This is a genomic window from Haloechinothrix sp. LS1_15 (genome assembly GCF_033042135.1).
Lineage (GTDB): Bacteria > Actinomycetota > Actinomycetes > Mycobacteriales > Pseudonocardiaceae > Haloechinothrix.
This window is the reverse complement of the sequence record NZ_WBXM01000014.1, coordinates 1-54,670: the sequence shown is the minus strand read 5'-3', so window position 1 is coordinate 54,670 and position 54,670 is coordinate 1. Positions and strand designations below refer to the sequence as shown.

General features: G+C 69.0%; 58 protein-coding genes (1 of these 58 cut by a window edge). 26 read left to right on the top strand and 32 right to left on the bottom strand.

The features are described from left to right. From modA to F8178_RS18155, 5 genes are all read left to right on the top strand, one after another. Positions 1 to 677, top strand: partial view of a molybdate ABC transporter substrate-binding protein gene (gene modA / locus F8178_RS18175; RefSeq protein ID WP_317496042.1) — the 3' portion only. 88 nt of this gene lie to the left of the window's left edge; only the last 677 of its 765 coding nucleotides appear in the window; the start codon falls outside the window, past its left edge; the stop codon is at positions 675 to 677. Beyond that, entirely contained in the window at positions 670 to 1,500 is an 831-nt protein-coding gene (locus tag F8178_RS18170) for an ABC transporter permease (RefSeq protein WP_317496041.1), read from the top strand. The genes modA and F8178_RS18170 overlap by 8 nt, the downstream gene beginning before the upstream one ends. 14 nt (positions 1,501 to 1,514) lie before the next feature. Further along, entirely contained in the window at positions 1,515 to 2,657 is a 1,143-nt protein-coding gene (locus F8178_RS18165; RefSeq protein ID WP_317496109.1) for an ATP-binding cassette domain-containing protein, read from the top strand. Between the two features lie 51 nt (positions 2,658 to 2,708). Next, entirely contained in the window at positions 2,709 to 3,512 is an 804-nt protein-coding gene (locus tag F8178_RS18160; RefSeq protein ID WP_317496040.1) for a metallophosphoesterase, read from the top strand. Positions 3,513 to 3,738: 226 nt separating this feature from the next. After that, the gene (locus F8178_RS18155) at positions 3,739 to 4,608 is read left to right on the top strand and encodes a DUF742 domain-containing protein (protein WP_317496039.1); all 870 of its coding nucleotides are present in this window, start codon (positions 3,739 to 3,741) and stop codon (positions 4,606 to 4,608) included. Between the two features lie 23 nt (positions 4,609 to 4,631). On the opposite strand, the gene F8178_RS18150 is transcribed toward F8178_RS18155, so the two are convergent. Further along, complete coding sequence (locus F8178_RS18150; RefSeq protein ID WP_317496038.1) at positions 4,632 to 4,886, bottom strand: hypothetical protein; 255 nt, start codon at positions 4,884 to 4,886, stop codon at positions 4,632 to 4,634. Between the two features lie 198 nt (positions 4,887 to 5,084). Between F8178_RS18150 and F8178_RS18145 the strand changes: the two genes are divergently transcribed. After that, positions 5,085 to 5,471, top strand: coding sequence for a cold-shock protein (locus F8178_RS18145; protein ID WP_317496108.1), 387 nt, complete (start codon positions 5,085 to 5,087; stop codon positions 5,469 to 5,471). Positions 5,472 to 5,502: 31 nt separating this feature from the next. On the opposite strand, the gene F8178_RS18140 is transcribed toward F8178_RS18145, so the two are convergent. Then, a complete protein-coding gene (locus tag F8178_RS18140) occupies positions 5,503 to 6,063 on the bottom strand; it encodes a DUF2771 family protein (protein ID WP_317496037.1) in 561 nt (186 codons plus the stop codon). 63 nt (positions 6,064 to 6,126) lie between these two features. Further along, a complete protein-coding gene (locus F8178_RS18135) occupies positions 6,127 to 6,945 on the bottom strand; it encodes a glutaminyl-peptide cyclotransferase (RefSeq protein WP_396345766.1) in 819 nt (272 codons plus the stop codon). A gap of 81 nt (positions 6,946 to 7,026) precedes the next feature. Here F8178_RS18135 and F8178_RS18130 point away from each other — a divergent pair, with 81 nt between their 5' ends. After that, complete coding sequence (locus tag F8178_RS18130) at positions 7,027 to 7,809, top strand: DUF3027 domain-containing protein (protein ID WP_317496036.1); 783 nt, start codon at positions 7,027 to 7,029, stop codon at positions 7,807 to 7,809. Between the two features lie 67 nt (positions 7,810 to 7,876). On the opposite strand, the gene F8178_RS18125 is transcribed toward F8178_RS18130, so the two are convergent. Beyond that, on the bottom strand, positions 7,877 to 8,140 hold the full coding sequence (locus F8178_RS18125) for a DUF2530 domain-containing protein (protein WP_317496035.1): 264 nt from the start codon (positions 8,138 to 8,140) through the stop codon (positions 7,877 to 7,879). A 40-nt stretch (positions 8,141 to 8,180) separates the two neighbouring features. Between F8178_RS18125 and F8178_RS18120 the strand changes: the two genes are divergently transcribed. Continuing rightward, complete coding sequence (locus F8178_RS18120) at positions 8,181 to 8,612, top strand: MarR family transcriptional regulator (RefSeq protein WP_317496034.1); 432 nt, start codon at positions 8,181 to 8,183, stop codon at positions 8,610 to 8,612. 255 nt (positions 8,613 to 8,867) lie between these two features. Here the strand turns inward: F8178_RS18120 and F8178_RS18115 are convergent, their stop codons facing one another. Both F8178_RS18115 and F8178_RS18110 read right to left on the bottom strand, forming a co-directional pair. Beyond that, complete coding sequence (locus tag F8178_RS18115) at positions 8,868 to 9,491, bottom strand: superoxide dismutase (RefSeq protein ID WP_317496033.1); 624 nt, start codon at positions 9,489 to 9,491, stop codon at positions 8,868 to 8,870. 169 nt (positions 9,492 to 9,660) lie between these two features. Then, positions 9,661 to 11,112 carry a glutamate--cysteine ligase gene (locus F8178_RS18110; protein WP_317496106.1) on the bottom strand — a complete coding sequence of 484 codons (1,452 nt, stop codon included), beginning with the start codon at positions 11,110 to 11,112 and terminating at the stop codon, positions 9,661 to 9,663. A gap of 583 nt (positions 11,113 to 11,695) precedes the next feature. Between F8178_RS18110 and F8178_RS18105 the strand changes: the two genes are divergently transcribed. Beyond that, a complete protein-coding gene (locus tag F8178_RS18105; RefSeq protein WP_317496032.1) occupies positions 11,696 to 12,580 on the top strand; it encodes an RNA methyltransferase in 885 nt (294 codons plus the stop codon). After that, entirely contained in the window at positions 12,577 to 13,281 is a 705-nt protein-coding gene (locus F8178_RS18100) for a DUF2537 domain-containing protein (RefSeq protein ID WP_317496031.1), read from the top strand. The genes F8178_RS18105 and F8178_RS18100 overlap by 4 nt, the downstream gene beginning before the upstream one ends. Before the next feature lie 12 nt (positions 13,282 to 13,293). Here the strand turns inward: F8178_RS18100 and sepH are convergent, their stop codons facing one another. From sepH to F8178_RS18060, 8 genes are all read right to left on the bottom strand, one after another. Then, entirely contained in the window at positions 13,294 to 14,247 is a 954-nt protein-coding gene (sepH, locus tag F8178_RS18095) for a septation protein SepH (protein ID WP_317496030.1), read from the bottom strand. A gap of 172 nt (positions 14,248 to 14,419) precedes the next feature. Further along, positions 14,420 to 15,547: a phosphoserine transaminase gene (serC, locus tag F8178_RS18090; protein WP_317496029.1), complete on the bottom strand. Its 1,128-nt coding sequence runs from the start codon at positions 15,545 to 15,547 to the stop codon at positions 14,420 to 14,422. A 12-nt stretch (positions 15,548 to 15,559) separates the two neighbouring features. Then, entirely contained in the window at positions 15,560 to 16,924 is a 1,365-nt protein-coding gene (locus tag F8178_RS18085) for a serine hydrolase domain-containing protein (protein ID WP_317496028.1), read from the bottom strand. Between the two features lie 132 nt (positions 16,925 to 17,056). Beyond that, positions 17,057 to 17,695, bottom strand: coding sequence for a response regulator transcription factor (locus tag F8178_RS18080; protein WP_317496027.1), 639 nt, complete (start codon positions 17,693 to 17,695; stop codon positions 17,057 to 17,059). Beyond that, positions 17,692 to 18,933 (bottom strand): sensor histidine kinase, encoded by a 1,242-nt coding sequence (locus tag F8178_RS18075; RefSeq protein WP_317496026.1) that lies wholly within the window; start codon positions 18,931 to 18,933, stop codon positions 17,692 to 17,694. The genes F8178_RS18080 and F8178_RS18075 overlap by 4 nt, the downstream gene beginning before the upstream one ends. Continuing rightward, positions 18,912 to 19,784 (bottom strand): ABC transporter permease, encoded by an 873-nt coding sequence (locus F8178_RS18070; RefSeq protein ID WP_317496025.1) that lies wholly within the window; start codon positions 19,782 to 19,784, stop codon positions 18,912 to 18,914. Before F8178_RS18070 ends, F8178_RS18075 begins: the two co-directional genes overlap by 22 nt. Continuing rightward, positions 19,781 to 20,629 (bottom strand): ABC transporter ATP-binding protein, encoded by an 849-nt coding sequence (locus F8178_RS18065; protein WP_317496024.1) that lies wholly within the window; start codon positions 20,627 to 20,629, stop codon positions 19,781 to 19,783. The genes F8178_RS18070 and F8178_RS18065 overlap by 4 nt, the downstream gene beginning before the upstream one ends. A 99-nt stretch (positions 20,630 to 20,728) precedes the next feature. Beyond that, positions 20,729 to 21,862, bottom strand: a complete 1,134-nt coding sequence (locus F8178_RS18060; protein ID WP_317496023.1) for a citrate synthase 2 — start codon at positions 21,860 to 21,862, stop codon at positions 20,729 to 20,731. A gap of 300 nt (positions 21,863 to 22,162) precedes the next feature. On the opposite strand from F8178_RS18060, the gene pdxH reads away from it, so the two are divergent. Together pdxH and F8178_RS18050 are read left to right on the top strand one after the other, a co-directional pair. After that, a complete protein-coding gene (gene pdxH, locus F8178_RS18055) occupies positions 22,163 to 22,837 on the top strand; it encodes a pyridoxamine 5'-phosphate oxidase (protein ID WP_317496022.1) in 675 nt (224 codons plus the stop codon). A 42-nt stretch (positions 22,838 to 22,879) separates the two neighbouring features. After that, positions 22,880 to 23,854 carry a D-glycerate dehydrogenase gene (locus F8178_RS18050; protein WP_317496021.1) on the top strand — a complete coding sequence of 325 codons (975 nt, stop codon included), beginning with the start codon at positions 22,880 to 22,882 and terminating at the stop codon, positions 23,852 to 23,854. 8 nt (positions 23,855 to 23,862) lie between these two features. Here the strand turns inward: F8178_RS18050 and F8178_RS18045 are convergent, their stop codons facing one another. Beyond that, positions 23,863 to 25,335 carry a lysyl oxidase family protein gene (locus tag F8178_RS18045; protein WP_317496020.1) on the bottom strand — a complete coding sequence of 491 codons (1,473 nt, stop codon included), beginning with the start codon at positions 25,333 to 25,335 and terminating at the stop codon, positions 23,863 to 23,865. 53 nt (positions 25,336 to 25,388) lie between these two features. Continuing rightward, positions 25,389 to 25,826 carry a TIGR03667 family PPOX class F420-dependent oxidoreductase gene (locus F8178_RS18040; protein ID WP_317496019.1) on the bottom strand — a complete coding sequence of 146 codons (438 nt, stop codon included), beginning with the start codon at positions 25,824 to 25,826 and terminating at the stop codon, positions 25,389 to 25,391. Between the two features lie 182 nt (positions 25,827 to 26,008). On the opposite strand from F8178_RS18040, the gene F8178_RS18035 reads away from it, so the two are divergent. Beyond that, positions 26,009 to 27,091 (top strand): Glu/Leu/Phe/Val dehydrogenase dimerization domain-containing protein, encoded by a 1,083-nt coding sequence (locus F8178_RS18035; protein ID WP_317496018.1) that lies wholly within the window; start codon positions 26,009 to 26,011, stop codon positions 27,089 to 27,091. A gap of 14 nt (positions 27,092 to 27,105) precedes the next feature. Here the strand turns inward: F8178_RS18035 and F8178_RS18030 are convergent, their stop codons facing one another. After that, positions 27,106 to 27,639 carry a DinB family protein gene (locus tag F8178_RS18030; protein ID WP_317496017.1) on the bottom strand — a complete coding sequence of 178 codons (534 nt, stop codon included), beginning with the start codon at positions 27,637 to 27,639 and terminating at the stop codon, positions 27,106 to 27,108. Positions 27,640 to 27,737: 98 nt separating this feature from the next. Here F8178_RS18030 and F8178_RS18025 point away from each other — a divergent pair, with 98 nt between their 5' ends. Both F8178_RS18025 and F8178_RS18020 read left to right on the top strand, forming a co-directional pair. Further along, a complete protein-coding gene (locus F8178_RS18025; RefSeq protein WP_317496016.1) occupies positions 27,738 to 28,202 on the top strand; it encodes a pyridoxamine 5-phosphate oxidase in 465 nt (154 codons plus the stop codon). A gap of 41 nt (positions 28,203 to 28,243) precedes the next feature. Further along, positions 28,244 to 28,525 (top strand): hypothetical protein, encoded by a 282-nt coding sequence (locus F8178_RS18020; RefSeq protein ID WP_317496015.1) that lies wholly within the window; start codon positions 28,244 to 28,246, stop codon positions 28,523 to 28,525. 3 nt (positions 28,526 to 28,528) lie between these two features. Here F8178_RS18020 and F8178_RS18015 read toward each other — a convergent pair whose 3' ends face one another. Next, positions 28,529 to 29,059 (bottom strand): GNAT family N-acetyltransferase, encoded by a 531-nt coding sequence (locus tag F8178_RS18015; protein ID WP_317496014.1) that lies wholly within the window; start codon positions 29,057 to 29,059, stop codon positions 28,529 to 28,531. A 61-nt stretch (positions 29,060 to 29,120) separates the two neighbouring features. On the opposite strand from F8178_RS18015, the gene F8178_RS18010 reads away from it, so the two are divergent. Beyond that, positions 29,121 to 29,678 (top strand): TetR/AcrR family transcriptional regulator, encoded by a 558-nt coding sequence (locus tag F8178_RS18010; protein WP_317496013.1) that lies wholly within the window; start codon positions 29,121 to 29,123, stop codon positions 29,676 to 29,678. A gap of 334 nt (positions 29,679 to 30,012) precedes the next feature. Here F8178_RS18010 and F8178_RS18005 read toward each other — a convergent pair whose 3' ends face one another. The 3 genes from F8178_RS18005 to F8178_RS17995 form a co-directional block, all read right to left on the bottom strand. Next, positions 30,013 to 30,477, bottom strand: coding sequence for an NUDIX hydrolase (locus tag F8178_RS18005; protein ID WP_317496012.1), 465 nt, complete (start codon positions 30,475 to 30,477; stop codon positions 30,013 to 30,015). Between the two features lie 18 nt (positions 30,478 to 30,495). After that, positions 30,496 to 31,215 carry a hypothetical protein gene (locus tag F8178_RS18000; RefSeq protein WP_317496011.1) on the bottom strand — a complete coding sequence of 240 codons (720 nt, stop codon included), beginning with the start codon at positions 31,213 to 31,215 and terminating at the stop codon, positions 30,496 to 30,498. A 235-nt stretch (positions 31,216 to 31,450) separates the two neighbouring features. Further along, positions 31,451 to 31,729: a helix-turn-helix transcriptional regulator gene (locus F8178_RS17995; RefSeq protein ID WP_317496010.1), complete on the bottom strand. Its 279-nt coding sequence runs from the start codon at positions 31,727 to 31,729 to the stop codon at positions 31,451 to 31,453. 129 nt (positions 31,730 to 31,858) lie between these two features. Between F8178_RS17995 and F8178_RS17990 the strand changes: the two genes are divergently transcribed. Then, the gene (locus tag F8178_RS17990) at positions 31,859 to 33,085 is read left to right on the top strand and encodes an amidohydrolase (RefSeq protein ID WP_317496009.1); all 1,227 of its coding nucleotides are present in this window, start codon (positions 31,859 to 31,861) and stop codon (positions 33,083 to 33,085) included. Here F8178_RS17990 and putP read toward each other — a convergent pair whose 3' ends face one another. Both putP and F8178_RS17980 read right to left on the bottom strand, forming a co-directional pair. Next, entirely contained in the window at positions 33,086 to 34,678 is a 1,593-nt protein-coding gene (gene putP, locus F8178_RS17985; RefSeq protein WP_317496008.1) for a sodium/proline symporter PutP, read from the bottom strand. Positions 34,679 to 34,802: 124 nt separating this feature from the next. Next, positions 34,803 to 35,960 (bottom strand): acyl-CoA dehydrogenase family protein, encoded by a 1,158-nt coding sequence (locus tag F8178_RS17980; RefSeq protein ID WP_317496007.1) that lies wholly within the window; start codon positions 35,958 to 35,960, stop codon positions 34,803 to 34,805. Between the two features lie 183 nt (positions 35,961 to 36,143). Here F8178_RS17980 and F8178_RS17975 point away from each other — a divergent pair, with 183 nt between their 5' ends. From F8178_RS17975 to F8178_RS17965, 3 genes are all read left to right on the top strand, one after another. Continuing rightward, positions 36,144 to 36,710, top strand: coding sequence for a TetR/AcrR family transcriptional regulator (locus tag F8178_RS17975; RefSeq protein WP_317496105.1), 567 nt, complete (start codon positions 36,144 to 36,146; stop codon positions 36,708 to 36,710). A gap of 229 nt (positions 36,711 to 36,939) precedes the next feature. Beyond that, positions 36,940 to 38,268: a citrate synthase gene (locus F8178_RS17970; protein ID WP_317496006.1), complete on the top strand. Its 1,329-nt coding sequence runs from the start codon at positions 36,940 to 36,942 to the stop codon at positions 38,266 to 38,268. A gap of 78 nt (positions 38,269 to 38,346) precedes the next feature. Then, complete coding sequence (locus tag F8178_RS17965; protein WP_317496005.1) at positions 38,347 to 39,756, top strand: deoxyribodipyrimidine photo-lyase; 1,410 nt, start codon at positions 38,347 to 38,349, stop codon at positions 39,754 to 39,756. Here F8178_RS17965 and F8178_RS17960 read toward each other — a convergent pair. From F8178_RS17960 to F8178_RS17950, 3 genes are all read right to left on the bottom strand, one after another. After that, a complete protein-coding gene (locus F8178_RS17960; protein ID WP_317496004.1) occupies positions 39,725 to 40,957 on the bottom strand; it encodes an ABC transporter permease in 1,233 nt (410 codons plus the stop codon). The genes F8178_RS17965 and F8178_RS17960 overlap by 32 nt on opposite strands. After that, positions 40,954 to 41,853 carry an ATP-binding cassette domain-containing protein gene (locus tag F8178_RS17955; RefSeq protein ID WP_317496003.1) on the bottom strand — a complete coding sequence of 300 codons (900 nt, stop codon included), beginning with the start codon at positions 41,851 to 41,853 and terminating at the stop codon, positions 40,954 to 40,956. Before F8178_RS17955 ends, F8178_RS17960 begins: the two co-directional genes overlap by 4 nt. Positions 41,854 to 41,994: 141 nt before the next feature. Next, the gene (locus tag F8178_RS17950; RefSeq protein WP_317496002.1) at positions 41,995 to 43,620 is read right to left on the bottom strand and encodes a long-chain fatty acid--CoA ligase; all 1,626 of its coding nucleotides are present in this window, start codon (positions 43,618 to 43,620) and stop codon (positions 41,995 to 41,997) included. Between the two features lie 244 nt (positions 43,621 to 43,864). Between F8178_RS17950 and mihF the strand changes: the two genes are divergently transcribed. The 3 genes from mihF (at position 43,865) to dapA (ending at position 46,650) form a co-directional block, all read left to right on the top strand. After that, the gene (mihF, locus tag F8178_RS17945) at positions 43,865 to 44,176 is read left to right on the top strand and encodes an integration host factor, actinobacterial type (protein ID WP_317496001.1); all 312 of its coding nucleotides are present in this window, start codon (positions 43,865 to 43,867) and stop codon (positions 44,174 to 44,176) included. A 217-nt stretch (positions 44,177 to 44,393) separates the two neighbouring features. Next, a complete protein-coding gene (locus F8178_RS17940) occupies positions 44,394 to 45,584 on the top strand; it encodes an isochorismate synthase (protein WP_317496104.1) in 1,191 nt (396 codons plus the stop codon). A 211-nt stretch (positions 45,585 to 45,795) separates the two neighbouring features. After that, positions 45,796 to 46,650 carry a 4-hydroxy-tetrahydrodipicolinate synthase gene (dapA, locus tag F8178_RS17935; RefSeq protein WP_317496000.1) on the top strand — a complete coding sequence of 285 codons (855 nt, stop codon included), beginning with the start codon at positions 45,796 to 45,798 and terminating at the stop codon, positions 46,648 to 46,650. Positions 46,651 to 46,688: 38 nt separating this feature from the next. Here the strand turns inward: dapA and F8178_RS17930 are convergent, their stop codons facing one another. The 5 genes from F8178_RS17930 to F8178_RS17910 form a co-directional block, all read right to left on the bottom strand. Then, entirely contained in the window at positions 46,689 to 47,069 is a 381-nt protein-coding gene (locus tag F8178_RS17930) for a hypothetical protein (RefSeq protein ID WP_317495999.1), read from the bottom strand. 127 nt (positions 47,070 to 47,196) lie between these two features. Then, positions 47,197 to 47,901, bottom strand: coding sequence for a 4'-phosphopantetheinyl transferase superfamily protein (locus F8178_RS17925; RefSeq protein ID WP_317495998.1), 705 nt, complete (start codon positions 47,899 to 47,901; stop codon positions 47,197 to 47,199). A 9-nt stretch (positions 47,902 to 47,910) separates the two neighbouring features. Continuing rightward, positions 47,911 to 48,567 carry a TetR/AcrR family transcriptional regulator gene (locus F8178_RS17920; protein WP_317495997.1) on the bottom strand — a complete coding sequence of 219 codons (657 nt, stop codon included), beginning with the start codon at positions 48,565 to 48,567 and terminating at the stop codon, positions 47,911 to 47,913. Next, the gene (locus tag F8178_RS17915; protein WP_317495996.1) at positions 48,558 to 50,126 is read right to left on the bottom strand and encodes an AMP-binding protein; all 1,569 of its coding nucleotides are present in this window, start codon (positions 50,124 to 50,126) and stop codon (positions 48,558 to 48,560) included. Before F8178_RS17915 ends, F8178_RS17920 begins: the two co-directional genes overlap by 10 nt. After that, positions 50,123 to 50,890: an enoyl-CoA hydratase/isomerase family protein gene (locus F8178_RS17910; RefSeq protein WP_317495995.1), complete on the bottom strand. Its 768-nt coding sequence runs from the start codon at positions 50,888 to 50,890 to the stop codon at positions 50,123 to 50,125. The genes F8178_RS17915 and F8178_RS17910 overlap by 4 nt, the downstream gene beginning before the upstream one ends. A gap of 82 nt (positions 50,891 to 50,972) precedes the next feature. Here F8178_RS17910 and F8178_RS17905 point away from each other — a divergent pair, with 82 nt between their 5' ends. Genes F8178_RS17905 through F8178_RS17895 form a run of 3 tightly spaced genes read left to right on the top strand, consistent with a single transcriptional unit; the run spans position 50,973 to position 53,831 of the window. Next, complete coding sequence (locus F8178_RS17905) at positions 50,973 to 52,610, top strand: amidohydrolase (RefSeq protein WP_396345753.1); 1,638 nt, start codon at positions 50,973 to 50,975, stop codon at positions 52,608 to 52,610. A 49-nt stretch (positions 52,611 to 52,659) separates the two neighbouring features. Then, the gene (locus F8178_RS17900) at positions 52,660 to 53,100 is read left to right on the top strand and encodes a GNAT family N-acetyltransferase (RefSeq protein WP_317496102.1); all 441 of its coding nucleotides are present in this window, start codon (positions 52,660 to 52,662) and stop codon (positions 53,098 to 53,100) included. 47 nt (positions 53,101 to 53,147) lie between these two features. Further along, complete coding sequence (locus F8178_RS17895; RefSeq protein WP_317495994.1) at positions 53,148 to 53,831, top strand: metal-dependent transcriptional regulator; 684 nt, start codon at positions 53,148 to 53,150, stop codon at positions 53,829 to 53,831. A gap of 31 nt (positions 53,832 to 53,862) precedes the next feature. Here the strand turns inward: F8178_RS17895 and F8178_RS17890 are convergent, their stop codons facing one another. Beyond that, positions 53,863 to 54,171, bottom strand: coding sequence for a plasmid mobilization protein (locus F8178_RS17890; protein ID WP_317495993.1), 309 nt, complete (start codon positions 54,169 to 54,171; stop codon positions 53,863 to 53,865). Between the last annotated feature and the right edge of the window lie 499 nt (positions 54,172 to 54,670).

Sequence of the window (54,670 nt, the reverse complement as noted above, 5' to 3'; positions counted from 1 at the left end):
ACGTGCTGACCGTCTTCGCCGCCTCCTCGCTCACCGAGGCGTTCGGCACGCTGGAGGAACGCTTCGCCGCCGAGCACCCTGGCGTGGAGGTACGCGTCAACTTCGGCGGCTCCGCGCGGCTGGCCCATCAGCTCCGTGAGGGTGCGCGTGCCGACGTGTTCGCAGCGGCCGACCCCGAATCGATGCGGGTCGCCGTGGCCGCGGGCCGCATCGACTCGGAACCGGCCGAGCTGGTGCGCAACCACCTGGTGATCGCGGTAGCGGGAGGCAACCCGGAGGGCATCGACGACGTCACCGACCTCGCCCGCGCCGACCTGCACGTGGTGACCTGTGCGGCGCAGGTGCCGTGCGGCAGGGCCACCCGACGGGTGCTCCAGCAGGACGGCGTCGAGTTACGGCCATCGAGTGAGGAGCTCTCCGTCAAGGCCGTGCTGCACAAGGTGCGGCTGGGTGAGGCCGACGCTGGGCTGGTGTACCGCACCGACGTGCGCGCGGCGGCAGGCGAGGTCGACGCCGTCCCGGTGCCGGACACGCCCGCGGCCATCACCCCTTACCGGATCGCGGTCACCGCCGACGCGTCGCAGCCGGAGCTGGCCGCCGAGTTCCAGCGGTTCGCGCTCGGGCCGCACGGGCGTGCGGTGTTCGCCGAGGCCGGGTTCGAGGTGCCCGATGGCTAGCGCGGCAGGCGCTGGAACGAGGGGTGCGGGGCGCAGCGTGCCGGTGGCGGTGCCGCCGCTGCTGTGGGTGCCAGCCGGGGTCGCCCTCGCCCTTGTCGCGCTCCCTGTCGCGGGCCTGTTGCTGCGTGCCGATATCGGCAGGCTGCCCGAGCTGCTCACCTCGCAGGCTTCGTGGCACGCGTTACGGCTGTCCGTCCTGACGGCTTCGCTGTCTACTGTGGCCTGTGTCATTCTCGGCCTGCCACTCGCCGTGGTGCTGGCACGAACCACCGGCCGTGTCGGCGTGTTGCTGCGCACCGTTGTGTTGCTCCCCCTGGTGCTGCCTCCTGTCGTGGGTGGGCTGGCCTTGCTGTACCTGTTCGGGGTGCACGGCTTCCTCGGGTACCTGCTCGATGTCGTCGCTGGTGTGCGCGTGCCGTTCACCACCGCGGCGGTGGTCATCGCGCAAACTTTCGTGGCGATGCCGTTCCTGGTGGTCAGCCTGGAGGGAGCGTTGCGTTCCGGCGGTGCCGAGCACGAGCGTGTTGCCGCGACGCTCGGGGCGAGACCGTGGACGGTGTTCCGGAGGGTGACCTGTCCGCTGCTGCTGCCCGCCCTGGTGTCCGGAGCGGTGCTGAGCTTCGCGCGGGCGCTCGGCGAGTTCGGCGCCACCATCACCTTCGCGGGTAGCCTCCAGGCGGTCACCAGAACGCTCCCGCTCGAGGTCTACGCCCAGTCCGAATCCGATGTCGACAGCGCGATCGCGCTGTCGTTGCTGCTCATCGTGATCGCCGTCGTGGTCATCGCGGTTGCCCGGCCACGCTCGCTTCGGGAGGGGCCGTGACGGTGACGACTGGGATGGCGGGGCTGACTGCCGAGGTGCGGGTACGCCGCGACGGGTTCACGCTGTCCGCACAGGTGGAGGCGGAACAAGGGGAGGTCATCGCGGTGTTCGGGCCGAACGGGGCTGGCAAGTCCACGCTGCTGGACTGCGTCGCGGGACTGCGCAGGCCGCAGTACGGCACGGTCCGGCTCGGCGGGCGCACGCTGACCGACTGCCACGCGGGCGTGCACGTCCCACCGCACGCGAGGGGCGTCGGGCTGCTCGGACAGCAGCCCCTGCTGTTCCCGCACCTGTCGGTGCTCGGCAACGTCGAGTTCGGACCGAGGGCGTGCGGTGCGGGAAAGCGTGCGGCTCGCCGGGTGGCCGACGAGTGGCTGGAGCGGCTCGACCTCGCCACGCTCGCCGACCGCAAACCGGCGCGGCTGTCCGGCGGGCAGGCGCAGCGTGTGGCACTGGCGAGGGCGCTCGCTCGTTCCCCCGAGCTGTTGTTGCTCGACGAGCCGCTGGCCGCACTGGACGCTGAGACCGCGCCCGCGATGCGCTCGCTGCTGCGGGAAGTCCTGCGGCATGACGGGAGCCGCACGTGCGCGTTGCTGGTCACCCACGATCCGCTGGATGCGCTGGCACTGGCTGACAGGATCATCGTGCTGGAGCGCGGCGCCGTGGTGGAACGGGGGCGGACCGGGGAGGCGCTTGCCGCCCCGCGCACCGGCTTCACCGCACGCATCGCCGGGCTGAATCTGGTGACCGGCCACGCGGTCGACGGCGGCCTGCGCACCCTGCCCGGCACGATGTTGGCTGGGATGCACGCGCCGGACGCGGTGCGAGCACAACCCGCCGTCGCGGTGTTCGCGCCGAGCGCGGTCGTGGTTTACCGAGGGGCCTGCCGGGCAGACGGTCGGGTCCCCGAGGTGGTGGGCAGCCAGCGCAACCTGGCGAACGCGTTGGTTGGCGCCGTGGAGCCGCACGGCTCGGTGGTCCGGGTGCGGCTCGCCGCCCACCCCGACCATCCGGAGCACGCCTGGGTCGCAGGCATCGCGGCGGATCTCACCCCGACTGCGGTGGCGGAGCTGGGTCTGGAGCCGGGCCGGGCCGTCGGTGTCGCGGTGAAGGCTACGGCGGTCGAGGTGCATCCGGCCGTCACCGCGGCGGGTTAGATCCCCGCTCGTGCGGCGCGGGGGTGGGCGGCGGGGCTTATCGTCGGGAGGGTGAGCGATGATCAGCCGCCCGTCTACGTGGTGGGTGACGTCCACGGCCACCGGGAGCCGCTGGTGGACGCCCTGCGGGAACAGGGCTTGGTGGATGACGAGGAGGACTGGGTAGGCGGTGACACCGAGCTGTGGTTCGTGGGGGATTTCGTGGACAGGGGGCCCGACGGCATCGGGGTCATCGATCTGGTGATGCGGTTGCAGGAGCAGGCCCCCGATCAGGGCGGTAGGGTGCAGGCGCTGCTCGGCAACCACGAGATCCTGCTGCTGGGTACCTACCGGTTCGGCGACACCGAGGTCTCCCCCGGGGTGGCGGGGCGCACGTTCGCCGCGAGCTGGGTCGTCAACGGCGGGCAGCTCTCCGATCTGGAACGGCTGACCGAGCGGCACGAGGAATGGCTACTCGGCAGGCCGCTGCTGGCTCACGCGGCGGGACACCTGCTGCTGCACTCGGACACACTGGAGTACTTCCGCTGGGGCTTCGATGTCGAGGAGATCAACAACGGCGTGCGTGCTGTGCTGGAGGGCCACGACGCCGAGCAGTGGTGGGAGGTGTGGCGCAGACTCACCACCCGTTACGCTTTCCGCGGCCAGGGTGGGCCGCAAGCGGCCGAACAGGTGCTCTCCCGGCTGGGTGGCTCGCGGATCGTGCACGGCCACAGCGTGATCGCCGACCAGGTCGGGCTGGATCCGGCCGACATCAGCGGACCGCACCTCTACGCGGGTGGGCTGGTGCTCGGCATCGACGCAGGCGTTTTCGCAGGCGGTCCGTGCCTGGTTGTGGAGCTGCCGTGGGAGGGTTGACGGTAGGGGACCGGGCGAATCCCACCGGCTCGTCCGGCGTTGCCGGTCCCGTGGGTAACCCGTGAGGAAACTGCAACGTGTGAGGATGGCACGCCACGTAGCCGCTCGACTACGATCGTCCGATCGGGTTATGGAGTGAACGGAGACGCAGAAGGGCCGGGAGGTGTCCCGGGAGGGGGAGAACCCCTTCTGCCGCAGGCGAGCATCGCGTGAGGAGTGAGGGGACGTGCCGGCAGATGAGCGTCCGGACGACGCCGAGCCAGCAGTCGCGTCCGTGAGCAGTGCCGAGGTCGCCGAGGGCGACGATGCGCCGATCACGCCGGGCGGCGAGCCCGGGGACGCCACCGGGAACCGTGAGGTCGAGCCGGAGCAGGGGGAGACCGCAGACGTCGCGGTAGACGATGCCGAGGACGGCGAGGCCCCCGCTGCCGGACCCACCGCCGAGGAGCGAAACGAACAGGTCCCGGCGGCCGAGCCAGAGCCGGAGGACCAGAAGCGAAAGGGCGCCCCAGAGGTCGCGGACCAGCCGAGCGAGGACGCCGCCGAGCGCGCGTATCAGGATCCCGAGGGAGATCCCGAGGCGGACGACGAACAGTCGTCTGCCGCCGAACCTGCGGGCGACGGCACTGAGGCCATCGAGCCTGCCGAAGCCGCTGCGCCTGCTGAACCCACTGAGGCTGGCGCGGACGCCACGGCCACCGCGGTCGTGGAGTACGGCGAGGATCCGGGTGAGAGCGAGCTGGACACCGGTGACGCGGGATCGTGGGTACGCCCCTATGTCTGGACCGGCGGGCGCACCGGAAGCACGGTCGAGTTCGCGCTGGAAACCCTGGTCAGCGCCCGTACCGATGCCGCGGTGGCGGACCCCGACTCGATGCGCGAGGAACACCGGCGGGTCCTGGAACTGTGCGAACAGCCGCGCTCGGTGACCGAGATCGCCGCGCTGCTGGCCGTCCCGCTGGGGGTGGCGAAAACGCTGGTCGGTTCCATGGCCGAGGACGGGATGGTCACGGTGCATCACCAGGACGCGTCCGCGATGAGCGGCCCGAACCTGGAGCTCATGGAGCGGGTGCTGCGTGGCCTGCGTAACCTGTAGGTCACCTCGCGGGTCGTGGCGCTTCAGACGTGCGTTACGCGCTGCGAGCGTGCCTCCCTGACCAGGGTGATCAGGCCGAGACCGAAACCGGCCGAGGTGCACCCGACGGCGGTCACACTCAGCCACAGCGGCAACTCGGTATGGCCGAAGGCGTAGAGCCCGAACACCACGGCCACCGCGAGTAACCCGATCGCGAACAGCGCGATCGCCGTGACCATCATGCGGGACGGGCGGTCGCGGGAGGCCGTATGCTCGGGGTTACTGATCGGGGCGGACATGGCATACAGACTAATGGTTTCTCCTGCCGGAGCGAACCGCGATAAGCTGTAAGTAACGCGCGCCGGTGGGTATACCCTCCGGGGCGCGTTCGTCGTGCGTGTCGGTAGGCGGTCACTGTGGCCGCGCCGGTGCGCCGGGCGGTGGCGCCGCGGCACGTTCGGTATGACGGTTACGGGAACGAAGGAACGGTGAGTGCAGTGCCGACCGGCAAGGTCAAGTGGTACGACGCGGAGAAGGGCTTCGGATTCGTCACCCAGGACGGGGGCGAGGATGTCTATATCCGCAAATCCGCGTTGCCTCAGGGGGTCGACTCGCTCAAGTCGGGTCAGCGACTCGAGTTCGGTGTCGCCGACGGTCGGCGCGGCCCGCAGGCGCTGTCGGTCCGGTTGCTGGACGCGCCACCGTCGGTCGCCGAGGCGCAGCGGCGGCCCGCCGAAGAGCTGCACGGCATGGTCGAGGACATGATCAAGCTGCTGGAAGCCCGCGTGCAGCCCAACCTGCGGCAAGGGCGGTACCCCGAGCGCAAGTACACCAAGAAGATCGCCGAAGTGATGCGCGCGGTCGCGCGTGATCTCGACCCGTGAGGCGTCAGCCTGCTAGGGGCGAGCCGGGTATTCAGTCACGCGGTTCGAAGGTGATGGGCCAGATCCCGCGCGCCACCGCCTGCATCGCCCCCTGCTCGTCGAGGATCGGCTCGCCAGCCTGGTCGGCCGCGTAGGCGGCGCCGAGCTGTTGCACCTCCACCACCAGCAGGGTCGCCTCCGGGCTCGGCGGTTCGGCGGTGAAGGCGTACGACTCTCCCGGCGAGAAGAACTCCTGCTCGATCGGCAGTGGTGTGCCGTCGGCATCGGCCGCCTGCACGTTGACCAGCCAGGGCGTCTCGGCGACCTCGCCGGGCACCGAGATCTGCGCGGGTTCGCCGGGGCGCGTGGGCAGGGTGTGCTCGTCCGGTTCGCCGCTGTCGCACTCGGTGACGTGGACATCGCAGTAGGTCGACGGCTCCACCGTGACGGTCTCGCCGTCCGAGTACACCGTCATGTCGGGCGGTCCCACCTCGCCGCATCCCGCCAGCGCGAGCGCGGCGGCGCCGCTGACCGCGACGATGCGCGCCCGCGAGGACGTCACGGCGGTGCGTACGGTGACGATCGTGCGTGACCGGGCATCACCTCGAGCCATGCCAGCGAGGTTACGGGCAGCGGCGCCGCGTGCCGGTAGGGGGCTCGCATGCCGAGACCTGCGCTACACGCCGTCGCCTGCCTGCACGAACCGTACGCGGAACGTCGAGGGCCACAATTTGCCGGTGAGCAGGTACTGGTCGGTGCCTGGGATGGCGGCGATGCCGTTGAGCACGTCCGCGTCGTCCTCCTGGTCGGGTTCGAGCAGCCCCGAGGCATCGATCTCGGCGGTGACCTCGCCGGTTCCGGGGTCGATGCGGACGATCACGTCGCTCTTCCAGACGTTGGCGTAGACCCGGTCGTCCACGCACTCCAGCTCGTTGAGCTGCGTGACGGGCTCGCCTGCCGCGTGCACCGCGACCTCGTCGAGTGGGGCGAAGGTATCGGGATCGCGGAAGGTGAGGGTGTCGGAGCCGTCGCTCATGACGAGCCGGTCGCGCTCGTCCTGATAGCACAGGCCCCACCCTTCGCCTTCGTAGCCGACCCGGCGGATCTCCTCCAGGGTGTGCCGGTCGCGCTCGATCGCGATCTCCGATTTCCAGGTGAGTTGCCAGAGGCGGTCGTCTATGACGGTCAGGCCCTCACCGAACAACGGGGGAGGCAGCTCCTCGCTGGCGAGGATCTCGCCGGTGGCCGGGTCGGTGGCGCGGACATCCGATTCACCTACGATCCCGGTGCTTTCGTAGAGTATGCCGTGAGCGATCTCAAAACCCTGTGTGAAAGCGGTGGGGTCATGTGGAAGCGTCTCCAGAACGTCCGCGCGCAGCTGTTCCGGCGCCTGAGCGGCTCGCGGCTCGGAAGTGCTGCAGGCGGCTATCCCGAAGGCGATTCCCAGGCAGCAGGCGGCGTGCAGCAACCAGGGAACCCGCGTGGTGGTTCGCACGGTTCCAGCATGGCACGTCGACAGCGTGCGGCAGGAGCGCCAGGCGGTGATCGCGATGACGATACGACTATCCTGACCGGTATGACTTCCACGCCGACCGCTCCCCCGCGGCCCGGACCGCAACCGGCATCCTGGCTGATCGATGCCGTGGATGTGTCGCGGTCTGCCGCGTGGGAAGAGGCATCCGAACGGGGATACGATCCCGATGCGGTCGTCGGTGAGTACGTCGGTGTCGAGTACGAGGACGACGCCAGCGTGACGCACCGGTTCGAGGCGACCGTGCCGGGATACGGCGGTTGGCAGTGGCACGTCACGGTCGCCGGTGCCGGGGAGGACCTGCCGGTCACGGTGAGCGAGGTGATGCTGCGACCGGGACCACACGCGCTGGTTGCCAAGGAATGGGTGCCGTGGGAGCGCCGGGTACGCCCCGGTGACCTCGGCATCGGGGACGTGCTGCCGACACGCGAGGACGACGACCGGCTGGTTCCTGGGCACATCGCCTCCGGTGACGACGAGCTGGACGAGCTGGTCGTGGAGCCGGGGCTGGGGCGTGCGAGGGTGATGTCCCTGACCGGCAGGTTGGCCGCGGCTGCCCGGTGGCGCGCGGGTGAGTTCGGGCCACGTTCGGACATGGCGCGCAGCGCCCCGCAGCCGTGCGGCACCTGTGGCTTCTACCTGCCGCTCGCCGGGTCGTTGCGCGCGGCGTTCGGGGTGTGTGGCAACGACGTCGCGCCCGCCGACGGTCACGTGGTGCACGTCGAGTACGGCTGTGGTGCGCACTCCGAGATCGAGGTGAGCGGTGCCGCCGCGGTGCCGGTGGCCGATCTGGTCTACGACGATTCCCGGCTCGAGATCGACTCCTGACACGGGGCAGGCTGGGTAGCAGGCGGCCGCTACCGAGTGCCCGTGACGGGAGCCGGGGTCGCGGCCCTCACAGGCCGCGCTGGGCCCCGCGCCGTCCTTTCCTGGATGCGTAGCGTTGCCAGGCGACCAGTGACATGCCGACGGCGCCGAGTACCAGCCCGGCGATCGTGGTGGTCAGCCAGATGCCGACGTCGTAACCGAGCGTGTACAGCACAATGATGGTGATGAGCGCGGCAGCCCACGCCGCACTGCCCACGACCAGTGCTGGCCCGAGGTCCGTGAGCCGTTTGGGTAAGTTGGGCGGCAACTGCCGTTCGGGTGAGTCGACCACACCGGGAAGGTTACCGGGGTGGGATAGGTAAGCTGACGAGATGGCCGAAGCTGGGCACGATCGAGGTCTGGCGAGCCGGTTGCGGCTCGCCGTGGTGCGGTTGAATCGCAGGCTGCGCGCACAACGGCTGTCCACGCATGTCTCGCTCACCCAGTTATCGGCGCTGTCGACGCTGCACAAGTGCGGCCCGATGACGCCGGGGCAGCTCGCGGCGAAAGAGGGCGTGCAGCCCCCCTCGATGACCCGGGTGATCGTGGCGCTGGAGCAGCTGGGCTACATCGCCCGGACGGCGCATCCGACCGATCGCAGGCAGGCCATCGTCGAGCTCAGCACGCGCGGCCTGGAGTATGTGCACGAGAACATCTCCGTGCGGGAAGCCTGGCTGGACGAGCGGCTGTCTGAGCTGACGCAGGACGAGCGCGAGGTACTGGACCGGGCCGCGGAGATCATCGAGCGCATGGCCGCGCAGTAACGCCCAGCAGTGGCGCCCGGCGGGCGACACCCGGTGCGGGCGAAATCGATCGGCCTCCTCATCTTGTGTTCGTGATGAGGTTAGGCTAACCTTATATGTGCCCGCTTCGTGGTGGGAGCGGCAGTCAGTTCGGGAACGAGCAGGGTGCCGCCGCGATCGAGATCGCGGCGGCACCCTGTGCTATGCGTACTGGTACGCGGTCCTCCCGTGCTGTCCCCGAGGTGCTTCGCTTGCCGTGAGACGGTCGGCGCTGTCTCAGCGGAGCAGCAGGCCGTTGCCGCCGTTACGGGCGTCCTCGAAGCGCCGGGCGATCTCGGCCCAGTTGTAGACGTTCCACAGCGCCTTGACGTAGTCGGCCTTCACGTTGCGGTACTGCAGGTAGAAGGCGTGCTCCCAGACGTCGGTCATCATGATCGGCACGGTGGGCAGCGCCATGTTGTTGTGGTGGTCGCGCAGCTGCTGGATGATCAGCTTCTTGCCGATCGGGTCCCAGGACAGCGCGGCCCAGCCGTTGCCCTGAATGGTGGTGGCAGCGGCCTCGTAGTGGGCCTGGAACTTGTCGAAGGAGCCGAAGCTCTCGTCGATTGCCGCGGCGAGCTCGCCGGTCGGCTTGTCGCCGCCCTCCGGGGAGAGGATCTTCCACCACACCACGTGGTTAGCGTGGCCCGCGAGGTTGAACGCCAGGGTGGTCTCCAGGCCGACGATGGCGCCGTAGTCGCCCGCCTCGCGCGCGGCCGCGAGCTTGTCCATGGTGTCGTTGGCACCCTTGACATAGGTCGCGTGGTGCTTGCTGTGGTGCAGTTCGTTGATCTCGCCGGAGATGTGCGGCTCGAGCGCGCCGTAGTCGTAGTCCAGGTCAGGAAGCTCGTACAGGGCCATGCGCCCTCCTCAATCTCATGAGAGTCCTTACCGATCTGTCCACCCGCCAACCTAGTAGCACGCCTGTGGTCAGGCGAACGGGGTAGGAGGTAAGGGCCTGCGACGTCACCCACAACGGTATTTTTGGCGATATGTCGACAAAATTTCGGATCTATCGTGGACCGAAGCTTTACACCGGATCCCACTCGTGAACCGGACGCCCGTCGCTTGCCCTGTCGACGTACTCGGCCAGCATCACCTCGAGCGCGGCTTCCCGGTTCATCCCGCGTGACTCCAGGCGGAGCACGGCATCGCGCTGCCAGCTGGATCCGGTGCGGCGGGCGACGCAGCGCCGCTCCAGCACGTCGAGGTAGTGGTCAGCGGCCTCGGTGGGCACGCCGGAGGCGAGTAGCCCCTCGTGGGCGAGGGGGAGCAGCACCCGCAGCGCCAGCTCGTCGGCAGGCACCGAACCGGTACCCGGCCAGTAGAGCCGCGCGTGGATGCCGTCTCTTGCGCCTGCGAACAGGTTCTGCTCGGCGGCGTCGAACGACATCTGCGACCACAGCGGTCGTTCGGCGTCGGCGAGGGCGCGCTGGGCTCCGTAGAAGAACGCGGCGTTGGCCAGCATATCGAGCACGGTCGGACCCGCCGGAAGGACCCGGTTCTCGATCCGCAGGTGCGGCGTGCCGTCCACCACGTCGTACACCGGCCGGTTCCACCGCCAGACCGTGCCGTTGTGGGTGCGCAGCTCGGTGAGCTGTGGCACGCGGCCCGCCTCCAGCGTCTCCAGCGGATCCTCCGGGTCGGTCTCGGTGAGCAGGCCCGGGAAGTACCGCACGTTCTCCTCGAACAGGTCGAAGATCGAGGTGATCCAGCGCTCGCCGAACCATACGCGCGGGCGGACCCCTTGGGCCCGGAACTCCTCGGGGCGGGTGTCGGTGGATTGCAGGAACAGCGGGATCCGGGTTTCGTGCCAGAGGGCCTTGCCGAGCAGGAAGGGGGAGTTGGCGCCGAGGGCGAGCTGTACCCCGGCCAGGCACTGGGCTGCGTTCCAGTACGGCGCGAAGTCCTCGGGGCCGACCTGCAGGTGGAACTGTGCCGCGGTGCCTGCGGACTCCGGCAGGATGGTCTCGGTGTGGGTGTGCAGCCGCTCGGCCGACCGACCCGGCAGCGCGGTGCCGTCGATCTCGAGCCTGGGTAGTTCCCGCCGTGCGGCGATGATCTCGTTGTTCAGTAGCTGGTAGCGCGGGTTGCCGCTCATCCAGTGGGTGCTGAACTGCTCGTCGGTCAGCGTGGGCAGGATACCGATGACGACCATGCCGCCACAGATGTTCTCGGCAGCCTCGCTCGCCGAGGTGAGGTAGCCATGCAGGTCGCGTTCCAGTGCGCCCAGCGAATCGCCGGCCAGCGGCCGGGGCAGCACGTTCAGCTCCAGGTTGTGCTTACCGAGTTCGCAACTGAAGGTGTTCCCGCCAAGGTATTCGAGTACGTGGTCGTTGCTCATCGCCGGGCGGAGTGCGGAGTCGACCAGGTTGAGCTCGAGTTCGAGCCCGATGTGTTTGTGCGGGAAGCAGAAACTGCCGTCGGCCAGCATCCGTTCGAGTGCATCCAGGCAGCGGTGCACTTTGTCCCGGTAGCGCATGCGGTCCTGCGGGGTGGCAGACGTTGGGTGCCCGCCGGATCCGGGTGTGGCCTGCGGTCCCACCTGTCGCGGGATGCGCGGCTGCTGCTCGGTTCGTGTTCCTGGACCGCTCGGCTCGCCGTCGACCTCACCACCCGGCTCGCCGTCCAGCTCGCCGTCCAGCTCACGCTGTCCGGTATACCCGCTGTGATCGTTGTGCTTGTAGTATTCGCGCTGTTCGCGCTGTTCGCTGTCGAGGATGCGAACTCCCGCGTTCGAAACGTCGTCGTGCTGGTATTCAGTATCGGATGCTGCGCCGCAGCGAATTGTCACCACTCACCTCGACCATCACTCACTGTATTGTCACGCACTCCTGATGGCACTCCTGTGGCGGACCCCGAAGGCTCAGAGTGACACACGCGCGGGGGTAGCTGCTAGCGGCCAAACTGGTGCATTCGGACACAGCAACAATTACTCTGTGCGTTCTTTACCGTTCTATTAATCCGGGATTATCAGGCACTAGGGAGTCAATTCGTTCGCGGAACCGTGGAACCACTAAGCCGCGACCGTCGTGGCCGCCATACCCTGGTGGGATACTCGGGCCATGGCCGAGCTGGTTGCGGTGTCCAGCAGCACCGATCCCAGGGTAGACGACTTCAGGGACCTGACGCGGGCGGATCGACGGCCCGATCGTCCCGGCGGCAGGGGTTTGGTCATCGCCGAGGGCACGGTGGTGATCCGGCGGTTGCTCGCCTCGCCGTACCCGCCGCGCGCGCTTCTCGGCGTGCCCGACCGCATCGACGATCTCGCAGCCGACCTGGCGGGTGTGGATGTCCCGGCCTACGTGACCGACGCGGGCACGATGGCCGAGGTGGTCGGCTTTCACCTCAACCGGGGTGTGCTCGCGGTCGCCGATCGCGCCACTCCGCCCTCGCCGGAGGCGCTGGCCGAACGCGGTGGTCGGGTGGCGGTGCTGGAAGGCGTGGGGGATCACGAGAACCTCGGGGCGCTGTTCCGCAACGCGGCGGCGCTCGGTGTGACCGGGGTGCTACTCGGCCCCGGCTGCAGCGACCCGCTGTACCGGCGCAGCGTGCGGGTGTCCATGGGGCACGTGCTGCTGGTGCCGTTCACCCGGCTACCGCACTGGCCGGGCGGGCTCGACGTGCTGCGCGAGCGGGGTTTCCGCATCGCCGCGCTCACCCCGGCTGCCTGCGCGGTGGATATCGGTGACTTCCTCGACCACGGCGACCCGGGCGACCGGGTGGCGGTGCTGCTCGGTTCCGAAGGGCACGGCCTGTCGGCCGAGGCGATCGGCGCGGCCGACGCCGCCGTACGCATCCCCATGTTGGGGGATGTGGACTCGCTCAACATCGCCACCGCGGGTGCGATCGCCTTCTATGAGCTCACGCGCGATGACTGCGCGGCGGGGGCTACGGTGAACGCCGGGAGGGGCAACGGCGTCGCTGGTGTGGGCGATCGGGTCGAATGACGGAGGCACGGGTGGAGCTGCGGGTCCGAGACGGGCGCGCGGTGCTCGCCGAGCGGGCAGCAGGCGACCGCGGCGGTGAGCACGGTAGCGACGAGCACGGCGAGCACGGTAACGGTGCGCGGGAGTTCGCGCCGGAGAGCCTGCCGCTGGGTGCCGAGCTCGCCGCCGCACTGCACGAGTGGGCTCGGGTGACCGCGGCGGTGCAGCAGGGCGCCCGCGGGCAGCACCCCGAACTGGAAGCCCCTGGGGAGGACGCCATCGGCATGATCTCCCGGCGGGGCCGCCAGCTCGCGGGTCGCGTCGCCTCACGAATCCATACCCCGGTCCATGTGGTGGACCCGGTCACGGGGCAAACCAGCGTGGCGGTCCCCGAGCCACGCCATACCGGCACCGGCCCGCGACACGCCAGTCCGCGCGGAAGCAGGCTGTTCCGCCGGTCGCCAGGGGAGCCGCCGCCGTGGGGCCCTGGGCTTACCGTGTCGGCGTTCACCTGCGCGATCGTGATCGTGGGGATGCTAGCCCTCGGCGGGGCCACGGGCGAGCCGGGGTGGCTGTCGCTGGGAGCGGCCCTGGTGGTCACCGTGGGACTGGCGCCGTCGCTGTGGCTTGGCAAGTCGGTTCCGGTACTGCGCTGGATGTGCCTCGGCGCCACCGCGGGCCTGGCGTTCTCCTGGATCGCGCTGCTGGTCGCTGCCCTGTAACCGGAGCGTGCGTCAGCCGCCGCGCTGTGATCGCACGCCGAGCAGCACGTCCTCCCAGGCGGGCACCACGGGGTGGTGCTTCTTGCGCTTGGTGACCGGCGAGCCCGGCACATCGCCAGGGTCACGCTGCGGGGGCCCGGCGGCGCCGGAGGGCACGGCCGGGAACTCGGTGGTGTCGTCCTCACCCTCCGGATCGTCGTCGGCCGCCCCCGCGCCCCTGCCCGCGGCGCTGCCGTTGCCTGCGAGCTCCCCGGCGTGTGGGAGGTAGTCGTGCCCGTAGTCGCCGTCCCCGCCGTCGTTGACCGGACCGAGAGGTGGTTGAAAGGCGTCGTCAGGGCGCGCGCCTGGCCCCTGGACGACCGGTCGGAGGTTACGGGGTGCCCGGTAGGAGTGCGGGTTCAGCAGTTCCTCGGCGTGCTCGTCGATCGGCGCGACGGTGCCGCCGTGCGCTCCTGGGGTGAACACCCAGTGCGCGCTGTTGTCCGAGCGGCCCGCTTGCCAGGACAGCTGCACCACCCACTTGCCGTCGTCGCCACGCCAGGAGTCCCACTGGGCGTGCGAGTAGTCCTGACCGCGCAGTCCGAACGCATGGGCGACGACCTCGCCGAGCGTGCGTACGTCGGGACCGTCCTCGCGTACCGGGTGCGCTTGCTGGGCCAGCTCGGCGTTGCGGGAGCGTTCCAGCAGCACGGGATGGGCGAACCGCTCCACGCGCTGCAATGGTATTCCCGCGCTGGAGGCCACGTGCTGGACGGTTTCCCCTGCGCGGATGCGAGCCTGGATCTCGCGTGGCCGCATGTGGCTTTCCATCTCGATCTGGATCTGTCCTAACCGGGTGGCATCGCCGCGAGCGGCGGCGCGGAGCTGGTCGTCGGCGGGGATCCGGAACTGTTCCCTGGTGCCCGGGTCCTCGCAGACGACGGACGTACCGTCCTCTCCCAACCCGACAACCCTGAGCGTGCGCATCTCCCGCCTCCCGCGACGTTACGTACTGCAAGCACAGGGTAGGTCGGCGAGTCGGCTTGACCTCGCAGGCACGCCGGAGGGAACGCGACTTATCCGTGACCGGCCCCGAACACAGCGTGGTGGCGCCGCGTTTCGCGACGCCACCACGGTGCCAGGCAGGTTATGCGCCGGATCAGCTCGTGCGCTCGACGAGCCAGTCGACGCAGCGGGTCAGGGCGCTGATGTCGTCCGGCTCGATGGCCGGGAACATACCCACCCGGAGCTGGTTGCGGCCCAGCTTGCGGTACGGCTCGACGTCGACGATCCCGTTCGCCCGCAGTGTCGCGGCGAGCTGGGCGGCATCGATGTCGTCGTTGAAGTCGATGGTGCCGACCACGTGGGAGCGGTGCTCGGGTTCGGTCACGTACGGCGTGGCGTAGCTGGACTTCTCCGCCCACTCGTACAGCCTGCGTGCGGATTCCGCGGTGCGGTTGGTCGCCCAGTCCAGCCCGCCGCCTGCCAGCATCCACTCGATCTGGTCGGCGAGCAGCAGCAGGGTCGCCACCGCCGGGGTGTTGTACGTCTGGTCCTTGCGGGAGTTGTCCAGCGCCGTGGTCAGCGACAGGAACTCCGGCACCCAGCGATCGGACTCGCCGATCTCGGTGATGCGCTCGACCGCGGCTGGCGAGCACAGCGCCACCCACAGCCCGCCGTCGGAGGCGAAGCACTTCTGCGGCGCGAAGTAGTAGACGTCGAAGTCCTCCGCGGCTACCGGCAGGCCACCGGCGGCGCTGGTGGCGTCGATGGCTACGAGCGCACCGTCGCTGCCCGCCGGGCGCCGGACCGGGACGGCGACACCGGTCGAGGTCTCGTTGTGCGCCCAGCCGACGAGGTCGGCACCGGGCTGGTAAGTGATCTCGGGCGCGGTCCCCGGCTCGGCGGAGACCACGATCGGGTCGGACAGGAACGGCGCACCCTGGTTGACCTTGGCGAACTTCGAGGAGAACTCGCCGTAGGTGAACAGTTGTGCGCGATCCCGAACCAGACCGAAGGCCGCGGCATCCCAGAACGCCGTTGTTCCGCCGTTGCCGAGCAGCACTTCGTACCCGTCAGGGAGGTTGAACAGTTCCCGGAGGCCAGCGCGGACCCGGCCGACGAGCGACTTCACCGGCTTCTGCCGGTGTGAGGTGCCCATCACAGCGGCGCCCTCCTCGGCGAGGTGGGCGAGCTGCTCGGTACGGACCTTGGAAGGACCGCAACCGAACCGCCCGTCGGCAGGCTTGATGTCCTCGGGAAGCGTCAATTCAGCGGCATCGGTCATGGCGTTAGTCTGTCACGCGCGCCAACCGCCGGTGTCGACACCGCCCGGTATCGGCGCTTCCGGGTCGTACGGGGTGCGGGTGAAGATGAACGTGGCCAGCGCGAGGTGGTGCGGCGCGCCGTCTGTGGTGCGCGCCACGTGGAGGATCTCCCCGGCGTAGTAGCCGTCGAGCCCTTCCCATCGGTCGTCGCCAAGTGGGCGGAACCGCGAGGCCCGCCCTGGGCCACTGGCCGGTCCGAGGTGAAGCCACCCGCCGGGCAGCACGCGCAGGTAGAACGGCGCGGGCCCCCAGTGCCACAGGCCGGTGAGTGGCAGCAGCGCCGGGTCGGTCTCGGCGGGCTGCCAGGGGGCGGGCAGGGCTGGCTCCAGCTCGTCGGCCAGCGAGATCAGGTCGAGCACCAGGCCGAGGATGGCCGGGCCCGCTGTGGTGTTGGCCATGGCCACCGCGCCGGTGCCGGTGACGGGGTCGATCATCGACGAGGCGAGGAAGCCCGGCATGGAACCGGTGTGGCCTGCCAGCACCCGGCCCTGGTTCCTGGCCAGCTGGATGCCGAGGCCGTACCCCATCGCCCAGGCGTTGTTGGGGTCGCCGCCGCTGTCGACGGCCTGCGGCATCCGCATCTCGGCGATGGTGTCCTGCGACAGCACCCCGCCGGTGTGTCCGCCGACCAGGGCGGTGAAGCGCGCCTGGTCGGTGAGGGTGGACCACAGCTGGCCGGCGGGGGCCATGGCTCCCGCGTCGTGCGCAGGCTCGGGCAGCAGCACGTCGGCGAACGGATGGACCGCCCAGCCGGTGGCGTGCTTGCCCTCCGGGGCGGGCGTGGTGCGGTGCATGCCGAGCGGTTCGAGGAGCTCGGTGCGTAGCGCTTCGGACCAGCTGGTGCCGCGCAGTCGGGCCACGAGCTCGCCGAGGACGCCGTACCCGACGTTGGAGTAGTGGAACCGCGCGCCCGGCCGGTGCCGGACGTCGTTCCCGTCGAGCCGGGCGGCCAGCTCGTCCCAGCTGGTACCGCTGCTGCGCTCCCACCAGTCGCCGGGGGATTCCGCGGTCAGCCCCGAGGTGTGCGACAGCAGCTGGGCGACGGTCAGGTGCCCGAAGTCGGTGCCGGGCAGGTGGGTCTCCAGGCGGTCGTTCAGTTCGAGCGCGCCTTCGTCTCGCAGCCGCAGCACCAGCATGCCGATGAAGGGTTTGGTGATGGAGCCGATACGGTACTGGGTGTCGGCGTCGGGTTCGACGCGGTCGGCGAGGTGGCCTCGCGCGCCCCACCACGCGATCTCCCCGTCCCGGACGATCGCGGCGACCAGCGAGGGGACCCGGTTGGTCGCCTGCTCGCCTGCGATCCGCCGCAGCAGCGCGAACTCGGTCGTCGGTAACATGCGCGCCATTCTGCCTCGCCGTGTCCAGGGCACCGACACCCCGTGTTGGGCACCAGGACCCCCCATGTCTGGCTCGCCGACACCCCATATCGTGCGCTGGGACACACCGGTTCGGGCCGCAACCGGCTCCGGCTACAGCAGTCCCAGCGCCATCGCCGTGGTCACCGCCGCCGTCCGGTCGGAGGTGTCCAGCTTGGCGAAGGTGCGCAGCAAGTGGGTCTTCACGGTGGCCTCGCTGATGTGCAGCTCACTGCCGATCTCGGCGTTCGTCTTACCCTGTGCCACCAGCCGCAGCACCGCGACTTCCCGATCGGACAGTGCAGGCTGGGCATGCCCGCGTCCCCGGTGCAACCGCTCGGCCAGCTTGCCTGCCACCGAGGGCGCCAGCACCGTCTCGCCGCGGGCCGCCGACCTGATCGACTCGGCGAGGTCAGCGCGGGCGATGTCCTTGAGCAGGTAACCGGCCGCCCCGGCCTCCACCGCGCGCAGGATGTCGGTATCGGTCTCGTAGGTCGTCAGCACCACCACGCGGGGCGGCGGCCGCTCGGCGAGCAGCAGCTCGGTGGCCGCGACCCCGTCCATGCCCGGCATCCGCAGATCCATCAGCACCACATCCGGGCGATGTGCGCGGCAGGCGGCGAGCGCCTCCTCGCCGGATCCTGCCTCGGCGACCACGGCAAGATCCGGCTGGGTCTCGAGCATGCCCCGCAGCCCTTCCCGCACCACCGGGTGATCATCGGCCAGCACCAGCCGGATCGGTGTATCGCTCATGCCGGCACCTCCACCTCCACCGTGACGCCCGATCCCGGCTCGCCTCGCGTGCTGATCGTGCCACCCACCTGTGCCACCCTGCCGCGCATGCCACGCAAGCCGTACCCCTCGTCGAGCTGCCCGTCGGGAAAGCCCACGCCGTCGTCGCTGATCGACAGCATCACCCCGGCGCCGCTGTCGCGCAACGCCACCGTCGCCGACGACGCACCGGAGTGCCTACGCACGTTGGCGAGCGCTTCCTGCGCGGCACGCAGCAGCACGACCTCGGTGGCGGTATCCAACCGGGGAAGGCTGTCGTCGATCTCGCAGCACGTCTCGATGCCGGTGTCCTCGGCGAGCCTGTCCACCTCCCGACGGACCGCGTCGGCGAGGGAGCCGTTCCGCAGCCCGGCAGGCGTCAGCGCGGCTACCATGGCACGCGCCTCGTCCAGGTTCTCCCGCCCGGTGCGGGCGGCGCTGTCCAGGTGCCTGCGTGCCGCGGCGGGATCGTCGGCCAGTCGGGACTCGGCGGCCTGCACCAGCGTGATCATGCTGGTGAAGCCCTGGGCGAGGGTGTCGTGGATCTCGCGAGCCAGCCGTTCCCGCTCGGCGGCCGTACCCGCCTCGCGGGACAGCTCCGCCACCTCGGTCCTGCTCGCCGCCAGCCGGTCGATCAGCTCGGCCTGCCGGTCGCTCTGCTTGATCACCCGGTCCATGCAGTAGCCGATCAACACCGACAGCACCCCGAACACGGCGACGCCGGGCCCGGCTTCCCGCAGTGCGGTCTCCAGGTTCGCCCCGGAGGTGATGATGACGATGGCCGGGATGAACACCACGACGATCGTCAGCGGCACCGCGTACGCCAGGGTGAGCAGCATGAACCCCTGCGGGATGAGCAAGGCCATGGCCCACGCCGCCTTCGGATGGATCAGCGTCGCCATGAACAGCAGGGCGGCGGCCACCGCCAGGTACAGCGCCACCCGGCGGGAGTTGCTCTCGCCAGCTACGGCCAGCCGGTGCCCGAGGAACCAGTACCAGCACCCCAGGACGGCCAGCAGCAGTGTGGCCAGTGCCGCCTCGGTGTAGCGGCCGGCCGGATCGAGGAACAGGGTGGCCACCGTGGCCAGGGCGACGAGCCCGTAGAAGGCCTCCCACAACCACAGGAACGTGCGGTCCAGCTCGGTGCCGGATGCGCCGAGCCACTCGCGCTCGACGGCCTCCGGCGCCGAGGGTTCGGTTACCCCGGTTCGTTGGTCCATCGGAACGTCCATCGCGCCAGTAGCAGGCCCACCAACAGCCACGCCCCGATCACCAGGGCAGCCGTGCCGAGTTCCCATTGTCCAGCCAGCTCCGCTGCCGCCGCCTCCTCCGGTAGGAACACCGAACGCATGCCCTGGGCGATCCATTTGACCGGGAAGATCGAGGAGGCTGTGACCATCGCGTCGGGCAGCGCGGAGATGGTGATGAACACCCCCGAGGTGAAGTTGAGCGTGAGGTAGATCAGGTTCGTGGCCGCGGCCGCGGCGTTGGCCCCGCGGGCGATGGCGCTGGCCGCGATCCCCAGGAGCGTGCACGAGCCGATCCCGAGCAGGAACACCCAGGTGAAGGTGAGCCACTGGGCGGGTTCGGTGGGCAGCGTGAGGTCGAACAGCACGGTGCCCACCACCAGCAGCAGGGTCACCTGGGCGACGCTGGCGACGGCGACGAGCACGGCCTTGCCGATGAAGTACGAGGTGGCGGGCATCGGTGTGCCTCGCAGCCGCTTCAGCGTGCCTGCCTGGCGGTCCAGCGCCACGCCGACTCCCATGCTGATGAACGAGGTCGAGATGAAACCGGCGGCGATCATGCTGGCGGTGAGGATCTGGCTGACGTTGACCCCGGCGGCCGGGTCGGTGTCGCCGAAGGTAGAGCCGAGCAGGATCAGGATGATCGCAGGCAGCGAGAAGGTGAAGACCACGAACTCGGCCTGGCGGAAGAACTGTTTGAGTTCCACGACACCACGACGGAGCCCGATGGCGAGCGCGCCGGGCAGCGGGGCCGCGGCCGCCTGCGCGCGCCGTTCGCCCTGGCTGTCCTGCCCGACTTGAGCGGTGACGTCGGATCGTGTCATGAGGGCTCCCCGATGAGTTCCAGGTAGATGTCTTCCAGCGACGGGCGGGTGACGGTCAGCCCTGCTAACTCGCCCCGGGTCGTCGCCAGCTCGCTGATCAGCGCGGTTGGCGTGTCGGTCGGCACCGCGTGCGGGCCCTCCTCGTCGTGCCACCGCACCGTGGCCGTCGCCGACGCGCGGCCGCCGAGCGTGTCCGGGCTGCCCTCGGCAACGATCCGGCCCTTGGTGATCACCCCGACCCGGTCGGCCAGCGCCTCGGCCTCGTCCAGGTAATGGGTGGTGAGCACGATCGTGGTGCCGTAGGCGGCCAGTGACGAGATCAGCTCCCAGAACCGGCGTCGCGCCTCGGGGTCGAACCCCGTGGTGGGTTCGTCGAGGAACAGCAGCTCGGGCCTGCCGACAATGCCGAGCGCCACATCGAGCCTGCGACGCTGCCCGCCGGAGAGGTGTTTCACCCTGGTGCGTGCCTTGGCGGCGAGCCCGACCCGCTCGATGACCTCGCCGGGTTCGTGGCTGCGCGGGTAGTAGCCCGCGTAGTGCCGGACGCTTTCCTCCACGGTCAGCACAGCGGCGTCCTCGGCGGCGTTGCCGCCGGTCTGCAACACGATGCCGATCCGCGAGCGCCAGCGCCTGCCTGCCGAGCCGGGGTCCTCGCCAAGCACGGTCGCTTCGCCTGCGGATCTCCTGCGGTGGCCTTCCAGGATCTCCACCGTCGTCGACTTGCCTGCCCCGTTCGGACCGAGCAGGGCGAACACCTCGCCGTGGGCGATGTCCAGGTTCACCCCGTCGACGGCGGTGACTTCATCGTAGGACTTGTGCAGTCCGCGTACCCGGATCGCGTTCATACCCCCAGCATGGGGCTCGCGGCACCCCGTGCGGTACGACGGACCGGTGGAATCGGGTGTCCCCCGACCGGTGGACACCGAGCTGCGGCCACCGGTCGGTTACGGCGCGGTGACCGACTCCCAGCCCTCGACGTCCTCCGGCTTACGCGGCGCGGGCCCGACGTAGCGGGCCGACGGCCGCACCAGCCTGCCGGTCTGCTGCTGCTCCAGGATGTGCGCGCACCAACCCGCGGTGCGGGCGCAGGTGAACATCGCGGGCATCATCGCCGTCGGTACCTGGGCGAAATCCAGTACCACGGCGGCCCAGAACTCCACGTTGGTCTCGATGGCGCGATCGGGCCTGCGTTCCCGCAGCTCAGCCAGCGCGGCCTTCTCCAACGCCTCGGCGGCCTCGTAGCGCGGCGCGCCGAGCTCGCGCGCGGTGCGTCGCAGCACCCGGGCGCGGGGGTCCTCGGCCCGGTACACGCGGTGCCCGAATCCCATCAGCCGGTCCTTGCGGTCCAGGATGTCGCGCACCACGGCGCGCGCGTCACCGGTGCGTTCCACCTCCTCGACCATCGGCAGCACCCTGGCGGGCGCCCCGCCGTGCAGCGGCCCCGACATGGCGCCGATCGCGCCGGACAGCGCAGCAGCCACATCGGCGCCGGTGGAGGCGATGACCCGCGCGGTGAACGTGGACGCGTTGAGGCCGTGTTCCGCCGCAGAAGCCCAGTAGGCGTCGATGGCCTTGACGTGTGCCGGGTCGGGCTCGCCCCGCCAACGCGTCATGAACCGCTCGGTGATCGTAGCCGCTTGGTCCACTCGCGACTGCGGAACTGCTGGAAGCTCGTCGCCGCGCGCGGACTGTGCCACGTAGGACAGTGCCATCACCGCCGCCCTGGCGAGCTGTTCGCGGGCCTGCTCGCGGCTGATGTCCAGGATCGGCTCGAAGCCCCATGCGGGTGCGAGCATCGGCAGCGCCGCTTGCACGTCGACGCGCACGTCACCGGAGCGGACCGGGATCGACAGCGGTTCGGCGGGGGTCAGGCCCTTCCCGAAACGACCGTCCACGAGCAACGCCCAGACGTCTCCGAAGCTGACCGTCCCGGCGAGGTCCTCGATGTCCACGCCGCGGTACCGCAGCGCCCCACCGTCGCGGTCGGGCTCGGCGATCTCGGTACGGAACGCGACCACGCCCTCCAGGCCCGGCCGGAAGCCGTCGTCGGGATCCTGCTCGTTGCGCGCCTGTGTCATTGCGGCTCCTCACCGTGCACCTGTTGTGGTGGCCTGCGGTCGCTCGCGCGGTGGAAAGTCCCGCCACCCTGTGTTAGCCCGGTCAGCTTGCCTGGTCGGGGAGTTCTTGGGCAATCGATGGCGCCGTGTGATCGGTCACGTCGCCCGATCAACCGATTCCTTCATCGAACATCGTTGCGTAGAGTGCGGCAACCCGCACAGCAACGGGGCTGCTCATCGGGGCTCGATCGGGCTCTTCCCCGTGTGCGGTACAGGCTCTACCGTCGTTCATGTCCGTCTTCGTGCTGGAGGGTGCCCGACATGGCCGAGTTCGCGACCGAGCAGAGCGAGACCGGGGTAACGCTGCCCGGGATGCGGGTGTCCTACGAGGGGGCGTCGCTCGACGTCGGTGATCTCGCCGGGACCTGGACGGAGCAGCTCCAGCGCTGGTTGGACGACGCCGTCACGGCGGGCATCGCCGAACCCAACGCCATGGTGCTGGCCACCGCCGACGACAACGGCATGCCTCACTCGAGGACGGTGCTGTGCAAGGGGCTCGACGAGCGGGGTATTTCGTTCTACACCAACTACACCTCGGCCAAGAGCCACCACATCATCGACGTGCGCTATGCCTCTGTGACCTTTCCCTGGTACGCGCTGCACCGTCAGGTGAACCTGCGCGGTGAGGTGGAGAAGGTCGGGCCGGCCGAGACCGCGGAGTACTGGGCCTCGCGGCCGCGCGGCTCGCAGCTCGGCGCGTGGGCGTCGCCACAGTCCGGCGTGGTGCCCGACCGCCGGACCCTGGAAAGCGCGCTGCAGGTGATCGAGCGCCGGTTCGCCGACACCGAGGAAATCCCGCCCCCGCCGCATTGGGGCGGCTGGCGTATCCGGCCGGAGACGGTGGAGTTCTGGCAGGGCAGGGAGAACCGGATGCACGACCGGCTGCGGTACGTGCGCCGCGACGGCGAGTGGCGCATCGAACGGCTGGCACCGTGACCCGCGCTCGGGCGCGGTGCGTCCGTCGGTAATCTGCCCCGCGTGAGTAACGGGCATATCCTCATCACGCGGCAACTGACCGATGCGGCGATGCAGGCCGCAGGCGAACTGGGACGCGAGCTGGTAGTGGGCGGGGAGCAGCCGCCGGACCGGAGCTGGCTGCTGGAGGCCGCGCGCGGCGCCTCGGCGGTCGTGTGCACCCTCACCGAGCAGATCGATGCCGAGCTGCTCGACGCGGCCGGTTCGGACCTGCGTGTCGTCGCCAACGTCGCGGTCGGATACGACAATGTGGACACCGCAGCGGCCAAGGAACGTGGGGTGGTGGTCAGCAACACCCCCGGCGTGCTCGATGCCGCGACGGCCGACCTGACGATGGCGCTGCTGCTCGGGCTGTCCCGTAGGGTGACGGAAGGGGACCGTTTCCTGCGGGCGGGCACCTCGTGGATCTGGGGCCCGCGGATGTTCGTGGGCACCGATGTCTCAGCGGGCTGCACCCTCGGCGTCGTCGGCTACGGCAGGATCGGCAAGGCGGTCGCGCGGCGCGCGCTGGCGTTCGACATGGACGTGCTCGCGCACAGCCCGAGCCTGCCGACCTCGGGCGAGGACGGCAGCGGTGTGAGCTACACCGACCTGCCCACGCTGCTGCGACTGGCGGACATCGTCACGCTGCACGTGCCGCTGACCGAGGACACCCGTCACTTGATCGCCGCGGAGGGGCTGCGCGCGATGAAACGCGACGCGCTGCTGATCAACACCGCGCGGGGTGGCGTGGTCGACACCGAAGCGCTGGTCGCGGCGTTGCGGGCGGGCGAGATCGGTGGCGCCGCGCTGGACGTGTTCGAGGACGAGCCGAACGTCGACCCCCGGCTGCTGGAGTTCGACAACGTGGTCCTTACGCCGCACATCGCCAGCGCGGGCCGTGCCACCCGTGACCGCATGGGCACGCTCGCGGTGGACAACGTGGCCGCTGTGCTCGACGGCGAGGAAGCACTGACGCCGGTGAACGCCGGCGGGTGAGGGGTGGGTCACTCTACGGCGATCTCGCGGCTACCGAGTAGCTGGCCGTCGGCGTGCAGCATCGCCCTCACCCGCGTACCCCGCAGGTCCGGCTCGGTGAGCCCACTGTCGAGCAGGCAGGTGTAAGGGCGCGCGGCAGGCAGGGCGGCCTCGCACGACACGTGGGAGCTCGCACCGTCGTGAAGCGTCAACGTGACCGTTCCAGCGCGCCACGGGATGGTGCGGACCAGAAGGTCGCCGTGCCGGAGCTCGACCTGCGGTTCGGCGATGACCTCGCCGTCCGGCTCCGGCAACGGCCGCGACACGTCGGGAGCCGGGCGCGGCACGTGGGCCGCTGCCTCGTCCCGGACTGCGTCGTCGGTCGTTGCCGGGCCGTGCTCGATCGGCGCGGGCGGCGAGCCTACACCGATCCTGGCTGTGGCGCTGGGTGGATCCGTGAGGAACTCGGAGCCGCGCTCCCTGGCGGAGAACCGGAAGCTGTCGTCACCGGAGTGCAGCGGAGGGGGAACGTACACGACGGTGTCCGCACCCAGCCACGTATCGGCCGGAGCGAGGAGCGTGCCGTGTTCGGGTGGTTCGTCGATGCGGAACTCCGGCTCGTCCACGTCTCCGAAGTCCTCGGCACGCAGGGTAATCGGTGACGGCCGGAGCCACGGAACCTCGGTGGTGAAGGAACGAGCCACGTAGCCGGGCACCACCGTGTCGCGGAAGGCGGGCGGGTTGTCTCCGTCGCCTTCGATGATCACACCGTCCGGGTCGACGTCCGAGCGCAGCGAGTACTCCCCGGGCGGCACATCGGAGACGTCGACCCACTGGAACGCCAGCCAGCGATGATAGACGTCGCGCCAGCCAGGCGAGACCCCCATGATGACCGTCGAGGCCTCCGGGGTGTGCTGCTCGCAGAAGTTCGAGCCGGACACCGTGTACCGGGGCTCGTCTGGGCCGGAACCGACCCGTTCGGAATCGACCAGGCAGAAGCCGACCTTCTGCGAGGGGACGATCTCGGTGGAACGGTCGGCATCCCAGAGCGCAAAGCTCGCCGCGCTGTGCAGGTGCCAGTGGTGGTGACCGTCGGCTGTCTCGTACAGCATCCTCGGTGCGGGGCTGTTCAGTCGGTCCTGCGAGCCGCCAGTGGAGTCGTACACTCGCTGGCGCACCTCGGTCATCTCGTCACCTTTGCGCGACGACCCACGGATCTCCAGTGTGCCCGGACCTTGGTTGTGGACGAACCCGTCGTAGCGCAGCAGGGCACGTGTCCCGGCATCATCGCTGTAGGTCGTGGCGATCACCCTGGTCACGGGATCGGCGACCAGGTTGGGCAGCACGGCGGTGCTGGGGGCGGCCGCCGAGTCGCCCGCGGGCACGGTCGCGGTGCCGACGAGCACCGCGAGGGCAGGCACGACCCCCGCCAGGGTGCGGCGGAGCCACCGGCCGCGCCCTGGTCGTCGCTGCCGTAGCCGCGCGCCTGCGGTGGGGTGCACCTTTCTTAGCGTGCCCGCAGCGGGGGTGCCGTGTCGATGGGCGAACCGGGCGATTACTCCAGGAAGCCGCGCACGCGGGTGAGGTCGACGCGCAGTGCGGTGGGGAACTGCCTGCCGAAGGTCTCGACGTCCCCGCTGACCTCGATCATGCCCTCGCGGTACTTCGCCAGGTAGTCCTGGTGCTGGTGGGGCGGTGGCAGGTCGTCCACGCGGCGGGCATTGCCCCGCAGGACCACGATGTCGCCGCCGGAGGCGTCGCTGTTGAAGTGCAGCGACACCTGCGGCCGGTGCTGGATGTGGGTGAGCCGGTACGCGTCCGGGGCGTTGTACACCAGCAGGGTGCCGTTCTCCCACAGGAACCACACCGGGTTGGGTTGCGGGGTGCCGTCCTTGCCGACGGCGGTGAACCAGATCACGCTGTCGTCACGGAGGCGCTCGCGTACACGTGTGCCGAACGGCGTGTCCGGATCGGGAAGCACAGATGAAGCCATGCCCGCCAGGTTAGCCGCAGCAGCCGACGTGCGCCCGGTAATCAGCACAGATGATCCGGCGAATAACCCAATGGCATACACCCGAGCGTCGAGTGGGTCGCTCGCGCGATGATGGGGAGACACACATCACGAACGGCCAAGCCGCCACAAGCGGTGGGCCACCGGATGAAGGAGTCACCACCATGACCCTCGGGGTATTCGAACGAGAAACCGGCCACGAGCAGGTTGTCTTCTGCCACGACGCGCGCACCGGGCTGAAGGCGATCGTCGGCCTCTATTCCACGGCCTTGGGGCCAGGGTTGGGCGGCACGCGGTTCTATCCCTACGACAGCGAGGACGCCGCGATCACCGACGTGCTCAACCTGTCGCGCGGGATGGCTTACAAGAACGCGCTCGCCAACATCCCGCACGGCGGGGGCAAGGCCGTGATCATCGGCGATCCCACCACCGACAAGTCCGACGCGCTGCTGCGCGCCTACGCGCGCTACATCGACTCGCTCGGCGGGCGCTACATCACCGCCTGTGACATGGGAACCACGGTGCCGGATATGGACATCATCGCCGGGGTGACCCGCCACGTGACGGGGAAGTCACCCGCCCTCGGCGGCGGTGGTGACCCCTCGGTACTCACCGCGCACGGGGTGTTCCGGGGGATGCTCGCCTGCGCCGAACACGAGTGGGGCAGCACCTCGCTGACTGGCAAGCGGGTCGGTATCTCCGGTGTCGGCAAGGTCGGGCACCTGCTGCTGGACCACGTGGTCGACGCGGGCGCGTCGGTGGTGATCACCGACGTGCGTCAGGAGGCGATCGACAAGGCACGCACCGCCCACCCGGAGGTCGAGGTGGCAGGCGACGAGGACGAGCTGATCCGTACCGAGCTCGACATCTTCGCCCCCTGCGCGCTGGGCGGGGTGCTCAACGCGGACAGCATCCCGGCGCTGCGGGCGCGGGTGGTATGCGGTGCGGCCAACAACCAGCTCGCCCGCGACGAGCTGGCGTTCGACCTGCACCACAGGGGTGTCCTGTACGCGCCGGACTACCTGGTCAACGCGGGTGGCGTGATCAACGTGGCTGACGAGCTGCACGGTTACAGCTTCGAGCGAGCCAAGGCACGTGCCGATCAGATCTTCGACACCACCAGGCAGGTGATGGAGCTGGCTGAGCGGGAGTCGTTGCCCCCGGCGAGTGCGGCAGACCGGATCGCCGAGCATCGGATGGCCGAGGCTGCCGGGCAGGCGGACTCCCCGGCGGGTGCGGGAGCCTGACGCAGGCGGCGGGGCTAACCCATGGTTTTCGCCCCGTCCAGGGATTCGCGGATGATGTCGGCGTGCCCGGCGTGCTGCGCCGTCTCGGCGAGGATGTGTAGCAGCACCCGGCGCGCCGACCACCGCGCTCCCGGTTCGAACCACGGGACCTCCGGCAGCGGTTGGCTGGCGTTGAGGTCCGGCAGTGTCCGGATGAGCTCGGCGGTGCACGCGGCCACACGTTCGTACTCCGCGAGCAGCCCTGCCAGCTTCTCGCCGTCGAGCATGCGGAAGTTGTCCGCCCACCGCTGCATCACGGCCTCGTCGGAGAAGTCGATGTCTGGGGGCCCGTGCTGGATGAAGTCGATCCACTGCCGCTCGACGGCGGACACGTGCTTGATGATGCCGCCGAGGCAGAGCTCGCTGACGGTGGTGCGTAAGCGGGCCTGTTCGTCTGTGAGTCCGTCGACGGTGTAGCGGAGGAACCCGCGATGCTTGTCCAGCGCTTCGAGCAGGTCGGCGCGTTCGCCGGTGATGGGCTGCTGGGTGGTGGTCTGTGGTTCGGTCATGGCTGGTTTCCCTCCGTCGTGCGCGTGTGTCCCGCAGGGTATGCCCGGGCACCGACAATCGTGGCGGCGCTGTCGGTGCTCGCTGTTAGGAATGGGCCATGGTGTCATGGGCAGAGATCGAGTCCGACGTGCCGGAGTTCGCTGCGCGCGTGCGGCAGCGATTCGATACCGGAGAGAACAAGACGCTGGCCACGCTGCGCCGCGACGGTTCACCGCGGATCAGCGGGACCGAGGCGGAGTTTCGCGACGGCGAGCTGATGCTCGGCATGATGCCGGGCTCGGTGAAGCTGGCCGACGTGCGGCGGGATCCCCGGATCGCGCTGCACTGCCCCACGGTGGAGGAGCCGCTCAGGGACGATCCGAGCGCGTGGGGTGGTGACGCGAAGGTCTCCGGGACGGTGATCGCCGTAGACGGCGAGCCAGGTAGCGAGGGAGGCGAAGGCGTGTCCTTCGCCATCGACATCACGGAGGTGGTGCTGACCTCCGTGGGAGCCACAGCCGACAACTTGGTGATCGAAAGCTGGCACGAGGGAGTGGGCTGGCGACGGCGCACGCGAGTGTGAGAAAGCGCGTAGCGCGCTGGAACAGCCCCGTTTCGGAGGAGATGATCGACGAGGTCCCTGGCTACGATCCTGACCATGGCGTGTCGACCGGAGCTCTTGTCCTGGTCGGTGATCCGATCATCACCGATGTGTACACGTCGGACCCGACGGTGCTCGTCCACGACGGGACGGCCTACCTGTACACCGGAGACTACGAAACGCCGCCGGGTACGCACGACTACGTGAGCGTATTCGGTGTCGCGGTCGCGGAGCATCCGCTCGGCTCGTTTCGTGGTGCCATCGGTTCCGCGCTCGTCACCGACGACAGGCCCTTCGACAGCTAGCGATCATGCCCTGAGCTGGAGCTCCCATCGGGCTTCGACGAGGTCGCGGCCCCACTGGTGCACAGGTCGGTGTTCGGAGCGGGTGAAGCCCGCGCGGGTGTACAGCGAGGCCGCGGCATCAAGCCCGTCCACAGTCCACAGTGTAATCCGGTGGTAGTCGCATTGGCGGGCGTGGGCGATAGTGGTGTCGAGGAGCTGGTGGCCGAGGCCGCCGCGCGCGGCGGGGGCGACGAGGAACCATCGTAGTTGTGCGGTACCCGCCCCCTCGTTGGTGAGGGCGATCGTGCCGACTGTCACCCCCTTGGACTTGGCGAGCCATAGGCATCCGGGATCGTCGAGTCCGGGATCCTCCCGCGCGGCGCCGAGGCGCGCGGCGAACCGGGCGAGACCGTGGGCGACATGGGCTTCGAATTCTTCGGTGAAGCCGTATTCGCGCGCGTAGATCTCACCGTGCATGTGTAGCACTGTGCCGAGGTCGCCGGGGCGGGGTCCGGTCCTGATCGTCACGTCCTCGTGCGGGGGCGCGGTGGCCATGGCGCCCTCCCTCGCGTTGTGAAACACTTGTTTCACATACGTTAGCACGGAAGGACCCACCATGGCCGTTGGCGACGCTCGTCGCGGTGATCCAGAGGGTGCGCGGCGCGCGGAGCTGCTGGACGAGTTGCTGCGGTACTCAGCAGAGCACGGGCTGTCCGAGGTCTCGTTGCGCCCGCTCGCGGCCGCCGTCGGTTCCAGCCCGCGGGTGCTGCTGTACTTCTTCGGTTCGAAGGACGGGTTGGTGCGGGAGGTGCATCGTCACGCCCGCCGCGAGCAGGTCCGCGTGATCGACCAGGCGCTCGCGGAGGACGCCGAACCAGCTGCCGCCGTGCGCGCGCTCTGGGAGTGGCTGGCCGATCCGGCCCATCACAACATCGAGAAGTTCTTCTTCGAGGGTTTCGCGCGCTCCCTGCACGCCACCGATGGACCGTGGCACGGATTCGCTGCGACCAGCGTCGCGGAATGGCTGCCCCGGCTGATCTCGGCGCTCGAGGGGTCGAGCGCCAACCCCACCCTGATACTCGCCGCACTCCGCGGGCTCCTGCTGGATCTGCTGGCCACAGGAGACCACGAGCGAGTATCCGCGGCAGCCGACGAGCTGATCCGTTCGATCTAGTTACGTGATCTGGAGAGATTGGCGGGGAGGTTGGTGCGTGCGACTCCGCGCATGGGGGAGATCGTACCCAGCCAGGCGGATGGCCGGGGCCTGGTGAGCGGGGTCGTCGGTGGCGTGTTGTGGCTGCGGCGTGTGGGCCTAGACGTATGTGGTGTCCGCGCGGCCCTATCGCTGCCTGTCACGGCCGTGCGTTGGGTGGGTACCCAGCGCTTCAGAGGCGCCGCCACTCTCTGCGAACGCTGGTTACTCGACCACCAGTCGACACACGGATCCGGCGACGACTTCGGTACAACCGTCCGAGGTCTGCGGAGGAGCCGAACGGAAGTCGCGGGTGCTACTGGGGCGGAGCTTCTACTGGCCTGCCGTTCTCCAAGTAGGCCGCTGCCGGATCGCTCATGACTGCGCGCAGTCGCCGGGCGAGGCGGTCGATCGTGTAGTCGGCGAGCTCATCGACCGACACGTAGCGGGCTTCCGCGATCTCACCATCAGCGAAGGTGAAATCGGCATCCGGGTCGAGTCGCTGTCCTTCGAACACGAACAGCAGCTTGTCGCCCTCGGACTCCGATGGGGCCCAATCGACAGCGAGCAACCTGCCGATGCGAACGTCGAACCCGAGCTCCTCGCGGACCTCGCGCGCCGCGGCCGACCGAGGAGATTCACCTGACTCGACGTAGCCGCCCGGTATGTCCCAGAAGTCCTTGTAGGCCGTCCGTAGCATCAGCACGTGACCGCTCGTGTCGGTGAGGACAATGCCCGCCGCGACACGGGGCGTAGCTACAGGAGGGCGATCGTCAGGCATCGGTTCAGCGTATTCGGATCATCCCACGCCCAGTCGAGTCGCCAGACTGTTCAGACTTTCGTCCGGGCGGTTACGGGTGCGATGAACCCAGGTACGCGCCAGTTGTCGACTCAGCGGGTGGCTCCGAACCTGTTCCGGTGCGGCATGCTCGGCTGCGAGCAGGTGCTGGACCGCCGTATCGCGGTCGCCGATCGCGCTGTGTGCCCGCGCTAGCTCGATATCGTGCCGTGCACGTCGCTCGGTCGGTAGACCCTTGGCATCGACCTGCGTCCCGAGTTCCAGTGCCTGCTGGGCATCGCCCAGCTCCATGGCTGTCGAGACCGCATGTACCGCCACGTTGGTCGGTCCGAACGCAGTCCACAGCAGGTTTGCGTCAGTTCCGATGCGCTGGGCGGCCGCACGTGCTTCTCGGAGCAGCTCTTTCGTGTAAGTGCGGTCGCGCGCGCGGGCCGCCGCCATTGACCCGGTGAGACACATCGTTCCGTACACCGAGACGTACGTGGGGCTTGATGAGCTGGCCGGTTGGCCGAGCCGCTCAGCGGCGTCGCTGATTACGCCGAGCGCATCGTCGCATCGACCGGCCGCGAGCAGCGCATGGCTCACCGAGCGACTCAACGATGCGAGCACAATACGCTCCTCGGCTTGCTCGGCCAGATCATAACCGCGTCGAGCGGTCACACATGCCAGCTCCGCTGCGCCGCGCTTGGTGAGAACCGTGGTGCACACCTGATAGGTCATCGCCAGCAGCCGCTGGCACCGCACCTCGCTTGTGCCTCCGTGCTGGTCTGTCGCGTGCACCAGATCCGCGATGAGCCCAGGAACGGCAGCCGTGACGAAGCCGAAGCGGGCATCCTGGTAGGCATCCCACACCGCGCAGACTCGGACATGCAACTCGTCCGGCAGCTGCGGTGGTTGCCCGGTCGATGGTGTAGGGAAGAGCTGCCGGTATGTCGGTACGCGAGCGCGAGACGGCTCAATGGGAGTGCGACACGTGTGGGCGGGCCTGTCGAGACTGGCCCGTCAGCGATACATCATCCAGCAGGTCGCCGAGGGTGACACCCAGAGCGCTCGCGACCATCTGAATAACCGACAGCCGATCGAGTGGGATGCGGTTGTTCTCCACCTTGCTCAGCCAGTCCTCGGTCCGCCCGAGCAGCTCCGCGAGCGCGCGTTGCGACAACCCACGGCGTCGCCGATGCCGGGCGATCCGGTCGCCGACAGTCGGCCGACCATGTTCACGTGGGGTGTTCATGGGGGCAGCATTCCATACATGCCTGACAGGGCTCATCGACTGCGCATTCTGGCTGGCGAGTGGTGCCCTGCCGCTACGAGCCGAAATTCCTCTTCCCCTCCCGCCGTGACTTCGTTAGCGTGGCTAACCATGACAATCGCGATCACTGGTGGATACGTGGTTCCGGTGGATGGGGACCCCATCGACAGCGGGACGGTGTTGATCGACGGCAGCACGATCGCTGCGGTCGGCACGGCGACCGATGTGCACATTCCGGACGGTGCCGAGCGGATCGACGCGCGGGGGCAGTGGGTGCTGCCTGGCTTCGTCGACGCGCACGCGCACCTGGGCGTACACGAGGACGGTGAGGGCTGGTCCGGCAACGACACCAACGAGAAGACCGACCCGAACGGCGCGCGGTTCCGTGCGGTTGACGGCATCGACCCGCACGAGATCGGTTTCGACGACGCGCTCGCGGGCGGAGTGACCAGCGCGGTGATCAAGCCGGGCTCGGCGAACCCGATCGGCGGGCAAACCGTGGCGGTCAAGACCTGGGGTCGTACCGCGCTGGATCTGGTGTTCCGCGAACAGGTCAGCGTGAAGAGCGCGCTTGGCGAGAACCCGAAGCGGGTATACGGGGAGAAGGACAAGACCCCCGCCACCCGGCTCGGCGTCGCCGCGACGATCCGGGAGGCGTTCACCGAGGCCCGCAACTACGCCGCACGGCGCGATCACGCCGCCGCCGAGGGCAAGCCCTTCGACACCGACCTCACCTACGAGGCGTTGAACAAGGTGTTGGACGGCACACTGGCGTGGGATCAGCACACCCACCGCGCCGACGACATCGTCACCGCGATCCGTCTCGCCGACGAGTTCGGCTACCGGCTGATCGTCAACCACGGCACGGAAGGCCACCGCATCGCCGATCTGCTCGCCGAACGCGACGTGCAAGTGATCCTGGGACCGCTGTTCACCGCCCGGGCCAAGGTCGAGGTGCGGCACCGCACGATGCGTGCGGCTGGCATTCTCGACCGTGCCGGGGTGCGCCTGGCGATCACCACGGACCACCCCGTAGTGCCGATCGACTTCCTGGTGTACCAGGCGATTGTGGCGGTCAAGGAAGGGTTGGACCCGGCTTCGGCGCTGCGCGCGCTGACCGCCAACCCGGCTGCCATGCTCGGCCTCGACGACCGTGTCGGCTCGCTGCGCCCAGGCATCGACGCCGACGTGGTGCTGTGGTCCGGCGATCCGCTGGACATCTACAACCGCGCGATGCGGGTGTTCGTGGGCGGCAGGGATGTGTACCGCTTCGACCCCGAGCGGGGCGAGGGTGTGGTGGCCGACCGCCTTTACCGGGAGCGACCGGCCACCACGTGATCAGCCCTCGGCGCGTTCGGCTTCGGCCGGGGTGCGGCGGCGTTTCGGCTTGGCCATCGCAGCGGCCTTGGCGAAGTCCTCGCGCACCGTGGCCGAGGGGGTGGGTCCGGCGAAGTTGACGAGCCAGGCCAGCACGAACGATATGATCACCGCGGGGACCATCTCGTAGAGTCCGATGTCGAACCAGCCGCCTTCGGTGTCGATGCGCGGCCAGATCAGTACCGTCAGCGCGCCGCCGAGGAGGCCAGCCAGCGCGCCCGCCCAGTTGAATCGGCGCCAGAACAGGGCGAGCAGGATGACGGGTCCGAAGGAGGCGCCGAATCCGGCCCAGGCGTTGGCCACCAGTTCCAGGACGGTGCCGCCCTGCAACGCGAGTAGGTAGGCCACGACCGCGACGGCGATGACGGTGCCGCGTCCGATCCACACCAGACGCATGGCGGGCGCGGCCTTGTCGATCCGTGCTCGGTAGATGTCCTCGGTCAGCGCCGAGGAGGCCACCAGCAGTTGCGAGTCCGCGGTACTCATGATGGCCGCGAGGATGGCGGCGAGCAGGATCCCGGCCAGCCACGCGGGCAGCAGGTCCTGGGTTAGCGCGATGAACACCGTCTCCTGTTCGCCGTCGCCTGTCAGCGGGGAGTCGGCGTAGTAGGCGATGCCCACCAGCCCCACGGCGACCGCGAACGCCATGGCGGTTGCCGACCAGGTCACGCTGATCCGCCGCGCCAGGGGAACGGCGTCGGCCGAGCGGATGCCCATGAAGCGGGCCAGGATGTGTGGCTGACCGAAGTAGCCGAACCCCCAAGCGAGGCTGGAGATGACGGCGATGGCACCCAGGGTGCCCACCTGGGTCCAGGCGCCGTCGGCGAAGGACACTTCGGTGGCCGCGCCCAGCAGGCCAGCGGCCTGGTCGCTGATCTGCTCGATCGTCGACCCTGGACCGCCGAGCGTGACCAGCGCGGTGACCGGCACGACCAGCAGCGCGAACCACATCAGGAGACCCTGGAACACGTCGGTGTAGCTGACGGCGAGGAAGCCGCCGAGGAACGTGTAGCTCACGATCGCCAGCACACCGATGGTCATCGCGGTCGCGGCGGCGATGCCGAAGAGCTGGTCGAACAGCACCCCGGTCGCCACCAGCATGGAGGACACGTAGATGCAGTAGAACACGATGATGACCACCGCCGAGGCGGTACGCAGCAGCCCGGAGCGGTCCTCGAAGCGGTGCTCGAAGAACGCCGAGATGGTCAGCGCATCGGCCGGTTTGCCGGTGCCGACGTCAGTGGTGATGGCGGTGTAGGTGCGCAGCCTGCCCGCCACAATCAGCCAGCTCAGGTACAGGCCGACCGCCAGGCCCACACCGATCCAGCCTGCGGCCAGCCCGGACACGTAGGCCGCGCCCGGCAGACCCATCAGCAGCCACGAACTCATATCCGAGGCATTCGCCGACAACGCGGCGGTCGGGCTGTTGAGCTTCCGCCCACCCAGCACAAAGTCGGACAGGGTATTGGTGTGCCGGTAGACCCACACCCCGATCGCGAGCATGATCGCCAAGTAGACGACGAAGGTGATGACGGTGCCGGTCTGGTCTTCCATCGGAACCACCTCAGCAGGGGCGCGCTATCCACTTATGGGTGATATGACCGGCTGACACTCTGCCATCGTGTCGGCGTGCGGGGAAGTCTCACTAGGACACAACTGGGTATCGGTGTGTGCCGTCCTAACCCTCGCGGAGCGCCTTGGCGATGATCATGCGCTGGACCTGGTTGGTGCCCTCGAAGATCTGCGGCACCTTGGCCTCCCGCATGTAACGTTCCACCGGGAAATCCTTCGTGTAGCCCGCGCCGCCGAGCACCTGCACGGCGTCGGTGGTGACCTTCATGGCGGCATCGGTGGCGACGAGTTTGGCGATCGAGGACTGCGTGGCGAACGGCTTGCCCGCGTCCTTGCGGCGGGCGGCGTCCAGATACGTCGCACGGGAGGACTCCACCGCCACGGTCATGTCGGCCAGCAGGAACTCCATCCCCTGGTGCTCGATGATCGGCTTGCCGAACTGGCTGCGCTGCTTGGCGTAGGTCACCGCCTCGTCGAGCGCCGCCTGCGCGAGCCCGACCGCGCACGCCGCGATGCCCAGCCTTCCGGATGCCAGTGCGTCCAGCGCGATCCGCAGGCCCTCGCCCTCGGCGCCGAGCAGCCGGTCGGCGGGGACCCGGGCGCTGTCGAAGACCAGCTGAGCGGTGGTCGATGCGGACATACCCATCTTCTGTTCCGGCGGCGCTATCGACAGGCCCTTGGTGTCGGCGTCGACCAACAGGCAGCTGATGCCCTTCGACCGCTCCTCGCCGGTGCGCACCATCGTCGTGTAGTAGTCCGCCTCGCCCGCATGGGTGATCCAGGCTTTGGTGCCGTTGACGACATAGGCGGCATCGGCGCCGCTACCGTCCGGAACCGCGCGGGTGGACAGCGCAGCGGCATCCGAACCAGCGTGCGGCTCGGACAGCGCGTACGCGCCGAGTAGCTCACCGCCCAGCATCTCAGGCAGCCAGCGTTCGCGTTGCTCGTCGGTGCCGTAATGGGCAAGCGCGTAGCAGGACATGGTGTGCACCGACAGCCCGACCCCCACCGACATCCAGGCGCTGGCGATCTCCTCCAGCACCTGCAGGTACACCTCGTAGGGCACGTCGCCGCCACCCCATCGCTCGGGGTAGGGCAGTCCGAGCAGGCCGCTCTTGCCGAGCAGCCGGAACTGCTCGCGCGGAAACCGCGCGGCCGCCTCGTACTCACCCGCGACGGGTGCCAGCTCCTCGCGGGCGATCTCCCTGGCCAGCGCTATCAGATCGGCAGCTTCGGTGGTGGGTAGCACGCGATCGGCGGGCATGGAGCCTCCCTCGTCGTTCCGGCTGACGTGCCGCCGGATAGTACTCATGATAGTACTAGAGAGCGATTAGTAGTACTGTTCTACCGTGGTTCCATGGCCGACCTTCCCGAGACCCCCGACAGCCCCACCGGCTCCGATGTGCGCGCCGCCTCCTGGGCGCCTCGGGGACAGTGGCCTCGACCGATGACCGGACGCCAGCAGGTGCTGCTGCGCGACCTGGAGTCGCTGTTTCTCGCCAAGGGATTCCTGCAGTTCACTCTCGACGACCTCGCCGCCGAGCTGAGCTGTTCGAAATCGACCCTGTACGCGCTGGCTCCCAGCAAGGAGCAGTTGGCCGTGCGCGTGGTGCGGCACTTCTTCGCGGGTGCCACCGAGGTGATCGAGCGCGATATCGCCGAGCTCACCGACGCGCGCGAGATGATCGAGATCTACCTGGCCGGTGTCTCAGCGCAGCTCGGCAGGGCCTCGGACGCCTTTATGCGGGACGTGGCCGCCTTCGAGCCCGCGCGATCCGAGTACGAGCGCAACAGCAGGGCAGCCGCCGGTCGTATCCGCACGTTCATCGCCGCGGGGGTCTCCGCCGGGGTGTTCCGCGAGGTGCACGCCAACCTGCTCGCCGAGATGGTCGCCGTGCTCATCGAGGGGATCCAGACCGGTTTGATCGGCGAACGCACCGGGGTCAGCGACGCGGAGGCCTTCAGTGCGCTGGCCGAGTTGCTCCTCGGGGGCTTACAGCCCCGACGTCCGTGAGTGTTGTGCTCTCCGCAACAGGCGCAGGCCGCAACTGTGAGTATCGTCCCACCGGTTTATGGAGGTCAATCGAGGTGCTGCGCGAAGGGGCTACCGTCGACTAGCGTAGAGCTGAACTGACACCCCAGCGGGGCGGTGCGTGGTGCGGGTCCGCCGACGATCCACCGGCGCAACTCGCCGGTGTCCCCGCGGCGGCACCACCGTCTCGCACGACCTGAGAGGGACGTGCATGTCCGACGCAGCCACGCCTGCCGGTGCCACAGGCAACGAGGCCGGAGACACCGTCGCGCTCCGTTTGCCAAGCGGCGAGCACGAACTGCAGGTAGTACCCGCGGTCGAAGGCGCTCCCGGTATCCAGCTCGGGAACCTGCTGGCATCAACCGGGTACATCACCTACGATCCCGGCTTCGTCAACACCGGCTCGACATCATCAGCGATCACCTATATCGATGGCGCCGCGGGTATCCTGCGCTATCGTGGCTACCCGATCGAGCAGCTGGCTGAGCAGTCGAGCTTCCTCGAGGTCAGCTACCTGCTGATCTACGGCGAGCTGCCGTCGCGGGACCAGCTCACGGCGTTCGTCGAGCGGATCCAGCGGCACACGCTGCTGCACGAGGACCTCAAGCGGTTCTTCGATGGGTTCCCGCGCGATGCCCACCCCATGCCCGTGCTCTCCAGTGCGGTGTCGGCGCTGTCCACCTTCTACCAGGACTCGCTGAACCCCTTCGACCAGACCAGCGTGGAACTGTCCACGATCCGTCTGCTGGCCAAGGTGCCGACGATCGCGGCCTACGCCTACAAGAAGTCCATCGGCCAGCCGTTCCTGTACCCGGACAACTCGCTGGGGCTGGTGGAGAACTACCTGCGGATGACGTTCGGACTGCCCGCGGAACCCTACGAGGTGGATCCGGACATCGCCCGCGCGCTGGACCAGCTGTTCATCCTGCACGCCGATCACGAGCAGAACTGTTCCACCTCGACGGTCCGGCTTGTCGGTTCCTCGGAGGCGAACCTCTTCGCCAGCATCTCGGCCGGAATCAACGCCCTGTTCGGGCCATTGCACGGCGGCGCGAACGCCGCTGTGCTCGACATGCTCTCGGGGATCAGAGCCTCCGGCGGTGACGTCGGCAAGTTCGTGGAACGGGTCAAGAACAAGGAAGCCGGCGTGCGGCTGATGGGCTTCGGCCACCGTGTCTACAAGAACTACGACCCGCGCGCCAAGATCATCAAGCGGACCGCCGACGAGATCCTCAGCAAGCTGGGCAAGAACGACGAGCTGCTGGACATCGCGAAGAAGCTGGAAGAGACCGCGCTCTCCGACGACTACTTCATCGAGCGCAACCTCTACCCCAATGTCGACTTCTACACCGGCCTGATTTACCGGGCGCTCGGCTTTCCCACCGAGTACTTCACCGTGCTGTTCGCGCTCGGTCGGTTGCCCGGCTGGATCGCGCACTGGCGGGAGATGATGATCGACCCGGCACGCAAGATCGGCCGCCCCCGGCAGATTTACACCGGGGCACCGATGCGCGACTACGTGTCGGTGGACAAGCGGTAATCACGTCAACGCCACCGGCACACGACAGCCACGAGGCAGCTACGGTACGGGCACGCGGGGCCCGTACCGTAGCTGCTCGTGGTTACCGATGAAGTCGCCGTACTGTGGTTCCGGCGAGACCTCCGCCTGCACGATCACCCGGCGTTGCTGGCGGCCACGCGCCAGGCCAGGCACGTTCTCGCGCTCTACGTTCTCGACGATGCTCTGCTGGAAAGGGCCGGGGCGGCCAGGGTCGCGTTCGCGTACCGGTGCTTGCGCGAGCTCGACAGGGACCTGGACGGCAGGCTGCTCATCGTGCGAGGCGATCCCGCGCGGGTCGTGCCCGAGGTGGCACGTGCCTGCAGCGCGTCGACCGTGCACATTACCGCGGACAATGCTCCATACGGCCGCACGCGGGATGGCGTCGTGGCGCGCGAGCTGACCAGGCTCGGTATCGAGCTCAAGGCGACAGGTTCCCCGTACGCGGTGACCCCCGGCAGGGTCTGTAAGGACAACGGCCAGCCGTATCGCGTTTTCACCCCGTTCTCGCGCGCGTGGTCGCGACACGGCTGGCCATCACCCGCGCCGACCGGAGTGGACAGCGCCAGGTGGTTCGATCCGTCCGACCTGCACTCCGAGGTGCCCGGGATCGCAGTTCCGGACGAGCCTGATCTGGCAGGAATGCGACTGCCCACCGCAGGTGAGCGAGCGGCACACGCCGTGTGGCAGGAGTTCTTGGCTACTGGTGTGACCGATTACGCCGAGCGCCGCGATCGGCCCGATCGACCGGGAACGACACGGCTGTCGGTGTACCTACGTTGGGGATGCATCCACCCACGGACCCTCCTGGCGGACCTGTCCGGGATCAGCGGTGAGGGTGCCGCGGCGTTCCGGTCGGAACTGGCTTGGCGTGAGTTTCACGCGGACGTACTCTGGCACCATCCTGACGCGGCCCGCCAGAACCTCGACCGGCGGTTCGATCGGATGCGACACGACTCGGGCCCCCAGGCGCAGGAGGCATTCGACGCGTGGTGCGCCGGCTGCACCGGCTACCCCGTTGTGGACGCCGGCATGCGCCAGCTACGCACTGAGGGATGGATGCACAATCGCATCAGGATGGTCGCCGCGAGCTTCCTGGTCAAGGACCTGCACCTGCCCTGGCAATGGGGCGCCCGGCACTTCATGCGATACCTGGTGGACGGTGATCTCGCCTCCAACCAGTTGAACTGGCAGTGGGTCGCTGGATCCGGCTCGGACGCGGCCCCGTACTTCCGGATATTCAATCCCACCATCCAGGGAAAGCGATTCGATCCCGAGGGTGAGTTCGTGCGCACCTACGTCCCTGAGCTGCGAGGCCTGCCGGGTTCCGCTGTGCACACGCCGTGGCGTGTCACCGCGGAACGCCGCGGTACGTACCCCCTACCGATCGTCGAGCACGACCACGAACGTCGTGAGGCGCTGCGACGCTACGCCGAGCTCACGTCCGCGCCTGGCGCAGCGCAGCCGTGAGTTTGATCCTGCTGCCCATGTGCAGGATGGCATTGCGATACACGGTGCTGCCCAGCCAGGTGAGCGCGGCGACCGCGAGCAGGGTGAGGCCGATGGCCGTACCGATCTCCCACGCGGCGATGTCGCCCGCGGCGATCCGTCCGGGGAGCAGTATCGGTGCCAGCAGCGGCACCAGCGACAACACCACGGCTGCGGTGCTGCCGGGGTCATGGAGCATCACGTTGAACCCGGCGACGAAGCCGCCCACCAGGATGATGGTCACCGGAGTCAGCACCGACTGCAGATCCTCCTGGCGGGAGACCAGGGAGGCCGCTGCGGCGTAGATCGTGGCGTAGAGAAAGAACCCGAGCAGGTACCACAGCACCCCCCAGGCAAGCGTGCCAACGGCGACACCGGTGACCTCCAAGACGCCCGTCGCGGTCGCCAGCACCAGGCCGGCCCCGCCGATGATCACCAACTGGGAGAGCCCCACCAACCCGAGACCGGCGACCTTGCCGAGCAGCAGCTGCCACGGCCGGATCGTGGACAGCAGGATCTCGACCACCCGGCTGGACTTCTCCTCGACCACACCCTGGGCAACATAAGCGCCGTAGGTGGTGATGCTGAAGAACAGCAGGAACGCCATGATCGCGCCTACGATGAGGCGCTGGTTGTCCTCCGGGGTGGTGCCCGACAGCGCGGTGACGTCCACATCCGCCTCGGATGCCTGCGCCATGACGGCAGCGGGATTGTCCACGCCGGCCTGTGCCAGCGCCGCGGTCATGACCTGCTGCTGGGTAATGGCCGAAAGCGCCAGCTCAAGGCGCTCATTCAGATCGGACTCGACGAGGACATGGAACTCCGATGGTGAACCCTCGACGACGGCGTCGACGTCACCGGCCTCTACGGCCGTCCTTGCTTCGTCGCCGTCGATCGTGGTGGTCTCCACGGTGAGACCGAGCTGCTCCGCGTTCCGTTCGAGCTCCGCCGAGATGTGGGTGGCCTGCCCGGCGAGGGCCACCGTGCTGGTGCCTGCGCCGGCGAGCAGGGTCATCTGTAGCAGGATGAACCCGCCGATCGCGGCGATGATGGCCACAGTGCCCAGCAAGAACGCCCGGTTGCGGAGTTTCGTGCGCAGCTCTCGCCGCGCGACAAGCGTCACCGAGCGGGTGGCCGATCGGAAGGCATTGTGGAGGGATCCCCCCGGTTCTGGTGTATTCACGCCGCGCTCCCTTCGGTGACCACGTGGCGGAACAGCTCGGCCAGCGACAGCCGGTGCTTGCTGAACTCGGTGACCGGTCCGTGTTCCATCGCAGCTCGGAGCACCGCCTGCTCGTCCGCGTCCGGCTCCAGCTCGAGCAGCGTGGTGGAGTCCTGCTCGCTGAGCACCCTGGTGCCGTCCAGGCCGCGCGCCCATCCGGCCGGCGCGCCGGGCACCACCACGCGGAGCTGGCTGACCGCCCCGGCACTGAGCTCCTCGACCGTTCCGGTCGCCACCATCTGCCCGTTTCGGATGATCCCGACGCGATCGCACAGCCGCTCGACCAGGTCGAGCTGGTGGCTGGAGAACACGATCGGCACACCCGCTGCGGCCTGCTCCCGCAGCACCCCGCTCATCATGTCCACCGCTACCGGGTCCAGGCCGGAGAACGGCTCGTCGAGCACCAGCACCGTCGGCTCGTGTACCAGCGCGGCGGCAAGCTGCACCCGTTGCTGGTTGCCGAGGCTGAGCTTCTGGACCTCGTCGTGGCGCCGCTCCCGCAAGTCGAGGCGGGCGAGCCAGTGTTCGGCAGCGGTGTGTGCGGCATTGGCGGATCGGCCGTGCAGCTGCGCGAGGTAGGTCAGCTGGTCGAGCACCTTCATCTTCGGGTACAGGCCCCGCTCCTCGGGCATGTACCCGAAGCGCGCCCGGACCTCTGGGGTGATGACGTTCCCGTCGAAGCGCACCCGCCCGGCGTCCTGCGCGAGGACGCCGAGCATGATGCGCATCGCGGTCGTCTTGCCCGCGCCATTACTGCCGACGAACCCGAACAGCTCCCCCGAGCGGACGGTGAAGCTCACCTTCTCGAGTGCGGTGATGTCGCCGTAACGCTTTGTCAGCTCGATGACCTCGAGCATGTGCCGTTCCACAGAACCCCCCGGTGTGTCGAGTTGCGACAGCGCACGAGGCGGGTACGCACCACCGCCTCACCCACGCTTCGCCGCTATCCTCGCACTGTCACCCGGCCGGGCGTACGGGGGGCTGATCGTGTATCGCGCTCAGTCGATACGACGGACCTCGAGGGACCCGGCGGCGAAGTCGGCCCTGAGCCGTTTCTTGTCGGACTTGCCGACGCTGGTCTTGGGGATCTCGTCGACGAAGGTCCAGTTCTCCGGCAGCTGCCATCGTGCGACCTTGCCGTCCAGGAACTGCCGCAGCTCCGCGGCACCAGCCTGCTTGCCGTCCTTGAGCGTCACGGCCACCAGTGGGCGCTCCTCCCACTTGGCGTCCGGGATACCGATCACGGCAGCTTCGGCCACCGCGTCGTGTGCCATGACGTGGTTCTCCAGTTCCACCGAGGAGATCCACTCGCCGCCGGATTTGATGACGTCCTTGGCCCGGTCGGTCAGCGTGAGGTAACCGTCCGGGGTGATGTGGCCGACGTCGCCGGTACGCAGCCAGCCGTCGCGGAACTTCCCGTCGTCGGCGCCGCCGTGGTACCCGGCCGCGATCCAAGGACCGGTCACCTCCAGCTCGCCCACGCTGCTGCCGTCCCATGGCAGTTCGGTACCCGAGTCGTCGATCAGCCTGGCACGGACGGAGGCGGGGAATCGGCCCTGTGTGTAGCGGTAAGCCCAGGCCCGTTCACCCTCGACCCCGGCGGGTGGGCGCGCCACGCTGCCCAGCGGGGAGGTCTCGGTCATACCCCAGGCGTGCAGCACGGACACGCCATAGTTCTCCTCGAAGGCGTGCATCAGCGACGGCGGGGCCGCCGAGCCACCGACGACCACCTCGCGCAAGTGGGAGATGTCCTGTGGGTGCGCCTCCAGGTGGTGCAACAGTCCCTGCCAGATGGTGGGTACCGCGGCGGCGAAGGTGGGCCGTTCGGTCGCCAGGATCCGCGCGATGGCCTCCGGCTGCAGGAACCGGTCCGGCATAACCAACGAGGCGCCCACCATGAAGGCGGCATACGGCAGGCCCCAGGACATCGCGTGGAACTGCGGCACGATCGCCAGGGTGGTGTCGCGCTGGGACAGCGCCATGCCGTCGGTCATGCACACCTGCATCGAGTGCAGCCAGATCGATCGATGGGAGTAGACCACACCCTTGGGGTCACCGGTGGTGCCGGAGGTGTAGCACATCGCGGCGGCGGCGCGCTCGTCCACCTCGGGCCAGTCGCACTCGTCGGGCCTGCCGTCGAGTAGTTCCTCGTAGGAGTGCACCGTGATCCCGGCAGGCGCGTCGAGGACGCTGGAGTCGTTGCCAGTGACGATCACGTGACGCACGGTGCGCATCTCGGGTAGATGCGGCGCGAGGGCAGGTGCCAGGGTGCTGTCGACGATGACCACTTCGTCCTCGGCGTGGTTGGCGATGAACACCAACTGCTCCGCCGACAGTCGGATGTTCAGCGTGTGCAGCACGGCCCCCATGGCGGGCACCGCCAGGTACACCTCGAGGTGCTCGCTGTTGTTCCACATGAACGTGGCTACCCGCTGGTCACCGGATATGCCGAGGTCACGCAGCGCATGGGCGAGCCGGGCGGCGCGTCTGCCGACCTCGCCGTAGCTCACTCGCCGACAGCCGTCACCGGTCCAGGTGGCGACCTCGCTCGAAGCGTGGACTTGGCTCCCGTAACGGAGCAGCTGGCCGATGGACAGCTCTCCGTTCTGCATCGTGCTACGCATGCCGCGAGAATATCGTCGGAGCGGCGTGGGTGGCTCCTCATCATGGAGGAACCGGGTGGCGGGCACCCACGACCGGTGGGTTATTCGCCGGATCACTGCGTGTCGGTGCTGCTGAACTCGCGAACGTGGCGTTTACTGGAGGCATAGCACGGAACTGCCGGTCAGGCGTACCGGACATCGGGTGGCATCCCGGTGACTGTGCGTGTTCGGCAGCATGACAGCGAACAAGGAAGGATGAGCTACGTTGGCTCTGCCCACGTTGACACCGGAGCAGCGTGCCGAGGCGCTGGCCAAGGCCGCCGAAGCCCGTAAGGCCAGGTCCGAGCTGCTCGCGTCGATCAAGTCCGGCGAGCGGAGCATCGAGCAGGTGCTCCAGCGAGCCAAGGAAGACAAGACCATCGGCAAGACCAAGGTGGCCGCGCTGCTGAAGGCGGTCCCCGGTTTCGGTGACGTCAAGGTCGCCAACCTGATGGAGCAGATCGGCATCGACCCGGATCGGCGCGCCGCAGGCCTGGGCGAGCGGCAGCGCGAGGCGCTCGTCGAAGCGCTCAAGTAACCGGCACCCGCATAACCCACCGGACACCAACGAACACGCCGCCCGCGGTATCGCGGCTGGCGTGAGGGTTAGTGCTGCGCGCGCACGCTCGTGACGATGAGACAATCGATCGCGTGACATCCGCTGGAGGGAGATTCAGGCCCCTCGTGTCGAGGTTGGCGCGGTGACCGTGGCTGACCGCGGTTCGGGTACGTCGGGCGTGTCGGGCGCAAACAGCGTGGCCGGGGCGGCCGCGCAGCCCGCACGCGAGGCCGTCGCGCTGCTCGACGAGTACCGCAGGGGTGATTTCTTTCTCTCCACCGCCGAGCGCACCGTGCTGGCCCGTGGTGCGGGCGTGGTGGTGGAGGGTCACGACCCGGCCGAGCTCGATCGCGAGCTCGACCGCGTGCTGGCCGACGCCCCCGGCTCGATGGCGGTGGGGGTGTTGCCGTTCGATGCTGACTCGGCGGCCACCCCGGCGCGGCTGACCGTGCCTCAGCGGTTGTGGACCTCGGAACCGGCACACGAGGCCGTGCGGCAGCGGGCCGCCCGAGCCGTGCCGGCACCGGCGACGGTCACGCCGGTGCCGGAGCCCGAACGGCACCGGGCGGCTGTGCGGCGTGCGCTCGACGAGCTGCACGGCGACGGGTCGCACGCCGACCCGTTGCGCAAGGTCGTGCTGGCGCGGGCGCTCGACATCACGTTCGACATCGGGATCGATCCGGCGGTGCTGCTGTACAACCTGGTGCGGGAGCATTCGACCGGGTTCACCTTCGCCGCTGACCTGCCGGGTGAGCGGGCGGTGCCACGCACGCTGGTCGGATCCAGCCCCGAGCTGCTGGTGCGGCGCCGGGGAGACCGGGTGATCGCGCACCCGCACGCTGGCTCGGCTCCCCGCACGGGTGATCCCGAGACAGATGAGCGGCACGCGGCGGCGCTGCTGGCCTCGGCGAAGGATCACGCCGAGCACGCCATGGTGATCGAGGCCGTGGTGGATGCGCTGCGACCGCTGTGCCGGAACCTGGATGTGCCTGCGGCTCCAGCCTTAGAGGCGACCCCGACGATGTGGCACCTGGGTACCGCGATCACCGGGGAGCTGCGCGAGGACGTCAGCGCGCTGCGACTGGCGGCGGCGTTGCATCCCACACCGGCGGTGTGCGGCACGCCCACCGCCGCCGCTCGGGAGCTGGTGCGCGAGCTGGAGCCGTTCGACCGCGCCTACTACGCGGGTGCCATCGGCTGGGTCGATGCGGCAGGCGACGGCGAATGGGTGGTGTCGATCCGCTGCGCCGAGGTCGCCTCGCGCACGCTTCGGCTGTATGCGGGCGGCGGGATTGTCGCGGCCTCCGAACCCGAGGCCGAGCTCGCCGAAACCACCGCCAAGTTCCGGACCCTGCTCCGCGCCATGGGGCTGTCCCCCGAACTGTAGCGAGCCGGAGCTGGTAGTGGGTCCGGCTTGTGGTGGCGCGTGGGATGTGGTCGACGTTGCTGGATCTGTCCGGTGCCTCCAGGGAAACGCGATCGTGGTTGATCACGGCACGCGTTCGCCTGCTGCTTGACCGGCGTGGCGCTTGCGCGAGACTCTGACAGGGAAGGTTGTGGCCGCCAGGCCGAGGTTCGGGAGGAGGGAGGGGTCGGTCATGACGCACGCACCGCTCGGGTCGATTCTCACCGCGTTGATCACCCCGTTCGACAGCGAGATGCGGTTGAACGAGTCCGCTTTCGTCTCGATGTTCCACCACGTGGTGCGCCACGGCTCGGACGGCATCGTTGCCTGCGGGACGACAGGCGAGGCAGCCACACTGTCGAATGAGGAGCACTTGCGAGTGATCGAGCTCGCCTGTGCGGAGCGCCCCGTTGGGGCCACCGTGGTCGCGTCCACCGGTTCGAACAACACGGCCCAAGCCTGTGCCATGACCGAGCGAGCGACCGACCTCGGGGCCGATGCCATCCTATCCGTCACGCCGTACTACAACCGTCCCAACCGCCGCGGCCTGGTGCAGCATTTCACCGAGATCTCGCGGGCGACAGACAAACCGATCATCCTGTACAACATCCCGACCCGCACGGGCACGGACATGCCCAACGACCTGTTGGCCGAGCTGGCGACGATCGAACGGATCGACTACGTCAAGCAGGCGAACAACGCGAATCTGGCGCCGGTCGAGGGCATCGGCCTTTACGCGGGTAATGACGACGTGCTCGCCCGTACCCTCGATCTGGGTGGCTGCGGCGGCATTCTGGTGGCCAGCCATATCATGGGCGAGCAGCTACGGCGCATGGTCGACGAGCCGGACCGGCGTGCCGACATCGATGCCTCACTCAAGCCGCTTTACCAGGCGCTGACCGTGACCACGAACCCGATCCCGATCAAAGCCGCGCTCAACCTGCTCGGCTATCCGGCGGGCCCACCCCGGCTTCCCCTGGTAGCGGCGGACGAACGCGAGACCGAGGTGATCCGCCAGGCGCTGATCGAGTGCGGGCTGCTGGCATAGGGCAGAGCGCTCGGGGTGCCGGAGGCGCCCGGCCCGCGTCAGACGCGTTCGCCGGAAGAGGGTGAGCGGCGCGCCCGCAGGAACTGGACCACTCCCACAACGAGGTAGACCACCAGTAGCACGAACATGATGGTGCTGGTGATCACGGCCGAGGGGGTGTCGGCGGTGCCCGCGAACAGCTCGCCGAGATCGGCGACGTTCCGCAGCGCGCCCAGCGCGCCGAGCAGGGCGATCACCATCGCGGCCGCCAGGCTGTACCTGTGGAGCGTTGGCTTGCGGGCCAGGACACCGCACACGATCAGCAGCACGCCGATGAAGGAGGGAATCAGCGCGGTCACGCTCGCGGCTCCGGTCGCCGCGTAGGCAATGATTCCCGTGACGGTCAGGATCCCGCCGACGATTACGGTGAGCCTGCTCATTGGACAACTCCCTGGCCTCGTGGTGGCTGCGTGTGACGGCTCGGCATCCGCGGTGCGAACCATCCCCCGTGGCTGGATGGTACCGCCGGTTTTGCATCCGTCCCCGACCCGCCCGCCTGATCGTGTGTTAACGCGCGCCCCACTGCCGCTCGGTGACCGTGACCCGCTCGGTGGTCAGCACCGCGACGCTGGCCGGGTGGTCGCCCGAGCCGGAGAGGTCGTGCAGGCTGATGCGATCCGGATGCAGCGATGCGTCCGTGGAGCCACGCAACAGTGGCGGTTCCCATGGCGCGGAGACGGACACGCCGCGCAGTGGGATCTGGAGCCCACGTCCCACGGCTTTCATCACGGCTTCCTTGCGCACCCAGTATCGGAGGAACGACCGTTCCCGTGCCTCGTCGGGGACGGCCGTCAGCGAGACGCGCTCGTACCCGTCCAGCGTGTAGTCGATCAGCCCGTTGACACTGCCCGCCGACCGACCGGCCGGTGCTTCCACGTCCAGACCGACCTGGACGGTCTTGGCCAGCGCCACCCCCACCCAGTCTCCGGAGTGTGCGATGGACAGCTCCCACTGTTCTCCGGTGCCAACCACGCGTGGCTTACCGTGGTGCTTGCCGCAGCCGGAGCAGCGCGCGTCGAGCACGATGTCGCCCGCTGCCGCCCCGGTACGTTCGGCGACCGCGTGCCGCGCCATCACCCGCCCAGTGAGGAAGCGGCGCCGGTCAGCGTCGAGCCGGTATGCCTCGAACCGTTCCAGCTCCGGCTCGCTGAGCAGATCTCTGAACCGGACACTGTCGGGTAGCGGCGGCGACCACAGCACGGTGCAGTGCACGAGTGTCCCCTACGCCTGGCTTCCGGTAAGGGTACTGCCCCAGATTTCAGCCACGACCGCGCGGCAGGCGTCCACATCGGGTGCCGGGGGATCGGTGACTCCGAGTGCTCGTAGCGCGAGCACTGCGTACCGCCGGGCGAGCTCGTCAAGCGACATCGGACCGTCGACCGAGTACCAGCGGGCGACCCCGCTGCACATCTCCAGTAGACCGCGGCGTGCCACACCGTGCGGGTCGTGGTGCAGCGACCCGGACTGACCGCCATCGGCGATGGCGTCTGCCCACAGCCGTTCGTAGTCGTCGCGCATGGCCACGATCGATTCCCGCAGCTGCGGCGACAGCGAGTTCACCTCGTTGTCCACCACAGCAGTCTCCTCGGCGCGCACGGCGTGCGCGAGGACGTGCAGGGCCACGAGCCTGCCGACTCGCTCGACGGGATCGATCACACCGGCCGTGGCGCGGCGCGCGGCGGTGACCAGGCGGCTCAGGCAATCCCGCATGATCTCGGCGAGCAGTGCCTCCTTGGTCCCCATGTAGTGGTACAGGCTGGCTGAGGACAGCTCGGCGTGCTGTGCCAGTTCCCTGATACCTACCCCGTGGAAGCCCTTGCTCGCGAACAGACCGATCGCCGCCCGGTGGATACGGGCGTTGGTGGAGCTCACAGCCATCGCCTTTCTGCCCTGTCGTACGAGCCCGTGCGCGGGTCACCGCCAGTGGCCAACCGCCCCTTGGCCACCCGTTCCGACGCCGTCATCGGAAGGCTATCGACGAAGCGCCAATAGCGGGGCACTTTGAAGTATGCCAGCTTCCGCGCGCAGAACTCGGCCAGCTCCTCGGGAGCGGCCGTGGCCTGCTCGACGAGCACTACGTGGGCCTGCACCTCCTCGCCTCGCAGGTCGTCGGGTACGGCGGTGACCGCCGCCATCGCCACATCGGGGTGCAGCGTCAGCGCCCGCTCGACCTCCTCCGCGGAGATGTTCTCCCCGCTGCGGCGGATCATGTCCTTGCGTCGGCCGACGAAGTAAACCCTGCCGTCGGCGTCCATACGCGCCAGATCCCTGGTGTGGAACCAGCCGCTCCGGAAGGCGCGCTCGGTATCGTCCGGCCTGCCGTGGTAGCCGAGCATCATTCCGGTGCCGCGGATGGCGAGTTCTCCGGTCTCGCCGCGCGGCAGGATCGCGCCGGACTCGTCGAGGATGGCGACTTCGCGGTCGCGGATCGGTGTCCCGATACAGCCGGTCCCGACAGCCGCATCGTGATCGCATTCCCGAACACGCAGATCGGCACCGGTCTCGGTCATGCCGAATGCCTCGAACCACGGCACACCCCAGCGGCGCTCCAGCTCCGCATGTTGCTCCCTGGGGATCGCTGAGGCGCACACCGCCCGTAGCGCGTGGTCGGTGTCGGTGTCACGGTCCGGCTGTCGCAGCAGCAGGTTCGGCATGAGGCCGAGGCAGTAGAACCATGTCACCCGGTGCTCGCGGATCTTGTCCCAGAAGCTTGACGGGTGGAAGCGATCCAGCACCACCAGCGCCGCCCCTGAGGCGAGCCCGACCGCTACGTGCCACTGTGGATCGATGTAGTGGAAGGGTTGGGCGGTCAGCATGGTGTCCGTTTCGGACAGGTGGGGGAACTCCTCGACCATGCTCCTCGCCAGCGTGGTCCAGTAGCGGTGCGGCAGCAAGCACCCTTTCGGTGTGCCGGTCGTGCCGGAGGTGTACTGAATGTTCACCGGCCGCTCCGGCACGGGACCGGTCGCGGGTACCTCTTCGCCCGCTAGCCCGGCGAGGTCAACCGGGGTGAGCACCCGGAGGCCGGCCCGTTCGCGCGCCAAGCCCGCCAGCAGCTCGGTGAACTCGCCTGCGGCCACGACCAGCCTGGCTTGCGAATCGTCCAGCACGTGCGCGGTGTCCAGCTCCCGGTAGTTGGTGTTGACCGGCACGAGCACCGCACCAAGGCGCGCCAGCGCCAACCACAGCAGCGGGAACTCCGGCTGGTTGCGCAGCATCACCGCAACGGCGTCACCCTCGCGGACCCCGGCCGCCGCCAGCCGACTCGCCCAGCGGTCGCTGTACTGCCGCACCTCGGCGAAGGTGTAGCGCGTGCCGGTGTGGTCGAACACCCAGGCCGTGCGCTCCGGCCACCGGCGCGCCGCGCGTGTCACCAGGGCGTCCAGCGTATCCGGGACAGCGGTGCCGTGCCATCCGTCTGCGGCTCCTCCCGTCATGACCGGCCCTGTACCGCAGGGTCGGTCGGAAGTGAAGCCTCCCCCGAGGTTTCGGTGAGCAGCGCGTGAGTGACCTCCAGCTCCAGCGCGGCATCCAAGCTGGACTCGGGGCCAGCGTCCAGCGCTCGCTTCGCCAGCGCCGCCGCCGTCGGGTTCGCCGCGAGCTGCTGCGCCCGTTGTCGCGCGCCCGCATGTAGCTCGTCTGCGGGCAGCACGGTATTGACCAGGCCAAGCCGCTGGGCTGCCGCCGCGTCCACCGGTTCGCCGAGCAACACCAGTTCCTTGGCTTTGAGCGGGCCGACGATCGCGGGCAGCAGGCGCGACGCGCCACCGGTGACGCTCAGGCCGAGCCCGACTTCGGGGAAGCGAAACGCCGCGTCCTCGGCCGCCAGTACGAGGTCGCAGCCGAGGGCGAACTCGGCGCCTGCGCCGACGGCCCAGCCCTGCACCACCGCGATCACCGGCTGCCGCAGCGCCCGGATGCGGCGGGTGACCTCCTGGAGCCGTTCGAGCCGGGGACGGGAGTCGCCGGGTGGTACGGGTTCCTTGAGATCGTGGCCCGCGCAGAAGGCCTTTCCCTTCCCGGCGAGCAGCACCACCCCGGCCGGTTGACGGCCGGTGGCGACGGCATCGAGGGCGCCGAGCAGGTCCTCGACCAGCCCAGCCGTGACGGCGTTGCGTCGATCGGGACGGTTGAGCCAGATCGTGGTCACCCCGCCGCTGCTCTCGGATTCCACGGTGCTCGTCGGCTGCTGTCCCACCATGCTCGCGAGTCTAGACGAGCCTGTCGATCGATCGATAGAGTTCTGGCGGATGCAGTCGATGGCCTCGGGAAGGGGTGTGAGGGTGACCGCTGCCGGGTGGGCGGCCGACACCGTGTTCACTGGCGCGCGCCTGCTGGCCGGGCGGGATTTTCAGGTCACCGACGCCGTCGCGGTGCACCACGGCCGGGTCATCGCCCTCGGCGAGCAGGCGAAGGAGCTGCCCGCGCGGCGGGTGGTCGACCTGGACGGCGCCACCGTGGTGCCCGGCTTCCACGACGCGCACAACCACATGGCCTGGTACGGCATGGGTCTGGACGAGCTGGATGTCAGCGCGGCAGCGTGCGGCTCGCTGGAGGAGCTCTACGACGCGGTGGCTCACCGCGCGGCCCGGCAACCGGCCGGCAGCTGGATCCACGGCAACGGCTACGACCAGACCAAGCTCGGGGGCGGTCACCCCACCCGCGACGGTCTGGACCGGGCGGCACCGGACCATTACGTGCGGTTGAAGCACACCACCGGCCACATGTGCGTGGTGAACTCGGCCGTGCTGGACCGGATCGATCTCGCGGCGGTGCCGCCGGGTGGGGATGTCGTCCGTGACGAGGCGGGACGCCCCACGGGCCTGTTGCGGGAGCGGGCGCAGGGGTTGTTGGATCCGCTGCTGTATCCGGTGCCGCTGGCCGAGGTCGGCCGGGGTATCGCGCGGGCGAGCCAGCGATACCTCGCGGAGGGCATCACCAGCGTGCAGGAGGCAGGGATCGGCGCGGGCCTGGTCGGCAGCACCCCGGTGGAGCTGGCCGCGTACCAGCTGGCACGCGAGCGCGGGGAGCTCGGGGTGCGCGTCATTCTGATGGCCTCGGCGGATGCGCTGCATCCGCTGCAGGCCGCCGGGGGTGACGGTGTCGATTTCGGGCTCGACCTGGGGATGCGCACCGGCTTCGGCGACGGCAGGCTACGGCTCGGCCCGGTGAAGCTGTTCGCGGACGGCTCGCTGGTGGGGCGGACGTGCGCGATGCACGAGCCGTTCGCGGGGGAGCCGGACAACACCGGCTATTTCCAGACAGCTGAGGCCGATATCGCCGACATCGTGCTGCGCGCGCACCGCAGCGGGTGGCAGGTAGCTACCCACGCTATTGGGGATCGGGCGATCTCGGTGGTGCTGGACGCCTACGCAGCAGCGCTGGCGGCACATCCGGTCGCCGATCACCGGCACCGCATCGAGCACTGCGGCGTGATCGGCGACGGTGACCTGCGGCGGGTGGCCGGGCTGGGGGCGATCCCGGTGCCGCAGGGGCGGTTCGTCAACGAGATCGGCGACGGCATGCGCAGCGCCCTCGGCCCGGAGCGGGAGGCGTGGTGCTACCGGCAACGCAGCTTCCTCGACGCGGGGTGCGTGCTGCCGGGCAGCTCGGACCGTCCGGTCGTGGCGGGGGCACCGCTGCTGGGGATGGCCGACATGGTGCGCAGGCGCACCGCGAGCGGCTACGTGCTGGGTGCGGGCGAGCGGATCAGCCCGACCGAGGCGTTGCGCGCCTACACGGCCGGCTCGGCCTACGCGGCGTTCGCCGAGGCGGACCTCGGCACCATCGAGCCGGGTAAGCGCGCCGATTTCGCCGTGCTCAGCGACGACCCGACCAGGCAGGACACCATGGAGAGCGTGGCGGTGCGGGCCACGGTGGTCGGTGGGGAGATGGTCCACGAGGCAACCAGCGGCGGGTAGCCGGTAGCGATACCCGCGGACGGTTGAACAGCGACACGGGAGGCCGATGATGCCGGTGCGCGACGCGCGAGCGTCCGACGTCGAGGAGATCTGCACGATGATCGAGGAGCACGCCGCCTACGAGGGCAACGGCGACCTGCGCCTCGACCGGCAGGCAATGGCGCATCACCTGTTCGGCGAGCACCCCAAGGCCTGGGTGGTGCTGGCGCACCCGGAGGGTGAACCGGACGAGGTGGCCGGGTTCGTGTTCTGTTGCTGGAACTTCTCCACCTGGGAAGGCAAGCCGGGGATCTGGATGGATGACCTGTTCATCCGGCCGGACTACCGCCGCCTCGGCCTCGGACGTGAGTTGCTCGACGAGCTGCGTGCCCGCACCGGCGGCCGGGTCGAGTGGGAGATGCAGGAAGGCAACGACAAGGCCGCCCGGTTCTATGCCAGCTTGGGTGCCTATCCGGTGACCGGGTGGGTACGGTACCGCTGGAAGGCTTAACCGGGCGCTGCCGTGAGCTGCCGAATCCGGCACCGTATCGTGGAATCATGCCTGAGCAGTTGGACCGGCGGTCCTCGTCGATCGAGGATTACGTCAGGGTCATCTACGGGCTCGCCGAACGGGGTGAGGAGGTCACGAACACCTCGCTCGCGGCGCGGCTGTCGGTCAGCCCGTCCTCGGCGTCGGGGATGGTGACCAAGCTGTCGCAGCAGGGCCTGGTCGCGCACGTGCCTTACCGGGGGATCGGGCTGACCGCCGAGGGATACGCGCTGGCGCGGTCGGTGCTGCGGCGCCACCGGCTGATCGAGTCGTTCCTCGTCTCGGAGCTGGGATATACCTGGGACGAGGTGCACACCGAGGCGGACGCGCTGGAGCACGCCGTGTCCGACAGGCTGGTCGACCGCATCGCCGCGAAGCTCGGCAACCCGCAGCGCGACCCGCACGGCGACCCGATCCCCGCCCAGGACGGCAGTGTCGAGGAGCTGGACACTCGCCAGCTCGACAACCTCGAACCCGGAGCGGTCGGCGAGATCGTGCGCGTCTGGGACACCGATCCGGAACTGCTGCGGTTCCTGGCCGATCGCCAGATCGGGCTGGGCGCGCGTGTGGAGGTGATCGAACGCCAGCCCTTCGGCGGGCCGTTGGTCGTCAAGGTCGGCACCCCGCCGCACGATGCCACCCATGCCCTGGGAAGCGAGGCCGCGCAGGCGCTGTCGGTGGCTGTGCTGTAAGCGCCGTGACGCCGTGAGCGCTGTCTTCCTGTCAGGAGGTGCGCTGGAACACTTCCCGTTCCAGGCGAGCGAGGCGTTCCGACACACTGCCACCGCCCTCGCGTTCGGCACGCAACCGATCCAGCGCCCACAGCCTGACGAGCGTGGACAGGGGAAGATCAGCGTCGTCAGCGGCTTCCTGTAGCCGGTCGTGCTCCTCGGCGGACAGTCGTACCGACACCACCGTGGTGCGGCCGAGGTTGGGTCGGCTCACCTGAACGTGCTCGGGCAGCGCTTCCGATATCTCGGAGCGTTCCGCTGCCGCGCCTTCCTCTGCGAGGAGGTCATCGATCCTGCTCATCGTTCCGTCTCTCCATAGATGCGGCGGTCGCGTTGATTGGAACGCCATGCGTTGCTGCCCCACCAGTCCCCGTCCCGGCAACTGAGCCGGATCAGCATGCTGTCGGACGAGGACAACGGTCAGCAGCATCCCTGCCGTGATCGAATACCCGATCACCCGGACCGAGTGGCCGGAGCGGCTGGCCGGGTCCGGCACCAACCACACGGCGTGCTCGTCGCGTACTGCCTCGTTGGCCCATTCCGGGTCGATCGCATGTCGGGCATATATGTAGTCAGCACGCCTACTCCAATCCACCCGCAAAGCCACACCTACAATGTACTACAGAGTCCTACGGCGCGCTCGACCCTGCTGACCCCGCCGCACGATGCCACCCATGCCCTGGGAAGCGAGGCCGCGCAGGCGCTGTCGGTGGCTGTGCTGTAAGCGCCGTGACGCCGTGAGCGCTGTCTTCCTGTCAGGAGGTGCGCTGGAACACTTCCCGTTCCAGGCGAGCGAGGCG

Excerpts from the sequence above, each read along its gene's own strand:
- sepH (WP_317496030.1), bottom strand. The coding sequence starts at position 14,247 with ATGCGCACGCTCAGGGTTGTCGGGTTGGGAGAGGACGGTACGTCCGTC.
- F8178_RS17915 (WP_317495996.1), bottom strand. The coding sequence starts at position 50,126 with ATGACGGGAGGAGCCGCAGACGGATGGCACGGCACCGCTGTCCCGGAT.
- F8178_RS17975 (WP_317496105.1), top strand. The coding sequence starts at position 36,144 with ATGACCGGACGCCAGCAGGTGCTGCTGCGCGACCTGGAGTCGCTGTTT.
- F8178_RS18035 (WP_317496018.1), top strand. The coding sequence starts at position 26,009 with ATGACCCTCGGGGTATTCGAACGAGAAACCGGCCACGAGCAGGTTGTC.
- F8178_RS17990 (WP_317496009.1), top strand. The coding sequence starts at position 31,859 with ATGACAATCGCGATCACTGGTGGATACGTGGTTCCGGTGGATGGGGAC.
- F8178_RS18075 (WP_317496026.1), bottom strand. The coding sequence starts at position 18,933 with ATGGACCAACGAACCGGGGTAACCGAACCCTCGGCGCCGGAGGCCGTC.
- F8178_RS18080 (WP_317496027.1), bottom strand. The coding sequence starts at position 17,695 with ATGAGCGATACACCGATCCGGCTGGTGCTGGCCGATGATCACCCGGTG.
- F8178_RS18060 (WP_317496023.1), bottom strand. The coding sequence starts at position 21,862 with ATGACACAGGCGCGCAACGAGCAGGATCCCGACGACGGCTTCCGGCCG.
- F8178_RS18000 (WP_317496011.1), bottom strand. The coding sequence starts at position 31,215 with ATGACCTATCAGGTGTGCACCACGGTTCTCACCAAGCGCGGCGCAGCG.
- serC (WP_317496029.1), bottom strand. The coding sequence starts at position 15,547 with ATGACCGATGCCGCTGAATTGACGCTTCCCGAGGACATCAAGCCTGCC.
- F8178_RS18165 (WP_317496109.1), top strand. The coding sequence starts at position 1,515 with ATGGCGGGGCTGACTGCCGAGGTGCGGGTACGCCGCGACGGGTTCACG.
- F8178_RS17995 (WP_317496010.1), bottom strand. The coding sequence starts at position 31,729 with ATGAACACCCCACGTGAACATGGTCGGCCGACTGTCGGCGACCGGATC.
- F8178_RS18150 (WP_317496038.1), bottom strand. The coding sequence starts at position 4,886 with ATGTCCGCCCCGATCAGTAACCCCGAGCATACGGCCTCCCGCGACCGC.
- F8178_RS18115 (WP_317496033.1), bottom strand. The coding sequence starts at position 9,491 with ATGGCCCTGTACGAGCTTCCTGACCTGGACTACGACTACGGCGCGCTC.
- F8178_RS18040 (WP_317496019.1), bottom strand. The coding sequence starts at position 25,826 with ATGGCTTCATCTGTGCTTCCCGATCCGGACACGCCGTTCGGCACACGT.
- dapA (WP_317496000.1), top strand. The coding sequence starts at position 45,796 with ATGACGCACGCACCGCTCGGGTCGATTCTCACCGCGTTGATCACCCCG.
- F8178_RS18025 (WP_317496016.1), top strand. The coding sequence starts at position 27,738 with ATGGTGTCATGGGCAGAGATCGAGTCCGACGTGCCGGAGTTCGCTGCG.
- F8178_RS18030 (WP_317496017.1), bottom strand. The coding sequence starts at position 27,639 with ATGACCGAACCACAGACCACCACCCAGCAGCCCATCACCGGCGAACGC.
- F8178_RS18100 (WP_317496031.1), top strand. The coding sequence starts at position 12,577 with ATGACGGAGGCACGGGTGGAGCTGCGGGTCCGAGACGGGCGCGCGGTG.
- F8178_RS18065 (WP_317496024.1), bottom strand. The coding sequence starts at position 20,629 with ATGAACGCGATCCGGGTACGCGGACTGCACAAGTCCTACGATGAAGTC.
- pdxH (WP_317496022.1), top strand. The coding sequence starts at position 22,163 with ATGGCCGAGTTCGCGACCGAGCAGAGCGAGACCGGGGTAACGCTGCCC.
- F8178_RS17910 (WP_317495995.1), bottom strand. The coding sequence starts at position 50,890 with ATGGTGGGACAGCAGCCGACGAGCACCGTGGAATCCGAGAGCAGCGGC.
- F8178_RS18005 (WP_317496012.1), bottom strand. The coding sequence starts at position 30,477 with ATGCCTGACGATCGCCCTCCTGTAGCTACGCCCCGTGTCGCGGCGGGC.
- F8178_RS18085 (WP_317496028.1), bottom strand. The coding sequence starts at position 16,924 with ATGTTACCGACGACCGAGTTCGCGCTGCTGCGGCGGATCGCAGGCGAG.
- F8178_RS17970 (WP_317496006.1), top strand. The coding sequence starts at position 36,940 with ATGTCCGACGCAGCCACGCCTGCCGGTGCCACAGGCAACGAGGCCGGA.
- F8178_RS18130 (WP_317496036.1), top strand. The coding sequence starts at position 7,027 with ATGACTTCCACGCCGACCGCTCCCCCGCGGCCCGGACCGCAACCGGCA.
- F8178_RS18105 (WP_317496032.1), top strand. The coding sequence starts at position 11,696 with ATGGCCGAGCTGGTTGCGGTGTCCAGCAGCACCGATCCCAGGGTAGAC.
- F8178_RS17895 (WP_317495994.1), top strand. The coding sequence starts at position 53,148 with ATGCCTGAGCAGTTGGACCGGCGGTCCTCGTCGATCGAGGATTACGTC.
- F8178_RS17930 (WP_317495999.1), bottom strand. The coding sequence starts at position 47,069 with ATGAGCAGGCTCACCGTAATCGTCGGCGGGATCCTGACCGTCACGGGA.
- F8178_RS17900 (WP_317496102.1), top strand. The coding sequence starts at position 52,660 with ATGCCGGTGCGCGACGCGCGAGCGTCCGACGTCGAGGAGATCTGCACG.
- F8178_RS17950 (WP_317496002.1), bottom strand. The coding sequence starts at position 43,620 with ATGCGTAGCACGATGCAGAACGGAGAGCTGTCCATCGGCCAGCTGCTC.
- F8178_RS18110 (WP_317496106.1), bottom strand. The coding sequence starts at position 11,112 with ATGCGCTACCGGGACAAAGTGCACCGCTGCCTGGATGCACTCGAACGG.
- F8178_RS18010 (WP_317496013.1), top strand. The coding sequence starts at position 29,121 with ATGGCCGTTGGCGACGCTCGTCGCGGTGATCCAGAGGGTGCGCGGCGC.
- F8178_RS17955 (WP_317496003.1), bottom strand. The coding sequence starts at position 41,853 with ATGCTCGAGGTCATCGAGCTGACAAAGCGTTACGGCGACATCACCGCA.
- F8178_RS17920 (WP_317495997.1), bottom strand. The coding sequence starts at position 48,567 with ATGGCTGTGAGCTCCACCAACGCCCGTATCCACCGGGCGGCGATCGGT.
- F8178_RS18015 (WP_317496014.1), bottom strand. The coding sequence starts at position 29,059 with ATGGCCACCGCGCCCCCGCACGAGGACGTGACGATCAGGACCGGACCC.
- F8178_RS17890 (WP_317495993.1), bottom strand. The coding sequence starts at position 54,171 with ATGAGCAGGATCGATGACCTCCTCGCAGAGGAAGGCGCGGCAGCGGAA.
- F8178_RS18120 (WP_317496034.1), top strand. The coding sequence starts at position 8,181 with ATGGCCGAAGCTGGGCACGATCGAGGTCTGGCGAGCCGGTTGCGGCTC.
- F8178_RS17980 (WP_317496007.1), bottom strand. The coding sequence starts at position 35,960 with ATGCCCGCCGATCGCGTGCTACCCACCACCGAAGCTGCCGATCTGATA.
- F8178_RS18020 (WP_317496015.1), top strand. The coding sequence starts at position 28,244 with ATGATCGACGAGGTCCCTGGCTACGATCCTGACCATGGCGTGTCGACC.
- F8178_RS18140 (WP_317496037.1), bottom strand. The coding sequence starts at position 6,063 with ATGGCTCGAGGTGATGCCCGGTCACGCACGATCGTCACCGTACGCACC.
- putP (WP_317496008.1), bottom strand. The coding sequence starts at position 34,678 with ATGGAAGACCAGACCGGCACCGTCATCACCTTCGTCGTCTACTTGGCG.
- F8178_RS18070 (WP_317496025.1), bottom strand. The coding sequence starts at position 19,784 with ATGACACGATCCGACGTCACCGCTCAAGTCGGGCAGGACAGCCAGGGC.
- F8178_RS18170 (WP_317496041.1), top strand. The coding sequence starts at position 670 with ATGGCTAGCGCGGCAGGCGCTGGAACGAGGGGTGCGGGGCGCAGCGTG.